Source organism: Novipirellula caenicola (assembly GCF_039545035.1).
Taxonomy (GTDB): domain Bacteria; phylum Planctomycetota; class Planctomycetia; order Pirellulales; family Pirellulaceae; genus Novipirellula; species Novipirellula caenicola.
Window position 1 is genome coordinate 1 of sequence record NZ_BAABRO010000001.1, and the last position, 57671, is coordinate 57671.

General features: G+C 54.5%; 41 protein-coding genes, 1 other RNA gene and 1 pseudogene (1 of these 43 running past the window's edge). 12 read left to right on the forward strand and 31 right to left on the reverse strand.

All coding sequences use genetic code 11. The features are described 5' to 3' along the window. Window positions 1–2127: 2127 nt before the first annotated feature. A complete protein-coding gene (locus tag ABEA92_RS00005) occupies window positions 2128–2637 on the reverse strand; it encodes a hypothetical protein (protein WP_345681605.1) in 510 nt (169 codons plus the stop codon). Between the two features lie 6 nt (window positions 2638–2643). Further along, window positions 2644–3276 carry a hypothetical protein gene (locus tag ABEA92_RS00010; protein WP_345681607.1) on the reverse strand — a complete coding sequence of 211 codons (633 nt, stop codon included), beginning with the start codon at window positions 3274–3276 and terminating at the stop codon, window positions 2644–2646. A 1966-nt stretch (window positions 3277–5242) separates the two neighbouring features. On the opposite strand from ABEA92_RS00010, the gene ABEA92_RS00015 reads away from it, so the two are divergent. After that, complete coding sequence (locus ABEA92_RS00015; RefSeq protein WP_345681611.1) at window positions 5243–5668, forward strand: hypothetical protein; 426 nt, start codon at window positions 5243–5245, stop codon at window positions 5666–5668. A gap of 1803 nt (window positions 5669–7471) precedes the next feature. On the opposite strand, the gene ABEA92_RS00020 is transcribed toward ABEA92_RS00015, so the two are convergent. From ABEA92_RS00020 to ABEA92_RS00055, 8 genes and pseudogenes are all read right to left on the reverse strand, one after another. Continuing rightward, a complete protein-coding gene (locus ABEA92_RS00020) occupies window positions 7472–8329 on the reverse strand; it encodes a DUF4272 domain-containing protein (protein ID WP_345681612.1) in 858 nt (285 codons plus the stop codon). A 1135-nt stretch (window positions 8330–9464) separates the two neighbouring features. After that, window positions 9465–9983, reverse strand: coding sequence for a YdeI/OmpD-associated family protein (locus tag ABEA92_RS00025; RefSeq protein WP_345681613.1), 519 nt, complete (start codon window positions 9981–9983; stop codon window positions 9465–9467). A gap of 93 nt (window positions 9984–10076) precedes the next feature. Further along, a complete protein-coding gene (locus ABEA92_RS00030) occupies window positions 10077–10559 on the reverse strand; it encodes a hypothetical protein (protein WP_345681614.1) in 483 nt (160 codons plus the stop codon). A gap of 617 nt (window positions 10560–11176) precedes the next feature. Beyond that, window positions 11177–11332 (reverse strand): hypothetical protein, encoded by a 156-nt coding sequence (locus tag ABEA92_RS00035; RefSeq protein WP_345681616.1) that lies wholly within the window; start codon window positions 11330–11332, stop codon window positions 11177–11179. A gap of 2088 nt (window positions 11333–13420) precedes the next feature. Next, a pseudogene (locus ABEA92_RS00040) lies at window positions 13421–13627 on the reverse strand (hypothetical protein); the annotation flags it as partial. Window positions 13628–13634: 7 nt separating this feature from the next. Continuing rightward, entirely contained in the window at window positions 13635–14126 is a 492-nt protein-coding gene (locus ABEA92_RS00045; RefSeq protein WP_345681618.1) for an ankyrin repeat domain-containing protein, read from the reverse strand. A gap of 162 nt (window positions 14127–14288) precedes the next feature. After that, window positions 14289–14783, reverse strand: a complete 495-nt coding sequence (locus ABEA92_RS00050) for a hypothetical protein (RefSeq protein ID WP_345681619.1) — start codon at window positions 14781–14783, stop codon at window positions 14289–14291. A gap of 1931 nt (window positions 14784–16714) precedes the next feature. Next, window positions 16715–18166, reverse strand: a complete 1452-nt coding sequence (locus ABEA92_RS00055) for a sulfatase family protein (RefSeq protein ID WP_345681620.1) — start codon at window positions 18164–18166, stop codon at window positions 16715–16717. 374 nt (window positions 18167–18540) lie between these two features. On the opposite strand from ABEA92_RS00055, the gene ABEA92_RS00060 reads away from it, so the two are divergent. Then, window positions 18541–19986, forward strand: a complete 1446-nt coding sequence (locus tag ABEA92_RS00060) for a sulfatase-like hydrolase/transferase (RefSeq protein WP_345681621.1) — start codon at window positions 18541–18543, stop codon at window positions 19984–19986. 302 nt (window positions 19987–20288) lie between these two features. On the opposite strand, the gene ABEA92_RS00065 is transcribed toward ABEA92_RS00060, so the two are convergent. From ABEA92_RS00065 to ABEA92_RS00075, 3 genes are read right to left on the reverse strand one after another with little or no spacing between them, the layout of a single operon-like run. Continuing rightward, complete coding sequence (locus ABEA92_RS00065; protein ID WP_345681622.1) at window positions 20289–23435, reverse strand: efflux RND transporter permease subunit; 3147 nt, start codon at window positions 23433–23435, stop codon at window positions 20289–20291. After that, window positions 23432–24676, reverse strand: coding sequence for an efflux RND transporter periplasmic adaptor subunit (locus tag ABEA92_RS00070; RefSeq protein WP_345681623.1), 1245 nt, complete (start codon window positions 24674–24676; stop codon window positions 23432–23434). The genes ABEA92_RS00065 and ABEA92_RS00070 overlap by 4 nt, the downstream gene beginning before the upstream one ends. Continuing rightward, on the reverse strand, window positions 24673–25278 hold the full coding sequence (locus tag ABEA92_RS00075) for a TetR/AcrR family transcriptional regulator (protein ID WP_345681624.1): 606 nt from the start codon (window positions 25276–25278) through the stop codon (window positions 24673–24675). The genes ABEA92_RS00070 and ABEA92_RS00075 overlap by 4 nt, the downstream gene beginning before the upstream one ends. A gap of 298 nt (window positions 25279–25576) precedes the next feature. On the opposite strand from ABEA92_RS00075, the gene ABEA92_RS00080 reads away from it, so the two are divergent. The 3 genes from ABEA92_RS00080 to ABEA92_RS00090 all read left to right on the forward strand — a co-directional run bounded on the left by ABEA92_RS00080 (window position 25577) and on the right by ABEA92_RS00090 (window position 27507). Then, window positions 25577–26809, forward strand: a complete 1233-nt coding sequence (locus ABEA92_RS00080; protein ID WP_345681625.1) for a DUF1559 family PulG-like putative transporter — start codon at window positions 25577–25579, stop codon at window positions 26807–26809. 113 nt (window positions 26810–26922) lie between these two features. Further along, window positions 26923–27105, forward strand: a complete 183-nt coding sequence (locus ABEA92_RS00085; RefSeq protein ID WP_345681627.1) for a hypothetical protein — start codon at window positions 26923–26925, stop codon at window positions 27103–27105. Between the two features lie 153 nt (window positions 27106–27258). After that, window positions 27259–27507 (forward strand): hypothetical protein, encoded by a 249-nt coding sequence (locus ABEA92_RS00090; protein ID WP_345681628.1) that lies wholly within the window; start codon window positions 27259–27261, stop codon window positions 27505–27507. Window positions 27508–27672: 165 nt separating this feature from the next. Here ABEA92_RS00090 and ABEA92_RS00095 read toward each other — a convergent pair whose 3' ends face one another. Together ABEA92_RS00095 and ABEA92_RS00100 are read right to left on the reverse strand one after the other, a co-directional pair. Further along, complete coding sequence (locus ABEA92_RS00095; RefSeq protein ID WP_345681629.1) at window positions 27673–29913, reverse strand: serine/threonine protein kinase; 2241 nt, start codon at window positions 29911–29913, stop codon at window positions 27673–27675. A 173-nt stretch (window positions 29914–30086) separates the two neighbouring features. Then, complete coding sequence (locus tag ABEA92_RS00100; RefSeq protein ID WP_345681630.1) at window positions 30087–30932, reverse strand: sugar phosphate isomerase/epimerase family protein; 846 nt, start codon at window positions 30930–30932, stop codon at window positions 30087–30089. 241 nt (window positions 30933–31173) lie between these two features. Between ABEA92_RS00100 and ABEA92_RS00105 the strand changes: the two genes are divergently transcribed. After that, window positions 31174–31773: a DUF2141 domain-containing protein gene (locus ABEA92_RS00105; protein WP_345681631.1), complete on the forward strand. Its 600-nt coding sequence runs from the start codon at window positions 31174–31176 to the stop codon at window positions 31771–31773. Window positions 31774–31846: 73 nt separating this feature from the next. Here the strand turns inward: ABEA92_RS00105 and ABEA92_RS00110 are convergent, their stop codons facing one another. Together ABEA92_RS00110 and ABEA92_RS00115 are read right to left on the reverse strand one after the other, a co-directional pair. After that, entirely contained in the window at window positions 31847–33214 is a 1368-nt protein-coding gene (locus ABEA92_RS00110) for an EF-hand domain-containing protein (RefSeq protein ID WP_345681633.1), read from the reverse strand. Window positions 33215–33275: 61 nt separating this feature from the next. Then, window positions 33276–33992 carry a hypothetical protein gene (locus ABEA92_RS00115; RefSeq protein ID WP_345681635.1) on the reverse strand — a complete coding sequence of 239 codons (717 nt, stop codon included), beginning with the start codon at window positions 33990–33992 and terminating at the stop codon, window positions 33276–33278. Between the two features lie 388 nt (window positions 33993–34380). Between ABEA92_RS00115 and ABEA92_RS00120 the strand changes: the two genes are divergently transcribed. From ABEA92_RS00120 to rfbB, 3 genes are all read left to right on the forward strand, one after another. Next, a complete protein-coding gene (locus ABEA92_RS00120; RefSeq protein WP_345681637.1) occupies window positions 34381–35655 on the forward strand; it encodes a prolipoprotein diacylglyceryl transferase in 1275 nt (424 codons plus the stop codon). A gap of 84 nt (window positions 35656–35739) precedes the next feature. Continuing rightward, entirely contained in the window at window positions 35740–36471 is a 732-nt protein-coding gene (locus tag ABEA92_RS00125) for a methyltransferase domain-containing protein (protein ID WP_345681639.1), read from the forward strand. 233 nt (window positions 36472–36704) lie between these two features. After that, a complete protein-coding gene (gene rfbB, locus ABEA92_RS00130) occupies window positions 36705–37760 on the forward strand; it encodes a dTDP-glucose 4,6-dehydratase (RefSeq protein WP_345681641.1) in 1056 nt (351 codons plus the stop codon). A gap of 144 nt (window positions 37761–37904) precedes the next feature. On the opposite strand, the gene rnpB is transcribed toward rfbB, so the two are convergent. After that, an RNA gene (rnpB, locus tag ABEA92_RS00135) (RNase P RNA component class A) lies at window positions 37905–38343 on the reverse strand. A gap of 183 nt (window positions 38344–38526) precedes the next feature. On the opposite strand from rnpB, the gene ABEA92_RS00140 reads away from it, so the two are divergent. Continuing rightward, complete coding sequence (locus ABEA92_RS00140; RefSeq protein ID WP_345681644.1) at window positions 38527–39825, forward strand: MerR family transcriptional regulator; 1299 nt, start codon at window positions 38527–38529, stop codon at window positions 39823–39825. A gap of 169 nt (window positions 39826–39994) precedes the next feature. Here the strand turns inward: ABEA92_RS00140 and ABEA92_RS00145 are convergent, their stop codons facing one another. The 4 genes from ABEA92_RS00145 to rsfS all read right to left on the reverse strand — a co-directional run bounded on the left by ABEA92_RS00145 (window position 39995) and on the right by rsfS (window position 45208). Continuing rightward, window positions 39995–41497: a protein kinase domain-containing protein gene (locus tag ABEA92_RS00145; protein WP_345681647.1), complete on the reverse strand. Its 1503-nt coding sequence runs from the start codon at window positions 41495–41497 to the stop codon at window positions 39995–39997. Between the two features lie 459 nt (window positions 41498–41956). Next, complete coding sequence (locus ABEA92_RS00150; RefSeq protein WP_345681650.1) at window positions 41957–42319, reverse strand: hypothetical protein; 363 nt, start codon at window positions 42317–42319, stop codon at window positions 41957–41959. 218 nt (window positions 42320–42537) lie between these two features. Continuing rightward, on the reverse strand, window positions 42538–44517 hold the full coding sequence (gene argS / locus ABEA92_RS00155; protein WP_345681653.1) for an arginine--tRNA ligase: 1980 nt from the start codon (window positions 44515–44517) through the stop codon (window positions 42538–42540). A 283-nt stretch (window positions 44518–44800) separates the two neighbouring features. Continuing rightward, window positions 44801–45208, reverse strand: coding sequence for a ribosome silencing factor (gene rsfS / locus ABEA92_RS00160; protein ID WP_345681667.1), 408 nt, complete (start codon window positions 45206–45208; stop codon window positions 44801–44803). A gap of 740 nt (window positions 45209–45948) precedes the next feature. Between rsfS and ABEA92_RS00165 the strand changes: the two genes are divergently transcribed. Further along, window positions 45949–46578 (forward strand): thioredoxin domain-containing protein, encoded by a 630-nt coding sequence (locus ABEA92_RS00165; protein WP_345681668.1) that lies wholly within the window; start codon window positions 45949–45951, stop codon window positions 46576–46578. A 75-nt stretch (window positions 46579–46653) separates the two neighbouring features. Here ABEA92_RS00165 and ABEA92_RS00170 read toward each other — a convergent pair whose 3' ends face one another. Both ABEA92_RS00170 and ABEA92_RS00175 read right to left on the reverse strand, forming a co-directional pair. Next, window positions 46654–47199, reverse strand: coding sequence for a hypothetical protein (locus tag ABEA92_RS00170; RefSeq protein ID WP_345681669.1), 546 nt, complete (start codon window positions 47197–47199; stop codon window positions 46654–46656). Between the two features lie 648 nt (window positions 47200–47847). After that, window positions 47848–49137, reverse strand: a complete 1290-nt coding sequence (locus ABEA92_RS00175; protein ID WP_345681670.1) for a sialate O-acetylesterase — start codon at window positions 49135–49137, stop codon at window positions 47848–47850. A gap of 701 nt (window positions 49138–49838) precedes the next feature. Here ABEA92_RS00175 and ABEA92_RS00180 point away from each other — a divergent pair. After that, window positions 49839–50012: a hypothetical protein gene (locus ABEA92_RS00180; RefSeq protein WP_345681671.1), complete on the forward strand. Its 174-nt coding sequence runs from the start codon at window positions 49839–49841 to the stop codon at window positions 50010–50012. Between the two features lie 845 nt (window positions 50013–50857). Here ABEA92_RS00180 and ABEA92_RS00185 read toward each other — a convergent pair. The 7 genes from ABEA92_RS00185 to ABEA92_RS00215 form a co-directional block, all read right to left on the reverse strand. Next, window positions 50858–51262 (reverse strand): hypothetical protein, encoded by a 405-nt coding sequence (locus tag ABEA92_RS00185; RefSeq protein ID WP_345681673.1) that lies wholly within the window; start codon window positions 51260–51262, stop codon window positions 50858–50860. Between the two features lie 189 nt (window positions 51263–51451). After that, a complete protein-coding gene (locus tag ABEA92_RS00190; protein WP_345681674.1) occupies window positions 51452–51745 on the reverse strand; it encodes a hypothetical protein in 294 nt (97 codons plus the stop codon). A gap of 108 nt (window positions 51746–51853) precedes the next feature. Beyond that, a complete protein-coding gene (locus ABEA92_RS00195; protein ID WP_345681675.1) occupies window positions 51854–52291 on the reverse strand; it encodes a hypothetical protein in 438 nt (145 codons plus the stop codon). Window positions 52292–52417: 126 nt separating this feature from the next. Then, window positions 52418–52876 carry a hypothetical protein gene (locus ABEA92_RS00200; protein WP_345681676.1) on the reverse strand — a complete coding sequence of 153 codons (459 nt, stop codon included), beginning with the start codon at window positions 52874–52876 and terminating at the stop codon, window positions 52418–52420. Window positions 52877–53455: 579 nt separating this feature from the next. After that, complete coding sequence (locus ABEA92_RS00205; RefSeq protein ID WP_345681677.1) at window positions 53456–54274, reverse strand: DUF2262 domain-containing protein; 819 nt, start codon at window positions 54272–54274, stop codon at window positions 53456–53458. Between the two features lie 2101 nt (window positions 54275–56375). Beyond that, a complete protein-coding gene (locus tag ABEA92_RS00210; RefSeq protein WP_345681678.1) occupies window positions 56376–56888 on the reverse strand; it encodes a GNAT family N-acetyltransferase in 513 nt (170 codons plus the stop codon). A gap of 780 nt (window positions 56889–57668) precedes the next feature. Further along, window positions 57669–57671, reverse strand: partial view of a hypothetical protein gene (locus tag ABEA92_RS00215; protein ID WP_345681679.1) — the end only. Its footprint extends 996 nt past the window's final position; only the last 3 of its 999 coding nucleotides appear in the window; its start codon lies beyond the right edge, outside the window; it ends in the stop codon at window positions 57669–57671.

The following is a 57671-nucleotide window of genomic DNA, read 5'->3' on the forward strand; positions in this document are numbered from 1 at the left end:
CTCACTCCTCACTCCTCACTCCTCACTCCTCACTCCTCACTCCTCACTCCTCACTCCTCACTCCTCACTCCTCACTCCTCACTCCTCACTCCTCACTCCTCACTCCTCACTCCTCACTCCTCACTCCGCACTCCTCACTCCTCACTCCGCCCCGCGTGGATGACAAAGTTTTTTCTGAACAGTACCGAAGGGACGGTAGGCGATCGATTGTCCACTTTTAATACTGACTGAGCCGCTCTCCGGTGACTACTCTTGCTCATTCGTCGACTCCGGATTGCAGAACAAGCGTTGGTACCGAAGTTGTGCCATCAGCCGCCACAGAAATGTAAGGCATTCCGGGTCGCCAGTAGGTTTGAATATAACGGGAATCAACAGAGGGAGAGAGATGCCACTGATATCGCCCAGGTTGCAACGGTATGTGTCGCCGTGCAACCCCGTCCGAATCGGTCAAGAACGTTTTGAATCCTCCATCGCCGCCGTCGGGGCCGATTCGAGTCAGACCAACGATGACGTTCCGAACAGGTCTGCCGTCGTCGGCCGAGACGACGCGCAGGAGAGAGGGGCCGTCCACTCCTGACTGTGCATTGACGATATCGCGATGAAATTCGATGCGTTTTGCAAGTCGTCGTTTAGCCGCCGTGCGCTGCAGATGCACAAAGCACACGGCGATCAAAGCCGCAACCGTAACGATAGCGAAGAGCGTACGTATCGAAAATCGCAGAGGCATTTGCCGGACTTAGACTCCCAGAAAGCTTGGTCGTAAATCAGCCCAAATGTCGGCATCCATCCAGACGGGCCATCATCAGACAAAGAATTAATAGCACTTCCGCAGAAACTACCTACCGATTCTGCGGAAGTGCGATAGGTTAAAACATCATCCACAGCAGATGCACTACACTTGATCCAATCACTCAATGCCGGTTGAACTCACGTTTTCGACGTCCCGGTATCGCAGCTTCGCAGCCACCACCTTATCGCACTTCGAGCAATGTGCAGCAACGCGTTTTCCGTAGGATATGGCGCCCCATCGGAGTCCTCCAACGCTCCAAACGGAACGCTCCGTTTGACAATGTGGACATTGGATCATCCACCGCTCTGACGAAACGCGAATCGCATCGAACCAAGCGGTCGGAAGCAAAGCCTGTGCAATTTTTTGTGGTGTCGACATGTTCACCTCCAAGAATCGCAGTGAAGAGACCGGCTGACCTAGACTAGGCACAAAAAACATTGTTTCGGGGCGAGTTTTTGAATCGGCAAAAATTGATGAACGTTGTGGTTCTGCGAGTCGTTTTGGTGGCAAAATGATCAATCAATAGGCGTCAATCATTTTGGCACCTAATCATCTTGCCATGGTTTGTCGCCGTCCTGGATTCGTTGTGACACAGTTTCCCAATCGAGGGAATGCTCACGAATTATGATACCTCGGGCTTCGGCATACGAGCCAATCAATCGCACGACGAAAATACGGCCATGAACTAGCCGTTTCAATCCTGGGCGACGCGAAAACAAACAAGGTAGTGCACGGATGCTCTCCGCTATCACGAGTTCCAATCGATCGTCTGTATTTTTTGCAGACGGGGATGCTGCAAAAATGCGAGACGAGTCCTTTGGATCAACGTAAAACGCGATGCCATCGACAATGACGACGTCACCGCGACGAAACGCGAAATAACGAACTAGAGGGAGTCGACGAAAAAGTCGAGTCAACTCGGAAACCCGACTGCGGTTCGTGGGCAGCGAAACGGGTGTTCGATATGGGTTTGTCGTTTCGTTCAATCTCATTGGACGTAGGTGTGCTCAAATGGGGAACGTTTGGCATTTCCGAGTCGCAGCGGTTGACGATTTATTTGAAAACACGCGATCGGCGACTTCGCGTTCTTGTCATTGTTGTCTAGCGATTTACTGTCTTTCAAAGTTTCCGGCCAATAGACGGACGTATCATGACATTATCATGTCGACCACGGCCATACCCTATCGACACCAAAACGATGTTTGCATTTCGAACGCTGCATCGATTTAGTTGGCGAACGACCGGGAACATAGGCCTGGAAGAGTAAAGCTGTCCATTTAAAATTCGGCTGCAAGCCCCGTCCCGTGTAAATGCCATGGTCATTCGCGATACAACATTCACATGACGTTTCGCGACAGATACATCACCTTGTCCTTAAAGTATGCGCGGGTCTGACCACCATTTGATCCTGATTCTGTCGCAAATGCGGCTTCCGGCTCGGTGAACCCCAGCCTGTCTTCATCAAAATGTTGAAGTGCGTCATCGTACTTAAACATCGGAACAGGGAAGTTGGCAACCCACGCGTCAAACTCGTCCCGACTCATCGAGAACGAGGCAAAAAGATGCCCAAAGCTTGGTTCGTAGGTTATGCATCCCGTATTGGGTACGTAATCATTGTGCGATTGATGTAGCCTTACGAAGTTTTCGTGATGAAAGAGTTTTACGCCCGCATACGTTAGGGTTAGCCAAAGGGCAAAGGCCGATACTACCAGCCAACCGAGACGCACTCGTTTGAGAACGCGAATCATTGTGACAGTAACCACCGATGCCAGCAGAGCCAGCATGGCAATGTCGAAAAACACTTCGAGATAAGCTTCGCCTAGGCCTATGTACATATCGGATAACATAACCAATCACTCGGCACGCACGAAAGATTGCCTGTTTGCAAACGCCCGGCTCACCTGCTTGGGTGCATTGACGGGCTCTGCCTTCACCCAGGCTTGAATTGCTTCGTAAAGGCTCACATGAATTTGTTTCGGCATGCACGACCCGAAACCGAGTGGCCCTGAGCGTGTTTGCAAATGCAGCACTCCATCGCTTTGCGTGAAGTGAAAACCAGAAGCGTCTAAATCATCGCGATGCAATTGCCAACGAATTCTTTTTTGGATTAGGCGCGACCATACGGGATGAAGGCGTTCGCCGTACGTGTTGCAAAGGTACTGTAATCCTGGGCGACCAGAATCGTATCTGATCTGGTGCGGCGTGAAATGCAAAGAAATCGGGATTGGGGGAAAGAAGATGCGTGACGATGCAAATATGCCAATCGCAATCCATAGCCCGGCAAAGGCGAAGCGGAACACAAGCTCAGCCGATGCAAACCCATCGTGAGGGAATCGAGCTAAATGGATGTCGGGAAGTACCATGACAAGTCCGACGCACATCACTGCAAACTGAACAACCGCAATCTCCCGCTCCTCCGCTGCACTACCCAACGCGACCTCGATGGACGTGACGGAATCATCAGATGCGATCGAGACATCAATCATCGTAAATGCAGGCCTTCAGTAGCGAACGGCGGACATCACGGGGCACGCTGAATTGACCATCGACTTGCGAAGAACGCCGCAAGTCGCGCTGCCGTGCCCCCACTCTCATAACTTCTTGTTAGGTGTGATCCAGAACATCATACCATGGGATTCTCCCCTAGGTTCGCTATGGATGGTTGGCGAAGTCTGTTCAAACTTCCGCGCCGGTGCAGAATGATCGGTTCATTGAAATCGCAAACTGGTGGACCATTTCGCCCCTCGGTCTCAATGGACGCCGCCCCATCAATCAATTCGTCACGAGATTTTGATGTTCAATCACGCAAAATCCCGCATTAGTAGCACGGAACCCAAGTGTTCCGTTGACGAACTGATCGCGAAGGTTGAAGCGGAGGTCGTCAATGCGTCGAGGCACATGCAAGCGGCGATGCGATCCGATCCCGCGGGGGCCGGCAGGCATTTGAGCGAAGGTTTGTATTATATAGACCGCGATCCTCTACGCGTTTTTTCACCATTGACGTCGATGAGATGACCGTCGAAATCATCAATGTCAAGCGAGTGTAATTTCAGTCGGCGAGCGGCCACGATCTCCGGGCCGCCGGAGTGGTTTTCGCATTCAAAAAAAAAGCGATGTCGGCAGCCACGCGTGCACGCGATCGTTCGTGGCTCCGCAGCAAGTCTACACCTGGGGAGAAATCGATTGAGGAGTGACACGGCAAACAACGAATAAACAATGGATCAAGCGGGCTCCGAGTGGCCAAAAGTCAAAAGCTCAATATCACAAAGCATTAGGGTTTTACCGGGCTTCTTGAACAGAGGCCTTGAGCTTCGACTAATCTGACAAGTCACGCTGGTTCTCAGCATGCTAACCTTTTAACAAGACACAGGCTCAACCTCCGCCCAACTTGACTTCAAAGCCTTATTTGTTATCCGCCTTATTGTTCGCAGTGCTCCGCCCCGGCGTCACAACGCAAGTCCACCAAAACGACAAACTTTCGATGCAGCCGAAAGTGATCGTGTAGAACAGACTGGCAGAGACCCACGCAATTTTCCCCGCCTCCTCCACGCCAAAGGACTTGTAAAGGACAGCGGTGGCAAATGCAAGAAGTCCAGCTAGCACAACCGTAATTCCGAAACGCCGCAAAGAACGGAATCGCGGCTTATTCTTTGGGATAGTGCAAATGAAGGCCGCCATTGCTGCAGGGCTCACAGGCTCGGTAAGTCCGACCGATAACGCACGCAGCAATAAGTCGATCGCAATCATGCTGGCGAATGCAAGCGTGTAGAGTCGAACGTACGACCGTAGGGATGAGTCGTCGGTAGACCGGATGTCAGCAGTCGTAGCGAATTGCGTCATACGCAGATGCCTTCAGTCGACGAACGATGGAATTCACTGGGCGGCGGGAGTTGAATAGTCACTTCGAGGCGAGTTGTCACCGCCGCTCCAATGCAACTTTCTGGCCATCCGCAGCCATCACTCTTCGTCAAGAGAAGCAGCGAGCCGCCTACGTTGACGATTGCTAAAGACAACCAAAGGGAATCCAAGCAATGCTGCGATGGCGCCGAAGAATCCAGAGTATACGAAATTGAGCCAAGGTCAGTGTGAGTATGAAACCGACGGATTGGAGAACCCTGGGGTACATGATCGGAATGGAGACCATGTATGTAACGAACAGCGTGGTAACCACACACCAGAAACCGCCGAAGGTCAAGCCAGCAACGTCAAGCACTGTCGCGATTGGGCCGACGCCTTGACGCGGTGCTTGGTCCAACGGTGGGCGATATGGATCGGGATTGATGGTCAATGCTGCCCCTTGCTCAGTCGGTTAACAGTGCCCGTCACCGGGCTGGGAAGGTTGATTCTCCATCCGCGCAAACCTGCATCTCAGGCTTGGGCGACTACAACGGTGTCTCTCGGATGCCAGGATACGCTTCGCGTTCACGGATTGCCACAGATTTCCCTATTGTGATGTCACAAGTTTTCATCCCTGCTTCACTGATCCTCAAATCCTCCCCGAACCAGGTATGCCGCAGTATTGCATCTGAATTCCAGCCGACTTCTCTCAATTGCCAATTGCTCGCATTCTTCAATCGCAATCGAAATAGCACCAAGAGCACGGGAGCAGTGCTGGAATCCCTCAGACTCGCAGCAAATCCTCTTTGCCAACGTTTGCCCGCGAATCACGCCAATGGACGCCAATGTGTAACGCGCGAAAGCCACGGAAGCGGCGACAGCGATCGCCGCGCTGTCCAGCCGGCAACGCGAATTGACGAGCAGGAGCGAGTTAAAACGCCCCATCCACAAGTGGACAAACACGGGCAAAAAGATGCTTGGCAAAAAGATGAAGACAGAAGAATGATGACACTCAACACTCCGATGTTTCAATCTTTCTAACGCACCCATTTTTCTGTCTATCGATCGTCCGAGCCAGGACCGATTGAAAATCACGAAATGTCTGGCTCGCGGCGCACACGCCGTCATTCCGCAAAATCAACCCTCGTTGGCACTCGAATGAACGCTTATGGGCAACGCACAATAGCTGCAGTGGAAATTGCCGAACTGTCAATCGGATGAATCGAATTGACAACCACGATCTCATTAAGTCGCAACGTCCTCGAATGGGTCATTGAAAAACAGGAAAATGGTTGACAGGAAAATGAAGACGAAACCACGATAGACTCCGTCCATCCAATTTTTCTGTCGAAATAATCTTTCTGTCGATCGATCGTCCGAGTAAGCACCGAACGAAATTAACAGCAATTCTGGCTCGCGGCGCACGCCGTTTTTTCGCAATACACGCGTCTTGGCTTGCCCCCTGCGATTGCGTGTTTGATCACATCGCAAATAACGACAGAAAGATTGACGCGGCAGAAAAATGCAGAGGCAAGAAAACGGGCAATCTATTTTCCAATCACTCACGCTAACCGCCCCAGTCGGTCTTCAGTCGCATCGCGACGAAATGCAATAGCGACGGAGGTGAGTCCGTGGAGCGACAACGCGATGGCAGGAGATCTCCGCAAACACCAGTTACCCCGCTAATCACCGCGAATGATCATCGCACTGTCCAATTGACGACGCGACTTAACGACCACGCGTGCAATAAGCCGCAACGTCCCCTGATGACCAACCCCCAGGCAAAAAAAATGGAGGACAAAAACATTTAGGGAGAATGATGAAGGTGCTCAACACACCGTCCTCTCAATCTTTTTGTCGCAACAGTCTTTCTGTCCTCACTTGCGGTATTCTAAATACAACGAAGGTCGTGAACGACGAGGACGACTGTCGCGGAATGAGTGTTCCGGACTCTCTGCGTATTCGGTTCGGCGATTGCTCGGACGATAGGTAGACAGAAATATTGGTGCGACAGAAAAACGAGACTGTCATGGCGTTTCGTAGTTGGACCTAAACACTCACGTTGTCTTCATTTTTTAACCGGTCATCTTTTAACCTTTTGCTTCTTCTCAGTCGCAAGACGACGATCCCGGAATAGACAACATCGCATTCTGCCTCTCCCATTTTCCTGCCCCTTCCATCTTCCTGCCCAACCTCGGGTTGCATGGCGTGCAGCTACCAACGCCTCGCACGTTTGCTGCTGTGGTCGTCCCGGATTCACGTTCGGGAAGCAGGCGACAATCGCAATATTTGTAGACAACCGATTGATTCGCCGCTTTCAATCTTTCTGTCGCAACAATCTTTCTGACCAACTACCGCTCACTCCTCACTCCTCACTTTGGTTATCCGCCGTATTCCTATTGCTGGATTCTATTTCCAAAACTCCCAGAATCGCCCGAAAATGGGAGCATAGCACATCGCAACCATTGCGATACCAATAGCCAGCCCACTAAACAGAAAGAGGAGTATACCCAACTTCAAGACGACTTGGTTTCGATGTCCACGCGGGTAACCAACCTGATCTGGTTCGGTAGGGTTTGTGTACTGAACTGCCATTGCAATTTGCCGGAGAGTTACCGCGACAGATTAGGGTGAGGACTAGATGCGTGTGCCGAGCGTTTCATTGTACCGCGACAATCGTCCAGCGATCTTCGGCGTGGTTTGAGTTTCCGATTGTCGTTGCAATGGGCCGGGAATGCCTTGTCGAATAGTGTTTGGGATCACATGGCCGCCGCCAATAGATCATGATCCCAAACCCGCGTCATCGGCGGCTCCTCTTCACCGCTTTGTTCAGCAACGTTTGGGCTAAGTCGGAGTATCGACGTGATCCCAATCTTTCGGTTTCAAAAAATTGACCAACCAGTTCAGCGTGTAGTGCCTTTGCTGAACGACACCAACCGCCGCGCTCATGGTGACGGAGACCGCGTTGTAATCCTGCGACCAATCAAGATCTTCGGGGATTATTCCGCCGTGATTTAGGTGTGCGTCCCGAATCGTCCAATGAATCCGCATAATCAAGTCCTGGGCATCAAGTATCTCAGCCTTGCTTCGCAGCTTGGCATCCGCGATGAAAGCAGGATTCGATTCATGCGGTTTAAGAATCTCGACCAACTGGGGGACATCACACATTCCGCTCGGCCAGTTTAGTTCTTCAACGTGACCAAGTGCCCATAAAAGCACCCAAATGCTTTCCAGACGCCACACAAGCTCTTGGCTTTCGGCGGGGTCCGGATCGTCATTCTGTAGAAATCGTTTTTCTTCCGGACTGACGCTACCCCAGAGATTGAGTCCTTCAATCAATTCAATTGCCTCCTTTTGCGGAATCCCTTCACCCCGCAGCTCAACCGCCCATAGTACGAGAGTTCGTCGTGCTACATCCTCTGGGTTTTGAAGCGTCACTTCATCGTCGTCATCGCCAAAAAGCGGTCCGGAGTATACCGGGGCATTGCGTTTCTTGAGTTCTTCGAATGACCGTAAAGCCCGTTTCCGTTGTCGATCATTTGCGTACTCCCAAGTGTCCGGCGAAGGATATGTGAACATGTGAGGCATACCTGCGGGTTCTTCCACGTTGCGGTCTGGGTGCGATGCTTCGGCTGCACTTTTGTTGGCAGGTTTGGTGTTCTCGATGGAACAGCCAATGAGCAAAGTGAAACCGATCATCATGGTAAGGATTAATCGCATAGGACTCTTTTTGCAGAACGGTAGGATACAGCAAGGTCGCGTAAACGACCTCCCACTTCAAAATCGTTCACTCGCAGCGTTAGTTGCACCCCATGCTTCTGCCACGTCGTGCGTTAGGGTCCGGTCATCCATTGCCTAATACGTTCAAGGCAGGAACGAACCCTCATTCTCTCAAGTTCACGATGGCTTGGAAACAAATTGTGCCAATGTTGCTCTGCGAGTTTGCGTGAATCATTCGCGTCAATGACAGCAGATGCATGGGGATGCGAAGCTCCTTGTCGAATACTCTCTACGACGTCGGAATGAACCGACCCGAATATTCTAGGGGATATGATTGGATAAACAGTGAATCGAGTTGCCTTCATCAACTCGTCCTCAATTCCGAGGACCGATGGTAGATCGTTGACGAAGGGTTCAGATGCATGACGCCGGTAAATGTAGTCAAGGGTTCCAAAGGCAAATCGGTAGCCATCGAGCGTGTTGCCGTTTGGCAGTCGCGGATACTCGTTCGGATACCCGACGCCCAGATGAGGTGATAGAAACACCACAAACTCGCCACCAAACAATGATAGATGCTTGTACCAGCGATGGACGGTAAGCATATGTTCAACGAAGGCATTCCAATGCGTTTCAATGGGAAGGGGAAGCGATCGTGATGAATCACCGTGATCATCTTGTTATATGGTGGAACAGGGGCGGTGTGTGGGCGGCAAAGGATGATTGAGCCACTTTGCAAAAAGGTTGCCGCCGCTCCGTCACCATCGCATGATTATCGAAGATGGCAGCAAGCATTGATCGAGCATGGTTGCAGTCGGCGTTCCGCCCCGTGGGTGCCCCGCCGAGCAGGAAACCGTTGGGATCGACCAGTGAGGCTAGTGTATCCGAGTGCGATGACAAGATGTTGCACGATCACAACCGCGAGCTTCACTTGGTACGGCAGCGATCGAATGAATCGCAAATCAACGAGAGCCACGCCGCAAACTGCGATCACCTTAACGATCACAGGCCGCGACAAGTGATTGTCCCATTGAAAACGCCCGGAATCGGCGACGTCGGTGCAATACAATGTCATCTGGTACTGCCGGGCGTTTAGTCCTGACTTTAATCGCCGATTGCACTATCGTTGTTTTTTCGCAGCGGCCAAAGCCTCTTGGATTCTTTTATCCCGGGTTTCGGGTTTGACCGCGTCTTCAATCCGGCGGACAATGTAGTTTCGTTTTCCCGGTGACAGTGACATGAACGCTTCTTCCACCCCGTCGGCGTGCATCGCCATCATCAGATCGTCGGGGATTTCTACATCATCACGATCTAAGACTTTGATCCGTAGTTGGATTCGATCGCCAGTCTTTGTCTTCGTTTCACGACGAACGCTGGCCTTGATGCGGATGTAGTGTTTTCCGCCGCCGACCGGAAATAGACTGACCTTGAATGGTTGTGAGTCGTTCACACGCGCCATGACCAAGACGGCGGCTTTCGTGCCCAAGGCCTTTGTGATTTCTGTCGGGACAGGTGCGGCACAGTAGTCCATCCCCTCGGCCCAGTTTTCCAGCGTTGCTTCAAAGGAGTACGTTTTGCCCACCGGGGAAGTATTTGTCATACCTTCGTCAGATGAATTTGTTGGTTTGCGGGGAGTCATCGCACGGGATCCCGGTAGTGGGCTTCGCTAAGTCAATCGGCGAACGATCACGCGGTCCGAGCGTTTTAGCATTTGAGCAATCACTGCCCAAGATCAACTCGAGGACTCGCGTGCCTCGCGCGCATCGCATTGTTCTGTATGCTTCCATTTGTACAGCGAGTAGATCAAGCCTGCGAGAAAGCCAACCGGAATCATCACGGCGCCGCATACCGCAATCGTTGTTACCTGGGCAATCAAACAGAACTTAACCACCGTGTAATCCCAAGTTGGACGCATCACATAGCAATACGCAAGCGTTACGCCAACCGCGACACAGGCACCGTATGCCGACCCGCCAAGTAGTGACGCCCACACTCCTTTGCGAATCGGCTTTGCGGCAAGTGAGCATTCACGCGGAAGTCTGCAATACGCTCGAATGACAAACGTAAACATCGAAATGACGTAGCAGCCGCAGATAGCAACCATTCCGTGCACGAGATCAGGTCCCGTCCTGGGAAAACTCCATAGCGCCGCGTAAACAATCCCCATCACAATCGTCCCAATACTCGCTGAGATGAACCAGTCATTGCGGGTCAAGTTGAGGATCCATCAGTGGCAGGACGTTGATGGTCACCTGGCAGCGACCCAAGATTTCTGTTCACGAAAATACGTCGCCACCGATCGGGTGCACCGCGTCGGTCCTTGCGATAGGCTTGTGTGGCGGACGAATCGCCAGTCGGACGTGGATCAACGAACCTCAGGATAGCGACCGAAGCGGGCTCGAGCAACAAATGACACCGATGAATCCGAAACGCAGCGATTTTGCGTCGTAACATTTCGGACGTTATTGACAACCACCGATACGCGCAGATGCACACAGATACGAATCTCGATCATTGACATCTGTGTCCATCTGGGCCATCTGGGTAAATCGGTGGTTAAAACCAACCACGTATCAGTCCGATGCGAAGGATTGAACTAACAAGAAGTTCTGACCAAAGTGATGTTCGCCCGATACGATGTCGCTAATGACGCGAACTGGAGAAAACGTTCGAGTCCTGGACGGCGATTGCACCCCCGAGAGGCTGCGCACCATCGCCGCAGAAATGGGAGCGATATGCAGGCGGCGAACGGTGACTCAACCACTTTGGAAAAATGATGCCGCCGCTTTGTCACCATCGCATGGTTCCCCGGTTTGCTGTCGTGGGATGTCGCTAACCACGACGGTTGACGGTAATCCAATCATAGCGAGCGCAACGACCGCCGGCAAATCCGTTGATTACCGCAAAACAAAGAAGAAATCTGTTGGCAACATGATGGGAGGCAAAATGATCAAACAGCTCGCGCCAACCATTTTGCCAACGAATCATCCTGCCAATCGATCGACCGCGGGACATTTTCGATAGCGAGTTGACGTTTGCCATCAAGCCATCGTCGTCAGTTGAGGAACCGTACGGATCATTTGGTCAACGCGGCTGATTTTCCATTGCTACAACGCCCAACTCGACTACCCGGGTGCATCCGCTGGTCCCTCGTCGTTTACGCTCGAGACTCAAACGCTGCTGCTACGTCCTGTTTGAATAGAACCAAGGCTAGCCATACACCGAGAGGAATGCCAATCCAAATTGCCGGTGAAACGAATGGGATGCAAGCAAGTCCCGCAGCGAGTCGCCCGTTGCGAAGCCCTCGAAGACGACGGACATTTAGCATCGATCGAATCATGAATATCATAACGAAAAAATGCACGACGGCGAAACTAACCCCCAAAAGCGTCGCGTCAACCGTCTCCCCGAGAACCAGCATCGCTAAAGCCACCACCCCCGCTACCGCATAGCCAAAAGATTGAACCGAAAGCATAAGGATCAGCCCAGTCGTCGAGGGTCGAATCCTTCGTATCGCGATGGCCTCTAATGACTCGACGGCATCGGTAGCCTGAGGCGGGTGATAGGGGTTTATTTCGGTCACTGGATCCTGATCGGCTAACGTTGGCGATGTGTGGACGGCGGAAGTTGACTTGCAAGCAGACAAAAGCGGCGACCACCGTCGCTCCGCCACCATCACTTGGTTACGCCCTTTCTAGCATCGGATCCAATTCGGACGCTCCGCAAAGTTCCAAGTGTAACCGAAGATCCAAAGCAAGTGCGCACGCCCACTGTAGCCGAATGTTTCGGTCATTGTCGCGTGGTCAAGCACAATGACGAACGGGCATGGCACCGATGCGGCGCCGACATGGAACCACGGCCACTGCACCTGCTCTTGTGTGTTTAATGCAACAGGGTCAATATCAAATTGTGCGACATTGCGTTCAGGTACGGCTGTAGGCAAAAGAGATTTTTGAAGTCTTGAAATGGCGTCGTTGCGAACGGACGCTGACCCTACGACTGTAGAACACCAAAGTGCGACGTAAAGCAAACCGCACACCGCAGACAATGCTCGTCGGCGTGAGAACAGCGTTAAACACCCGACTGCGACACTGCAGTTGATTGCGGCAAACAAAATTCCGTGAACGCCATACATCGTCAGCATGCTAATGACAACGGCGACACAACCACCTGAGATCAGGAGTGCTCTTAGTGTGAATCGCATTCGTGTATGCCAATGGGATTCCTCATGGTGGCTTAACGGCAGCCATCACGGGGCACGTTGAGTTGACTATCCACTGCGAAGCCCCCCACAAGCCGTGCTCCCGGCGAGTAGAATGGTGTCTCTCGGATGTGAGGATACGCTTTGTGTTCACGGTTTGCCACCGATTCCTCCTTGCGGTGTGACACTATTTGATCCTTGTCCTATTGATTACCGAACCCTCTCTGAACCGGACTGGCGCCGCCGGCGCATCCGGCGCCCAGCCGACACCTCTCACCTGGCGTCACTTCGCACGCTGCAATCGCGATCAAGTCCGCGCCACCAGCACTTGCCCCGTGGAAATCCATCTGATTCGTAGCGAATACCGCTCGCAAACACTTGCCCGCGAATCACCGCGAACGAGTGCGGCATGACAAAACTGCCAAGGGACAATCGCGCCGCAAACAACGGTTCGAGCCAACCGCGGAACCAGCGGCAATCGATGCATTGCTGACCCGTGTACACCAATTGACGCCCCCCCGAAGCCCACTTAAATCGACCTCCCCTGATGTCCAAAAACAGGCAAAAAAATGGGTGACAAAAAGATGAAGATCGAAAAACAGGGCAGGCACTACTGCGTCTCAAAAAATCTTTCTGACACACCAATCTTTCTGTCTGCCATCCGCTTTTTCCCAGGAGTGCCAGAGCAACGATTCCGTCTGTGCCACGCTCACTCCTCACTCCTCACTCCTCACTCCTCACTCCTCACTCCTCACTCCTCACTCCTCACTCCTCACTCCGTGTCTCCCTGTCTCCCTGTCTCCCTGTCTCCCTGTCTCCCGTTAGTCTTCAAGCCATTTCCAGTCCGCAACGTGCACGGAATGGTTCGCATGTTGTTAAGCGCCACCATTCGCAATCAGCTCGGCAACGATCTCGGTGAATCCATTACTCTTTGCGATCGATACCGGGGTGTTGCCAACGTTTGTATTGGTGCGTCGATAGCCAATGTGACTATCACGCTCGCTGTCGCGTTCAAACCCGCCCGGGTTGGTAGCATTTGGATCAGCACCATATTTTAGCAGCATGGAAACGGTTGCGAGGCGATCCGCATCAGAGAATCGCTATGGAGCGAAGAACAATGTGTAATGGTCGCCATCCTTTGTCGTCAACATGTTCGATGTTTGCACCCGCCTTTAACAACAACTCGACCATTTTGACATCACCTTTTTGTGCTGCAATCGAAAGCGAAGACATCTCATTACCATCCGTTAGATTGGGGTCTGCGTTCTTAGTCAGCAGGAACGTTGCGGTATCAAGATGGCCGCTGTAGATCGCGCATTGCAGTGGTGTCATATTTCCCGTGATGCCGTCGATGTGTGCGCTATTGCTAAGCAGCAGTTCCACAGCGTCGGTCTGTCCGAAATGCGCGGCAATCGACAGCGGAGTGTTATTGAATGCGTCCGAGGTGTTCGGGTCAGAACCATTGTCGATGAGTCGTTCAATCTCGACGGTGCTGCCGTCGCGTGATGCGTTCAGTAGTGGATTCTGAAAATCGTTGAGATCAATTGTTGCGAGAAATATCAACGCGACCGAAGCCAACACGATCACAACACATGCGAAAAAGATGACGACGCGTTTTATGTCACCAAGTCCTGCCAACGGTTGCGGTGACCGGGCCGCGGCGTACGATCATCCACTTCGGAAAACCTAATCCGCGGCTCCGTGTCGATCGCTTGGTTACGTGCCTTGGCATACCAAGGTAGTTTAAGTCCCGAGCAACGGTTCGTGAAGTTGTTTTAAGCGTATCAATTTAATCCCAGATGCGTGCTTGAGCCTTGAAGCGAAATCCTCCGTTACGACCGTTAGCCCCATCCGGTCAGAAAAAACTTGCAAGTCCGGAACTTGACATGGATTAACGACCCAACGCAGGACACGTCTTGCATATTTGGGTTCTCGAATGTCGTCGAAATAGTCTAATTCCGCGGAGTCGAAATCAACGATCTGATAACGATGCAGCGGAACCAGAAATCGATAGAGCTTAGACGAACCAAGTGTTCGGGGAATGCGAATCGGAAACGGGGCAAAAGCCTTGTCCAACGCTGAGGCATTCGATTGGTAGAAGTCCTCAGAAACCGTAAGTGAAGGTGGAGACATGTTTGCCACAAAGTTGAGCCAACGACCGGAGCCTACAAGGACGACATTGATTGGCGAGTCGAGGTACTGTTCGGCATTCTCGATGGCAACGCCCGAACGCTGCACAACAGCGTCACCTTGCGGTAGTGTCGGAGTACCAACGCGGCAAGGTGAGACGCTATGGTCGACACGGACGGCGAACAAATCAGCAGCTGTAACCAAATCAATTCGAGCTCAAACGATGTGCATGTAACGAAGTAATTATCGCTAGTTGTGGTGGCGATAAGTGGGGCTGGGGCTGTTATCGCCGTTTGGACCTTCGGCTCCCTCGGTGACAATTGAAATGTGGTCGCCGGTGCGAGGGAGTGTTTTCGCCGGTTGGCGACCGCTGAGTATGAGGGGACTCGATTCGTGGGTCAAGCGAAATTGTAAACGAACTTTCAATCAGAGGCATTGACCTGTCATGCATGCATATAAAGAGTCGGCAAAGGTGGTGCTGCGGCGATGCAGGACGGCGGTAAAAGCGACTGAGCACTCTGAAATGCATCCTGCTTTCAGTGGCTGTGGGAGTGGGCGATGACCTTTGCTGCAGGGCCGACGCAGAGTGAGGAGTGAGGAGCTGGGAGAATTGAAAAAGTTAAATTGACAATTGTAAATTGTAAAATCAATGAGCGTGGCTGGGCGGATAAGGACGCCTCCGAAAATGATTGAACAGGAGGAAAGGGAGGTAACAGAGAAAGAGGTGATATGCGGCTCTGTTGCCTCTGTTTGCTCCTGTTCAACCAAGACCGCGCAATCTACGTTCAGGTCTGCGGAGGGTTTCGAGCATCGTGAAGAGGTTGCGGCGATTGAATCAGCTTGGCTGAGTGTGGTTGACGGTCGTTTTGGGGCGGGATCTTTAGCAAGATCCACTACGGAAAACGTCGCGAACGGAGAAGTGGTGAGGCGGGGCTCTGTTTCTCTGTTTGCTCCTGTCCATATAGTCCGCGCAATCCATGGTTGAGTCTGCAGTGGGAGCAGCTGCTTTGGTTGAATGGGGTCGGCGGAGTGTGGTTGACGGTTGTTTTGGGGAGGGATCTTTAGCAAGATCCACTACGGGGTGTTGGGGTGAGGCGGATTGGACGCGGAATTGATGCGAGGGGCGAATGAGCTGGAGGCAGGCCCTCACCCGGACGAGGCCTCCACGGCCCGTCCGACCTCTCCCGTGCTGCGCTCGGGAGAAGTGGCGGCAGAGAATACGTGACTTGCGACTCTGTTTCCTCTGTTTGCTCCTGTTCAAATAGCCCGAGCAATCCATGGTTGAGTCTGCAGTGGGAGCAGCTGCTTTGGTTGAATGGGGTCGGCTGAGAGGGCGTGACGGTCGTCTTGGGGCGGGATCTTTAGCAAGATCCACTACGGGGTGTTGGGGTTAGGCGGACTGGACATTGAACTGAGGCGAGGTGCGAGTGAGACCGAGGCAGGCCCTCACCCGGACGAGGCCTCGACGGCCCGTCCGACCTCTCCCATGCTGCGCTCGGGAGAGGTGCGACAGAGAATGCGCGGCTTGCGGCTCTGTTTCATCTGGTTGTTCCTGTTCTAATTGTCCGCGCACACCATGCTTGAGTATGCAGTGGGGCGACTGCTTTGTTTGAATGGAGTCGGCTGAGAGGGCGTGACGGTCGTCTTGAGGAGGGATCTTTAGCAAGATCCACTACGGGGAGTTGGGGGCAAGGCGGATTGGACGCGGAATTGATGCGAGGTGCGAATGAGCTGGAGGCAGGCCCTCACCCGGACGAGGCCTCGACGGCCCGTCCGACCTCTCCCGTGCTGCGCTCGGGAGAGGTGCGGCAGGGGATGCGCGACTTGTGGCTCTGTTTCCTCTGTTTGTTCCTGTGCAAAAGACCGCGCGCCTAGATCGCGCAGTCGGCGCTTTTGTTGGCGATGGCGAGCTGGTGGCTCGGGCGAGATTAGATTTAAGACTAGGATTAAGATTAAGAAACCAGCGCGGCGGGATCTTTAGCAAGATCCACTACGGGAGGGGGCGAGAAACTCTTGTCGAGTTCCGCTGCGGAGCGGGGTTAGCGGGGGAGCTTGCGGGATCCTAACCGTTCGCCTTGCGGGCGTCGGACGGGGATGTTTAATCCTCCCATCGCTGACAATTCGTCGAACATTTGACGACTCATTCGCTCGATCTGCTCGCGATAGCCAGGCACGTTTATCAAGTTGTGCCGCTCGTGGGGATCGGTCTGCAGATCGTAGAATCCGTCTTGGTCCCAAACGCCGTGGTAGTAGATGTACTTGAACCGTTCATCCCGAATCGCAAACAGCGTGGGGGTCGCTGGGAAATTCCATTCCCAGTGGTATTCGTACAAAATGTGGTCTCGCCATGCGATGCTGTCGCCTCGCAACAATGGCAAAAATGACTTGCCGTCTACTTTGGCGTCCGCGGGCAATTCCACCTCCATCGCATCGAGAACCGTCGACGCGACGTCGATGTTTTGAATCATTTCATCAACCGACTCTCCAGCAGGTAGATTGGTCGGCGCGTACGCAATCATCGGTACGCGAATCGATTCTTCAAACGCGTCGCGTTTGTCGTAAAACCCATGTTCGCCTAATGCGAATCCGTTGTCGCCCATGTACAACACGAGCGTCGATTCGAGCTGCCCGGCGGCTTTCAGTTGTTCGAGCACTCGGCCAATGTTTTCATCCAAACTGTGCACGGTCTCGCAATAGTCACGATACAGTGCGTCAAACGAGGGAACCGGATCGTTATCAAACGCTCCGGTTTCCATGTGATCGATGCCGTGAATGCTGTAACGGCGATCGCGAATCCAGCGTGACTGCGTCTGATAATTCTCTTCGCTGTTGGCCATCGTTTCCGGGTATTCAATTTTGCTTTCCGCGTATCGGCCCTGATGTCGCGGAGCCGGTTTGAACGGATAATGCACCGCCTTGTAAGACAAGTACAAAAAGAACGGTTTCGATGGCTCGTCGCTTGATTGCGTATCGATCCATCGGATCGCCTGATCCGTCAAGATGTCGGCGTTGTAACCTTCGAACTGACGCCGCTCGCCGTTGATGTTCAATTCGGGATCAAAGTATTCGCCCTGGCCTTTGAAACTGACCCAATGATCGAAACCAGGCCGCCGCTCGTCGCTGTCGTGTCCCATATGCCATTTGCCCACAAATGCGGTTTTCACTCCCGCACGTTGCAGATGTTCGGGAAAGAACCGCGTTCCCGGTGGCACCGGCCGCTGGTTGTCGACGACGCGATGAGCGTGCATGTAACGGCCAGTCAAAATCGACGCGCGACTGGGCGAGCAAAGTGATGTGGTCACGAAGGCGTTGCGAACATGCACGCCGCCGGCTGCCATCCGATCGAGATTCGGAGTCTCCAAAAAATCAGGAGCCTCGTCCATGAACCCCATAAAATCGTAGCGATGGTCATCACTGAGAATGAACACCACGTTGCGAATCTCGGCAAGGCATTGATCTGCAGGAACAACGCTCGCAGTAACAAGAAACAAACAAAGTACAATCGCTCGTGGATACATAGGACGGTCGCGGTCTCAAGTTCAGGGATCGGCAAGCCCACTTTGTCGAAAGGCGGGGCGTTATTCAACGTGTGCGGTGACGGATGTGTGTGTCAGCGGACGTCTATCTTAGCGGAATTGCATCGTAGCCGGCATGCAGCACGGAACTTCACTACAGCTTGCGAATTATGATACTCGGTGTGCGCAGCGGTGCAGCAGCCCGGGGGCCGTGCTTCCATTGGCGTTGTCAAATCACATTCCACGCTGTGGCACAGGCCTTCTGCAACTTGATCCTGCTGGGGGGCGACCGTATGCTCGACGTCATCAAATTCTCTTTAGATACTTCAGCCCCACTTTGGAAAAGACTCTTGTACCGATACGTGACATTGTGGCTGCCCCTGCTTGTGATCGCTGCGGCCACTCCGCTGCAATCCGCCGAACGTCCCAATATTTTGCTGATCGTCTCGGACGACCAGGGGTACAACGATCTCGGAATACTGGGCAACGGGATTTTGACGCCGGCGCTGGATCGATTGGCACGCGAAGGCACACGGTTGACCAACTTTTATGTGGCGTGGCCCGCTTGCACCCCGTCACGAGCAAGTCTATTGACTGGACGCTATCCACAGCGAAACGGTGTCTATGACATGATTCGCAACGAAGCCCCCGACTACGGTCACCGCTATACGAACGAAGAGTATGCGGTCAGCTTCGAGCGGGTTGGCGGGATGGATGAGCGTGAAGTTTTGATCCCGGCGGTATTGAAATCGGCGAGCTACAAAAGCGGCATTTTTGGCAAATGGGATCTCGGAACGTTGAAGCGATACCTACCCACATCACGGGGCTTTGACGAATTTTATGGGTTCACCAATACCGGCATCGACTACTACACGCACGAACGATACGGCGTTGCAAGTATGGTCCGCAATCTGTCGCCCACGACTGCGGACAAGGGGACCTACTGTACCTATTTGTTCCAGCGTGAGGCGTTGCGGTTTATTGACGAACATGCCACTGCGGATCCGTTTTTTCTGTACGTTCCTTTCAACGCGCCGCACAATTCTTCAGCACTTGAGCCCGAGATTCGTTCGTCGGTCCAGGCGCCAGAGAAGTACAAGAAGATGTACCCGCCGGTCGATCCCGAAACAAGGGTCACGCCAAAGTATCGCTACGGAGCCCCGGCGACCGTGGCGACGCCTGAAGCGCGGCGTCGAGACTACCGCGCCGCGGTCACGTGTATGGACAACGCCATTGGAAAGATGCTTGACGCATTGCAACACAAAGGAGTTCTCGACAACACCATCGTCATCTTCTTTTCAGACAATGGCGGCAGCGGTGGAGCCGACAATTCACCACTGCGTGGACACAAGGGGCAAACATGGGAAGGAGGCATTCGTGTTCCTTGTCTCGTGCGATGGCCAGCCGGAGGCGTGAAAGCTGGTGAAGTCAACGACGCCTTTTTGTCCAGCTTGGAATTGCTGCCGAGCCTCGCAGCGGCGACTGGCGCCCAGCTGCCCGAAGGAGTGGTCATTGATGGTTTCGACTGGTGGCCGACGCTCCGTGGCGAAGCCGCGTCACCACGTGAGGAGATGTTTTGGAAACGACGAGATCTGATCGCAGCCCGCGTTGGCAATTGGAAATGGGTCAAAATGGGAAACAGCGGAGGCTTGTTCGACCTGGCCGTCGATCCCGGTGAAATAAACGACCTGTCCCAGTCTCATCCCCAGGTTTTAGCGATGCTGAAGCAACGTTATGCAAACTGGGTGAGCGAGATGGAATCCGCCGAGCCGCGGGGGCCATTTCGCGACTATTGAAGTTGATGGCGAAATCGGTGCGATCACCGGGAAATATTTCCTGGAGGGGAGGACTGGCGTCGCTAGGCAACCTACACGCACTGCTGAGCGTGGTTACAGGGCGTGTGCGCGGTAGTGGGGATGTTTGTGAATGATGCTTGGTCGAAAGTCTTGACGGCTTGTTGATTTAGTGAAGGTTCCTGCGGCAAGGGGTGTCGGATAGACTTCCTAGTCCGTCAATGGTGGATTCGACGGACTAGGAAGTCCATCGTACGACTAAAACAACAAGCCGCCCGCGACTTCCGCTACCGGAAACGGTGTTGCTAGGCGAGATTTGGGGTGGGTTGCTTCTTTTCGCCCGACAGGTCCTTCGAGAACCCTTCACGCAACGAGACCGGCTCAACCGTATGCATTTGATCTTGATCATCATGACGATGTTGGGCGGCAAGCAGCAGATAGAGCGCGGGCACCACAAACAGCGTGAAGATGGTGCCGATTGCCATCCCTGCCACCAACACGATACCGATGCTGTTTCGCGCCTCGGCCCCGGCCCCCGTGACAAACACCAAGGGCAAGTGCCCGAGCATCGTGGCGGCGGAGGTCATCAGCACTGGACGTAACCGCGTTTGCGCTGCTTCAATGATCGCCGCACGTTTTTGCACGCCTGATTCTTGCAACGAATTGGCAAATTCGACAATCAAGATACCGTTCTTCGCCACCAATCCCACCAACGTAATCAGCCCCACCTGCGAATAGATGTTAATGGTCGTTAGATCCAAACAGGTCAGGGTCAGTACGCCCGTCATCGCCAATGGGACCGATCCAAGCAGCACGATCAGCGGGTCGCGAAACGATTTAAATTGAGCGGCAAGCACCAAGTAGATCAGCACCAATGCGAAGCCCAAGGTGACCGCCAACGACGCACCTTCGCGGCGAATTTGCCGTGATTCGCCCGAGTAATCCAATGTCGCCGAGGAACCGACGACATCGCTAGCGATCGCTTCCAAAGTAGAAAGCCCCTGTTCCTTGGTCACACCCGGGAACACGGCGGCAAAGATTTTTACGGCACTTTGCTGCTGAAATCGATTCAGCGTTCGCGGAGCGGTTTCGGGTTGGACCGATGCAAACGTCGACACCGGAATCAATTGCCCGGAAGGACCGCGAATCTTCAAATCCAAAAGTGAGCCGGTCGATTGACGATCCGCCGCTTCAAGCTGAGGAATCACTCGATACGATCGATTGAAATAGTTGAACCGGTTGACGTAACCGCCGCCCAACAACACCCCCAATTCGCGACCAACGCCGGCTTGGTCGAGCCCGAGATCAGCCAAACGCTCGCGGTCGACAACCACTCGCGCCTGTGGCAGGTCGACTTTTAAATCGGTATCGACGAACATAAACAAGTTTGCTTCGCGGCCACGACGCACAATTTCTTCGGCCAGTTCACGTTGACGCTCGACTGGCAGATCACTTTTCAGCACAAGCTCGACGTCATAATTTCCCGCACCGGGAAGGGGTGGCACAAGGACTGGAAACGCTTCCAAACCAGGGTTTTGCGACGCGATGCCAAACACTTGTGGCAAGATTTCTTGCGTGCTGCGGGTGCGCTCGTCCCAATCCTTGGTGATCACGCCGCCAAAACCGCCTCCCGCGGTGACCACGGCCCACATGTATTCGGATTCTTCGATCGCCTGAAAACCACTCGCCAGCTGGCCTGCCCAACGCGTCGTCGATCGCAGCGTTGAATCGGGCGCGGCGGCCAACATCACCGCGATCGCTCCTTCGTCTTCGACCGGCGCCAATTCCTTGGCCGAGAACAGGTACAGCGGAAACGCGGCCGCGGCGGCAAGCAGCGTGGCCAGGGCAATCGACCAACGCAATTCCAATACCCACGACAACACGCTGGCGTAGCGTCGACGAACGGCCGCGAAAATTCGATTGACCAGCCTGGTCATACGGCCTTCGCGTCCGTCGACCGGTAACAAATACGCACTCATGATTGGTGACAGTGTGACCGCAACGACGCCCGAAACCACCACGGCGGCGGCCAGCGTAAAGGCGAACTCGCGGAACAGCATGCCCGTCAACCCGCCTTGAAAACCGATGGGGGCATAGACGGTCGCAAGCGTGATCGTCATCGCTAAAATCGGCCCCACCAACTCACGCGCTCCGACCAACGCCGCCTGGATTTTGCCATGGCCGTCCTGCAGGTGACGCTGCACATTCTCGACCACCACAATCGCATCGTCGACGACCAATCCGACCGCCAACACGATCGCAAGCAGCGTCAAAAGATTTAGCGAAAAACCGAGCAGGTACATCACGATCGCGGCGCCAATCAACGACACCGGCATCGCCACTAGCGGGACCAACGCCGAACGAACCGATCCCATGAATAGAAAGACGACAAAACCAACGATCACGATCGTCTCGGTCAGCGTTTTGGAAATTTCTGAAAGCGATCGCCGCATGAACTTGGTGCCGTCGTAGGCTAGTTGCATGTCAATGTGGGCGGGAAGCTCCGGTTCCAATTCAGTCATCGCTTCATGCAATCGCGTGGCCACTTCGATCTCGTTGCTGCCCGGTAGCGGCCACACGCTGACGTAGATCGCTTCGCGACCGCGATACATCGCAGTCGCTGTTGGCTCTTCGCTGCCGAGTTCCACGCGTGCGATGTCGGACAACCGGATGATCGTCCCCGGTCCGTCGGCCGACGCGGGCGCCTGCCACACGATTAGCTCACCAAACTCTTCGACGCTCCGCAAATCGGTGTTGGTCAGCAGGTCGATTTGGACGGTGTCGCTTTTGACTTGCCCGATCGCCGCCAAGAAATTGTTTCGTTGCAGCGCTGAATAGACGTCACCGGGGGTCAAGTTCAATTCGCTCAACCGCTCGGGTGAGATCCAAATCCGCATCGCCGGTGTTTGTCCCGCTTCGATCCCAACTTTCTGGACCCCCGGCAGAATCGACAAACGAGGCTGGACGTTGCGAGTCAAATAGTCGGTGAGTGCCGGCAAATTGAATCGGTCCGACGTGAAGCTCAAATAGAACGATGCGTAGGGGCGGTCGGCGCGAATCAATTCGATCGTCGGCGGCTCGGCTTCGGCAGGCAATTCACTACGCACTTGCTGCAGCCTAGCATTGACCTCGGCCAACGCCTTGGTCGAATCGTGGTTCAAATTCAAACGCACCGTGACCGTACTGATCCCAGCAATGCTGCTCGATTCGACGTAGTCGATCCCCGCGACCGATGAAACAGCGCGTTCGATCGGCGTGGTCAAAAATCCGCGGACCGTTTCAGCACTGGCACCGAAATAAACGGTCGTGACCGTAATCGAAGTGCTTTCGAGTTTAGGGAATTGCTGGATCGGCAACGACGTGGCGCAACGCACGCCGACCAGCACCAAGATCAAGTTGACAACAATCGCAAGCACTGGATGGCGAATGAATAAATCGGTGATCGCTTTCAATTGCTTGCTCCCGCATTGCCCACCAAGCTGGTGTTTTCATCCAGGCCCGTGTTTTCGTTCAGGTCCGTGTTTTCGTTCAGGTCCGTGTTTTCGTTCAAACGCGTTTTTTTGATCGAGGCGGTGGTGGTGACCGCGTTCACATCGGCCACCAACGCGCCGTCATGGACTTTGAACGATCCGTCGGCCACCACGACTTCCCCCGCGTTGACGCCCGAGACCACGCGAACATTGGGATCCTCGCTGCCAGCGACGACCACGTCACGCGATTCGGCTCGCATTTGCCCCTCACGCTCACTCACGACGTAGACCAACGTTCCGCTCGGCCCGCGACGAATCGCCGTCGCCGGGATCAGATTTGCGGGAATCGGCGGCCCATAGGGAACGGTCACTTGAACCGAATCGTTGGGCTGTAATATCGCCGGTGGGTTTTCCAATCGGGCACGGGCGGTCACCGAACGCGAGATCGCGTTGGCGGAAGCGTCTAGCGCGACGATCGTTGCCGGCAAGGGCAACCCCGACGCACCGACTCGCAAATGAACCTGATCGCCAATCTGCACGGCGTCGGCGACGTGGGATGGCATCGCGAAGTCCACGTTCAAGTAGTCGGCGATCCCTTCGAGCGTGGTGATTTCGGTACCGGCAACCAAGTATTCCCCCATGTGCAAATCGAACAGCCCGACGCGGGCTCGAAACGGCGCACGAAGTGTTTTTTTGTCGATGCGAACCCGCAATTCATCGATCATCGCTTCGGCGCGAGTCAGTTCGGCCTCGGCAACATCCAGTTCCGATTCGCTGTTCGCATTGGCTTGGTTCAATCGACGCGCCCGCTGCAAAGCGGAATCGGCCAACTTGCGTGATGCTTCGGCACTTTTCAATTCGGCTTGTTCGCTGCGGTCGTCCAACTGGATCAGCACGGCATCCTTTTCGACTTCGCCGCCCGGCTGCATCAACACATTGACGACCGCGCCGGCCAATTCGTTTCGCACGGTAATCGATTCAGGCGCCAACATGTTGCCGATCACAACCGAGGTTTGGCGAAACGTCGTCGGTTTGGCGGTCGCGACGGTGACCGCGACCGGCATTTCCGGTGGCGGTGGAGCCGACATTGCCGCTTGGATTTGTCGGCCTTTCGCATAAGCGATCCCGGCCAGCAGGGCGAGCACCCCGACCAGTACGCCAATCGATCCGACCGCCGTTTTCAATCCACGACCGCGAGAACGTTTTACAGGCACTTGATTCATATTGGTTTGTTCGTATCCGAATGGGGCTTCGTCTTGATGGCTATTTCGCTGGCAATCAACTGATTTAACTTTTTGCGGATTCGTTTAACACGAGGAATCATGGTTTCGTTGGTCGCGATGACCGATCGCAGCCAGATGCCATCAATTGTAACCACAATCAAATCGGCAAGTTCGCCCGACAGCCCATCGCTTCGCATCAACTGAAACAGCGTCTGATGGACCTCGTCGACCAACGATTTGCAACCGCCTCCTTGGATCAACGCCACCATCACCGCAGGACAATCGTTGTGGGCGTCAGGTTCACTTTCGGCCGGGTCTCCGAGAAACAGATCCAACACGGCGGCGGCCCGTTTTCCCTTGCCGGGAACATGCGGCGCGGCGGTCTGTTGGACCAAATCCAAGTAATCGCGAACGGATTGCTGCAAAAACGCGGCGACCAACGCTTCCTTGTTCGGGAAGTGATGCATCAATCCGCCTTTGCTGATCCCGGCCTTGCGACAAACCGCCGACAGGGTCACTGCAGGCAGCCCGCCGTAGAGGATCAACTGCATCACGGCATCGAGAATCCGGGTGGTCGTTTCGGGCGGTTTGGCGTCGGTCATCGCCACATCATACCGACCGGTCGGTCTGTTCGCAACGCGACTAGGTGTCGAGTTACCGCGTGTCCGAACCTTGCTGGCAAACTAGGAAAGCTGCGTCCGCTATAGGACTAATGTGACACACATATTTCGCATTTTTTAAAAGATTCCTGAGTATTCCCCACAACAAAGCCTTTACTTTGCCACACAAGAGGGAGATAAAGTAACTGTCTATTCCTTTGCGAACCCGTAATGTCACCAACGGGCCCCTTCGCTCGTTTATGAAGTTCGCGTGTTTCTTTTCTACTCGTTAGGTTCTGATATGTCTCAAAAAACGATTCCTCTTCAAAAATCCAAACACGGTTTCACGCTGGTGGAACTGCTCGTGGTTATCGCAATCATTGGTGTTCTGGTCGGACTTTTACTTCCGGCCGTCCAAGCCGCCCGGGAAGCCGCCCGCCGGATGAGCTGCAGCAACAACTTCAAGCAGCTTGGCTTGGCCATTCACAACTACCATTCCGCGTACAAACAGATTCCGACGCAAGGCACTGGAACCCAGCCGGATCCGCCGGAGGGTTGGTTCCGTACGAGCACCCAAGGGAACCGTATCCGGTTGAGCATGTTGGTCCCCGCGTTGCCGTTCATCGAACAGCAAGCGCTTTGGGAGCAAATCTCGAATCCAAATGCAAGCCGAACCGATGGCAACACTTCCGCGGCGGTGGGAACCCCAACAGCGCCTTGGCCGGCGATGGGACCAACGCCTGACCAGATTCAATACATCCCATGGGCAACCGAGATCACCGCGTTTCGCTGTCCTAGCGACCCTGGGTTTGGGCTTCCTGCGTTAGGCCGAACCAATTACGCCGCCTGTGTCGGCGATTCGTCGTGGCAGGTTTACTACGGACCGTACAACAACAACCGTAGTAAAATTACTGCCGGGAGAAGCAAGATGGCGAGAGCGTCGCACCGAGGCTTCTTCAAACCGCTGCAGCCCACTTCATTCCGCGATTGTTTGGACGGCTTGTCCAACACGATTGCGATGGGCGAAATCATGACCGACCTGGGTGACAACAGCAATCGAACTCAGGTGACTGAAAATGGCAAGAACAAGAGCGCCCCTGGCGTTTCGCTTGGCGGCATCCGTAACAACCCATCGAAATGTTTACCACTGATTGACCCTGAGCGTCCCCGTTTTTGGCTGGCCACCTACAAAATGGTTTCACGTGCCGCGTTTGGTCGTGGCTACCGCTGGGCAGACCAAGGACCATTGTTCAGTGGTTGCATGACGATCCTGCCGCCAAACCGCGAGATCTGTGGCCCTTACAACACGTTGGGAACCTCACTGATCGCAACCATGTCCAGCAACCATCAAGGCGGCTGCCATGTCTTGATGGGTGATGGTGCGGTCAAGTTTGTCACCGATTCGATCGAAGCCGGCGATTCAACCGCGCGTTCAATCACCAACGGCTACAACCCCGGTGCCGAGAGCCCGTATGGATTGTGGGGCGCGTTGGGCACGCGAGCCGCCAAAGAAACGATCGATGGTGAGTTCTAAAGGCCTCCGGCAAACTTTTCGCCCATTGGATCGGTTCTCTAACGTTCCAATGGGCGCCCTTTGATCATCAAGCTCCCCCAGCCCCCTTTGTAATTTACAGCGAGATTTATTGAATGAAGACTCTATCGATTGCCCTTTTTCTGTTCTTTGGCTCGGTCATGTGTGGATGCGACGACGCGACCAATCGAACCGTTACCGAAGATGCCGATGCGAAAGCAATCGCCGACTACGAAGCCGCACTCGCCGCGGCGACGGCCGATGTCTCGGATGAAGAAATGACCGAAGAAGAAGAATAACATCGTCGCTAGGCGGCGAATCTTTCTGATTCGCCATCTGCGAGTTGACGTGCTGAGTTCATCGCCGACGGTGGCCTGCAAATTAGAACCAGATTCTAAATTGCAGGCCCCTTCGGCGTTTTTTTTTGACTTGGCAATCTCATGATCCCACGCATGCGGCAGCGAATAAACGCGTCGACAAACCCGGCCGCGTGCGTGCTGCAACAAGTGGGACTGCGATGCCAAAGCGAGGGCGTTTTAGGATCCGCTTTGAAACAACTTCGTCATTTCAAAATGTTTCCCGAACGACATGAACCCTCCGGTGGCTTTAGAGCCGTGCCGCTAAAGCTTTACTGGAATGAGCGTAGCTCGACCAGCTTCAAAGGTAGTGGACAAGGCTACGCGTCCGAGCGTTGGATGTAGTGGACGAGGCTACGAGTCCGAGCGATGGATGTAGTGGACGAGGCTACGAGTCCGAGCGACTTGTTGGCGCGGCGGGACTCGTTGCCTCGTCCACTACAGAGAAGACACTTCACCCGCGTGATTGGTAACAAAGACCGAATGACGAAGTTGTTTCCGAACTGTACCTTAGGATGGATCGTCGGGTTCGTTGGCCAGTTGTGTTAGATCCAACGTGGCTTCCACGGCGGCGGAAGCGTTTGTGGAGACGTCACTGCGACTGGTAGCGCCGGAGCTTCGTTCGTGGCGTCCCCACCATCGGTCGCCGTCTTCCATTGTCCAGCGTTTCGCTTCTTTGCAACGCAACAGCAATTGTGCGAGATCACGCGCCGTCTGCGGTCGCTTGGCCCGCGACTTTTCAAGACAGCTCAAAATTGCATCTTCCAGATCACTCGAAACATGGGTGTTGCCGCGGTTCGATGGAGGCACTGGTGCTTCGTCGATATGTTTTTGACACAATTCCGTTAACCCGTCCGCCGCGAAGACGGGTTCTCCGGTCAGCAGAAAATAGGCGACCGCGCCGACGGCGTAGATATCGGTGCGAGCATCGACCGACAGCGGCGCTTGGATTGCTTCGGGGGACATGTAAAGCGGCGTCCCGGTCAGCGTCCCCCTACCTTGCATCGCGACCGGCGTTTGCGGTTCCATTGCTTTGACCAAACCGAAATCGAGCACTTTGACCACGTCGGGTTCACAGCCGCGGCGGTTCAACATCACGTTGGCGGGTTTGATGTCGCGATGCACCAGGCCTTTAGAATGCGCCTCGTAAAGCGAGTTGCAGATTTGCAGCAGAATGTGAATCACACGCGATTCGGGCTGGGGACCATATTTGCGAACGAGTTCTTGCAAATCGATGCCATCAAGGTATTCCATCGCATAATAAAACACCCCTTCGGGCGTGCGACCATAGTCGTAGATCGCAATCGTATTGAAATGATTCAATTGGCAAGTGATCTGGACTTCGCGTTCAAAATGTTTGATTGAGTTTTCATCGATACGATCGGCATGCAATAGCTTGATCGCGGTGGGCCGCCGCATCATTGAATGCCGACCTTTGTAGACGACCCCCATGCCTCCTTCGCCAAGTTTGCCTTCGAGGGTGTACTGGCCTAATTGCTGCGCTTCGATCACCGCCGCACGGGCTTGCCGTTGCAGGCGAGCGACCACGACCATGAAAACGAAGATTGCGATCGCGCTAAGGATCAACAGCAGGTAGATCAATAGAAACGTTCGCTGCAAAATCACCAAAGGTCGGAACGCTTGGGCCGCTTCGACCTCGGTGGTCACGCCGATTCCATATTTTGGCATCCAAGTCCAAGCGCCGATCACGGTCACCCCGCGATAGTCACGGTAACCATCAACGTCGATTCCGGAGCCTCCGGCGAGTGCCTCTGCTGCATTTTTGGTCAGCGGCAACTGCGATCGCCGCACCTCTGGACGATCGCCTTGCGTCATATCGACACCGGGGTCACGCACCATCAATTCAAGCATCGATCGAGACTGCGGGCGATCAGGCAACAAGCCGAGCAGAATCAATTGCTCATCAAACCGACTGTTCGAGATCATTAGGCCTTCGGAATCAAAGGCATAGGTTTCGCCCGACGATCCAACTTGGCCGAGTTGCAGGATTTGAGTGAATTCGCGGTCGGGCCGAATCTGCATTCCCAACACGCCGATGATTTGGAACGACGTGTCGCGGATCGGGGCGCAGACGTACATCGTGGGAACCCCCATGCGATTGCGTCCGTCGTCACTTTTCAGCATCACCACGCTGGGAAAGGGGGGCGAGACAATCGTATCGCCATCAAGCGCGCGGTCCAAGAACGATTCGTACTCGGGGATGTCTTGTTCGCCAATCAAGGCCGCATGCGACGAGGACACGATGCGTTTCGATTTGTCGGCGACGATGAATCCAACGTAGTCATGCGCCGCCATCGCGGCCGCCAATTCGGTGGCCAATTGCGAATGCAAATCCTTTGCGCTACCGCCACTCGGCGACGAGTTCGTGACCGCACCAGGCTGCAGAATCTGGTAGACCGTTTGCCGGACTTGAGCGTCGTTTGCCAACGATTCGGCGGTCGATTCTTGGACCGCGAACCATTTTTTGAGCATCTCGGTTTCCAGCGTCACCAATGACTGAAGCCCCGAACTGACGTTGGCTTTGATCGTGGTTTCGATCGCGTGCCGGACGCCGAAACCGATCACCGACAGGATCAGCACGGCGATGATGGGCCAAATCCAAAGCTTTTCTTTTAGGAACACGCCGGTTCGCGTCACCGTGTTCGAAATGCTTCGCGAGGCCCACGTCATGTGAGCCTGCGGCGCGGTCGATGGACGGGTCGAGCGTCGAAACAGATTGAGCGGATTCATAGAAGCATGCTAGGCACGGCGTCGGCGTCACATGGCGACTCAAGCGAGTCGCCATGCGAATAGGTTTCAGAAGCCTCTAGCGTAATCAAAAATCTTTTGGTCGCTTGAGGTTTGGTCGCTCGAGGAAGGACGAGGTGGGCAACCAACCACACAGTGCCAGGCGAGATCAGCGGTCAATCAAGCAATTCACCCTTCAACTTATTGAGCAGCTCGATGGCGTGGCTGATCTCTTGCTTTTGGCGTTCGGGGTCTTGGGGGATTTCGCGTTCGATGGTCAGCGGGCCGGTGTAGCCGATCTCTTTCAGCGTTTGCAGGTACTTGCGAATGTCGACGGCACCCTCACCCAGCGGAACTTCGGCTCCCCAGGTTTTTCCAGGTTGGTCGCTCCAAGTGGCATCCTTGCAGTGGATACTGCGAACATGCTTGGCCACCTTTTTCAACGCATCGATCGGTTCACCGCTGCCGTAGAGAATCATGTTGGCAGGGTCGAAATTGATCTTTAGGTTTTCGCGTTTGACTTGCTGAATAAATTCGAGCAACCCTTCGGCTGTTTCCTGGCCGGTTTCCAGATGCAGGTATTGATGGTTGTCGCTGCAATGGTCGCACAGTTTTCGGGTAACCTCGACGATTTCGGCATAGCCTTCGTCGCTGGAATCCTCGGGCACAAACCCCAAATGCAATGCGACGGTATCGCAACCGAGTTGCTTGGCAAAGTCCGAGATTTCGCACATTTCTTGCAGGCGACTTTGCCGCGTTTCAGCGGGCACCAGACCGATGGTTTTGACGACGGTTGGAATGTCTGCGTAGCTTTCGCCCTCGAAACCACCGAAGATTGCGGTACAGCGGACACCGAGTTCGCCCAGCTGGGCTCGTAGCGACTCGGCCGTTTCCGCGGTCCGATTGTCTCGATGGGGGGCATGCAATTGAATCGTGGGAACTTTCAATTCCGAGATCACGTTCCAACCGACTCCGAGTCCCGCATCGACTGAAGCGAACACACCGATGGGCCAAGTTTCCATGATTGAATCTCTATAGCAAAAAGGACGTAAGTGGTGATAGCACAGCCTAATGCGTTGCCGCGGCGAAAACAATCATATGCGTCGATTGCGGCTTTGGCTGCCTGAATCCGCCGATCCAATTGCTGCTGCCCCCAAACGCAAAATCACGATAGAATGGTAAACAGAATCGGGCCCGGATCACCTCTCGTTTCGCGGATGGCTCGCCGCACACTTTCTCTTCCCATCGTAGTAGCCAAGCGACATGCAGAACCAAGACGACGCGAACATGACGGATTCGCTCAACACTCGCGAGCAACAAAGCTTGTGGGCCCAAAATCACGGCAATGTGCTGATGATGTTTTTGGCGGGATTGATCGTATTGGGTTCGGCGATCTTGCTGTATCGGCAATCGCGGTTCGTCGCGCCGCGGTTCCCACAAACGTCGCTGATCGGTGATGCCAACTTGCTGAACCAAGCGTCCGGTGAGGGGTACTCGCAAGCAAACGGTTTTGTCTCGCTGATCGTCACCGGAGCAGACCAAGAAGAGGGGAACTTGATCGTGGCCGTCTATGATTCGGCGGAATCATTTGCGAATCGAGCAAATCCGCTGATGACCGAGCAAACGACGCTTCGTAGCGGAACGGCAGAGTTGCAGTTGCCGCTTGGGGATATCGGCTCGGAGATCGCCATCGTCGCGTTCGAAGACGCCAATGCAAACGGGGAATTTGATCCCAAGTCGGGAGAGCGAATCGGGTTCTCAGGGTCACTCGAGCGTAGCGAGATGGACGCGGACGATGCGTTTGCAAAAGCGATGTTGCAGCGCCCTTTTGCGACCGAAGCCTTGATGATCGAGCTGCGTTAAGACCACCGCGTTGTGCAAACACGCTTGCGACGGTTGCCGGCACGCGGCACCAAGGGCCGGTGGCCAATATCGTCTACTTCGATCGTGATTGCATCCACGACGCGTACTCGATGACCGTCACACGGCCGTCGCGATTTCCGTCTGCAGCAGCGGGACTCATCAACATCGTCGACCATTCGGACGCGGTCAACGCTTGATCCTTGTTCTTGTCGTAGCGTGAAATAATTCGCTCGGCATACTTGATCAATTTCTCGTCTGGTTTGGCTCCCGATACGCTCGCTGATGATGTCGAGGACGATGCCGAAGCAGAACCCGAAGAGCTCGAGGAACTCGTCGATGCGGTTTGAGTCGATGTGTGCGTGCCCATCTCGACCGCTTGCCGCGCCTCTTCAAGCGTGATGATGCCATCGCCATTCAGATCAGAGCGAAAAAATTCAGCGACCTTTTCGTCGGACCATTCGCTGGCGAATTCCGCCATTTCGACTTGCCCATCCCCGTTTGCGTCTTTGTCGGCAAAGAATCCAGGCGTGCCTTCGGGCAGCGAACCAGTGGAAACGATGCGATACGATTTGCGTCCATTGTAATAATCAACGTCTTCGACCGTTTTTTTGCGGTCTTGGTCACGTCGACGGCTTTCTTCGCGTCGCCGCTCGGCTTCGTTCACTTCGCTGACTTCGCGTCGTCGTGCGTAGCGAACTGCCAATTCGTCTGCGGAAAGCCGGCCATCGCGGTTACGGTCGAAATCGAGGGGATCGCCACCAAAACGTCCGCGTGCCAATTCTTCTTTGCTGAGGTAACCATCGCGATTGCGATCGTACTCGCGCATTCGCTCGGCGGCTTCCTGTTTGTCTTTATCGCTGATTGCCACCGACATCATTTCAGAAGCGGCACCAAAACCGAGCAGTGGCACCGGATCGATTTCGACACCGAATCCAGGAACCAACAATTCTGCGGTCCAAGCTTCCTCGCTGCTATTGCGGCTGCTGCCTCGGTCGCGATCGCGATCACGGTCTCCGCCACCCCCTTCGCGTTCTTCACGCATCCGCTCGAACGCTTTGGTGATTTTGTCCAAAGGAACGGGTCTGCCGGGAACGACGCTGCTGTCGCTCTGCTGAACCCGACTGATGATAAATTGGGCTGGTCCCTGTTGCTCATCCGGATCGAGCACCCCGTTTCCGTTGGTATCCAAACGCTGCAACATCGATGCGGGATCAAAACCACCGCGGCCGCCCCCGGGAGGCCCACCTCGGCCTCGGTCACCGCCGCCACGGTCACCCCCGCCGCGATCACCACGATCCCCACCGCCACGGTCGCCGCGATCGCCACGGTCCCCTCCACCTCGGCCCCGATCGGGACCTTGGCCCAGCGCCGGCGCGGATAGCCCGGCAGCGGATGCTAGCGAAATACAGAAAACGGCGGCGATATTGCGTGTAGTACTCATGCTTGATTGAACCGCGACGACAAGAAAAGGTTTCGCTGCGGATATTGTAATCAAACGTGGTTTATTCGCCGGAATCGCTCAGCGGGACTTCGCTGTACAGCGCCAACATGCCACCGATCTCATCGATTTGTTCACGATCCTGCTGGCTGAGCGTTGAAATATACGTATGGCTCGATCGGAAGCGGTCGACTTGGATGCCGCGTCGGATTGTCAACGTGGTTTCGGTGGGGATTTTTCCGTCCGAGGCGATCCGCTGCGAGAGCGTCATACGGGCAAACGGAGGCAGCCCACGTCGATGCACCAAGTTCAACCGCGAGGCCAAATCGACGAATTGGCCGTATTGAACCGCCATTTCGGCGTCACTGGGGGTTTTCGTGCTCGTTTCATAGCGTGCATCGCCATACGAAATCGAATATTTCGCCCCATCCACTTCGGGGATTGCGGCCACCCCGATGCGTTGTTGCTGTTCGCTGGTTTCGGCCGCCGCGCGTGCTTGGGCGGTGATTCGCACCAAATCTTCGGTATTGATCGTCGTTCGCGTCTTTTCCACGCGATCAAGCAAAATCACTCGCTTTCGATCGGGATCGTAGACCGTGACATAGCGGTCTTGAATTTCAGCCAAATCGTAGGTCAGATTGCCAGCAAACAGAATCAAGTGTTTTGCCGCGGGCTTTGAACTGGCATTTTCGTAGATTTCCGTGGTGACACGAAAATCGCCCGAGTAGCCGACGCCCCCTGTTGAAACGGCCAATACCATCGTTGCAAGCCAAATTGCCATTCGGTGACGGTGCTTGTGCATGGGAAGCATGACATTCTCGGGTACGATAACTAAAACGTCGAACAAGAAAACTGAAACGCCAACCCGATACATCGATTGAGGTTTCTGAGGATTCTGAGGCATCCACCTGGACGCTTTCACCGTCGACAGCGTAGAAAATACGCCGACGACACGTCCAGACCAACCCAAAACCTCACCGTCAACGATTGAGCCGCGGTCCAATAGCAGAAGACATGCCGGCCAAGCGACCCGAAAAACAGACGAGGGAAACGAGGGGACACGAATCCCGAGACGTCACGACATTGACGACGATTCGTGCCGCTCCCTTGGCTCCTTTCGATTTTCCGGCGTGTGATTTATGCCCTCTTAAAAGTAAAGGCGATGGCCCATGCGGCGCACCCTGCTTCTGATCCCACACGAAATCGCCGGATTGCCCATCTTTGGGTTTGGTTGGGCATTGATCCTGTTGGCGTTGGCCCTCGTAATTCGCGCCGTGATGATCCAACGTCGCGGAGGTTCGGTCGGCAGTTTTATTGCGACCGAAGGTTTGATGTGGGGACTGTTTGCGGCCGCCGTCGCGTTTATCCTGCCCAGCGTCGAACTCAAAAACGTCGATGGCGAACCCGTCGGCATGGCGATCCGCGGCTACGGGGTGATGCTGCTGTTGGGGGTGTTGTCGGCCGTCGGATTGGCGATGATCCGCGCGAAACGACGTGGGATCAATCCTGACGTGATTCTGAACATGGCACCATGGGTCTTTATCGGCGGCATTGGCGGCGCCCGATTGTTTTACGTGGTTCAGTATCACGACCACTTTATCGGCGACTCGCTGGTCGAAACGGTGCGACGAATGTTGACGTTCACGGAAGGCGGATTGGTCGTTTACGGATCGTTCATCGGCGGCTTTTTGGCGGGCAGCTTCTACATCGTGCGTCATCACTTGCCGTTGCTGAAATTAGGCGACGCGATCGTGCCTTGTATGTTCCTTGGTTTGTTTTTCGGCCGCATCGGCTGTTTGATGAACGGTTGTTGCTATGGCGGTCAATGCGAAGATTATTGGGCCGCACTTCACTTCCCGCCTGGCAGCCCGGTCTATCAAGACCAAGCACTGCAGGGCGATCTGATTGGACTGCGTTTTGATCCGACATCGGGTGAGGTGTCCGAAGTTGCCAGCGACAGTCTGGCTGAGTTTGCGGGGATCAAAGTGGGCAGCGTTGTCGAACAGATCCGTTTGGACGACCGTTATCAAGCTGGTTTTTCAAAAGACCTGCCACGCGAACAATCGCCTCGCGGCGTGGTCGCCATGATCGATGGAAAGATCTATCGCTGGACGCCTCAGCAGCTTCCGCAGCGGGCCATACCGGTACAACCGGCCCAACTGATTAGCAGCGTGTCAGGATTGAGTGTTTGTTTGCTGCTGTGCGCGTTGTCGTTGGTGTTGCGGCGAGACGGAGCGATCATGTTGCTAGGGTTCGCGGCCTACGCGGTGCTGCGGTTTGTGCTGGAAATGATCCGCGTGGACGAGCAGGGACAATTTGGCACCGACCTTTCGATTTCTCAGTGGGTCAGCATCGGCGTCCTAATATGCACGACTGTGGCGGCAGTTTGGCTGTATCGCCGCAATCCGAGTGATGCAGGGCATTCGGTCGCCGAACCGACCTGATCCGCGTTCATTGTGTCCTGACCCCGTAAAAATGGTATCCTTGTTTTGATAGGTCCCTCGCACGGATGAAGGTAATGGCGAGAAATGAGTTTCGATCGAGTACGCGAACCGGTATGGATTGACGATCCATCGATCGACGCAGCTGAATTTCAGCGGGTGCGGATGGACGAGTTACGGTTGAACCAACTGACTCGGGTGGCTGATGCGTTGTACCCGCTGATCACGCGATACCAATCCAATACGTTGGGGCGTCCATTGACCGTGTTGGATGTCTCGAGCGGCAATGGCGATTTGGCGGTTCGTTGGGCGGTCAAAGCCGCACGCGAACGCCGCGACCTTCGCATCACAACGGTCGACCCCAATCGTCATGCGATCGAAGAACAGCAGCGATTGGCAGATCGTTCGGGGGTCGAAGTACGCAGCATTCAATTGGACTGTTTTCGATCGCCGCTGCCACTCGGTTTTGACGTTGTGATCAGCACCATGCTGATGCACCGATTGGACGACTCACAAGCGTTTCGATTGTTGCAATCGATGCAAGGATCGTGTCAACAAGCGATGATCGTCTGTGATTTCAAACGCAGTCGATTGAATTGTGCACTGGTGAACGTGGCCTCGCGGCTATTGGTCCGTTCCGCCGTTTGCCGACATGACGCGATGGCCCGGATTCATTCATCGTTCAGCGAGCGCGAGATCGCTCGCATCGCCCGCAGTGCCCTTGGCCGCCCCGTTCGCATTCGGCGTTTGCTGCCGTACCACTTTGTATTGGTGGCGGACGAAGCGGTGCAAACCGAAATGGTCCCCGCGTTCGCGTGAGCGCGAGCGTGATTGCGTTGGCTTGAGCGACTTTCGCACTTCGCAGTGTCCCCCAAAACGACCCCGCAACACCGCCCAAGCAGGATCGAATGAGGCGACAAACCATTTTGGCAACGAAATCGGTTAAATTACGGGGAATGTTTGCGATCGCTTTCAAAATTCCCGTGGGCGGATTATCGTTTTAAAAACGTCTCTCTCAGCTTCCGCTCTCCTTTTGCCTGACCGAACTTATCATGAAAATCCTTGTAACCGGCGGATGCGGTTTTATCGGCACGAACTTGGTGCGTCATTTATTGGCGGACACCGATCACGACGTCGTGAACCTGGACAAATTGACGTATGCCGGCAATCCCCATTCGCTTGCCGATGTCGCCGACTCGCCACGCTATTCGTTTGTCCAGGCGGACCTAGCCGATCCCGTCGTGGTTGCAGAGGTGATGCAAACCGTCGCCCCAGATGCCGTGATGCATCTGGCCGCCGAGTCGCACGTCGACCGATCGATCGATGGCCCCTCGGAATTCATTCAAACCAACGTGGTGGGAACGTTCAACCTACTCGACAGCAGTCTGAGACATTACAACCAGTTGCCGGCCGAGCGACGCGAGACGTTCCGGTTCTTGCACGTTTCGACCGACGAAGTCTATGGATCGCTGGGCGATACCGGGATGTTTACCGAGACAACTCGCTACGACCCCCACTCGCCTTATTCGGCAACCAAGGCCGCGTCGGACCATCTGGCGCGTGCCTGGAAAACCACCTACGGGTTGCCCGTGTTGATCACAAACTGCTCGAACAATTACGGCCCGTATCATTTTCCGGAAAAGTTGATTCCGTTGATGATCATCAAGTGTTTGAGTGAAGAACCGCTGCCGGTTTATGGCAAGGGGCTGAACGTACGCGATTGGTTGTACGTCGAGGATCACGCGCGGGCGCTGGTCACCGTGCTGACGCGAGGCACCCCGGGTGAAACCTACAACGTGGGCGGCAATAGTGAGCGCCGCAACATCGACTTGGTCAACGCGATCGTGGGCATCCTGGATGAAATCCGACCTCGTGAGAACGGAAAAAGCTACAGTGATCTGATCACCTACGTCAAAGATCGACCGGGACATGATTTTCGTTATGCGATCGATTCCAGCAAGATTCAAAAGGAATTGGGCTGGAAACCACAGCGAACGCTCGAAGAGCGGTTACGCGAAACGGTCCAGTGGTATCTCGATAACGAATCGTGGTGGCGCGATATCTTAGACGGAAAGTATCAAATGCAGCGATTGGGCGTCGGCGAGTGATCCAATACGCATCCGCCGATGCATCATAGGAATTGGCGGAAGGCAGCCATCGGGTGCCATCGCACTCTCATAGCGGCACAGCGTGGCAATCGCCTGAGCCGCGATAAAAAACGCGAGTTTAGTGCGAATGCCCAAAAAAAAATTGCCGTGAGCGGGTTAGTAAGCCGGGTTCTGTGACGCAAGATTTCGCTTGCGCCGACGACCATTTATCTGTGCACGACGATTGCTCGCCGCCTCAATTGCGACCTACCCGAATGTCGGTAGCGAAACGGATCGCTTCGCGGGCACGAACCTCGAAAGGCTCGCACCACTGCACTCTGTTTGGTCTAGCTCCGGATGGGGTTTACCAAGCCGATCGAGTCACCTCGACCGCTGGTGCGCTCTTACCGCACCGTTTCACCCTTGCCACGCGTCAAAGCCTGGCCGTCGTTAGACGACCGAGTTTGACCGTTCGGCGGTCTGTTCTCTGCTGCACTTTCCCTAGCCTCGCGGCCGGTCGACGTTATCGACCATCCTATCCTGCGGAGCCCGGACTTTCCTCCAGTTTGCCTAAAGGCCCACCAGCGATCGTCTTGCCCACTCACGGCAATCCCACAGAATGATAGATCCACTCGTTCGCGACAAGGTTCGTCTCTAGAGTGTTTGCCAAGTTTGTGGATAATGATCCAAACCACCGATCCAATCGGTCGCCCCATGACAATCGCGGGACGTCCCCGATCGCTCGCCCGCAAAACCAATCGTCCTCGTTTTTCCTGCTCCCCAAGAGATGCCACGCTTGAACGAGCCCATCGACTCTAATGACTTGGCGGAAACTGAATTGGCGGAGACCGCTGGATTGTCCGATGGGGCGGCCGAGAATGAAACGGAATCTGGGGCACTTCGCAATTTGAAGATTGCCTTGGTCGGGCGTTTCGGCAGCATGACGCGTCGCGAAGCCGCCAATCTGCTGCGATCCTATGGCGCGACGATCGTCGAACAGCGATCCGCCGACGTCGATTGGGTGGTGATTGGCGCCGATCAATCCCCCGTGCTTGAATCGGACTTGTTGACCGAGTCCACTCGGCATGCGATCGCTACCGGAACTCGCGAAATCGTGTACGAGTCCGAACTTTGGCAACGGCTCGGGCTGGTAGATTTCAAACAGTCGGCCCAGCGTTACTACACGCCGGCAATGTTGGCCCACTTGCTGGGGATTTCCGTTCGGGTGGTCCGCCGCTGGCAACGGTTGGGATTGATCACGCCAGTCGAAACGATGCACCGCCTGCCCTACTTCGATTTTGCCGAAGTCGCGGTCGCCAAGCGATTGGCCAATTGGATCGCTTCCGGCGAGAGCCCCAAAGCGATCGAACAACGATTGGCACAGTGGGTGGAACTGCTACCCGACATCCACCGGCCACTTGAGCAGCTGTCGATCTTGGTCGAAGGCGAATTGGTGCTGTTACGGCACGGCGAAGGGTTAGTGGAACCGGGAGGGCAGTTGCGTTTCGATTTCGACGCTCTCGATGAAGAGCAAACCGAATCAACCGACGACGACTTTGCGGCGGGGCACGTTTTGTCGATGGTACGCGAAGACGACACGTCGTTCCCGGTCGGCAATCGAGCGCTGGATGATTCGGACGAGTTGCTGATGGCGGCGTATCAAGCCGAAGACGAAGACGATCTGCAGCGAGCGATCGATTTCTATCACGCGATCCTTGCCCGCGATGGCCCTCGCGCGGACATCAATTTCCAGATGGGCGAACTGCTGTACCGGATCGGAGAAACGATTGCGTCACGTGAACGCTACTACAGCGCGATCGAGATCGATCCCGAGTTTGTCGAGGCACGCGCCAGCCTGGGGATCGTGCTGGCAGAAACCGGGCAACCCGAACTTGGCGTGGCCTCGTTCCAAGGTGCCCTGCAGATTTTCGAAGACTACTCGGACGTGCATTATCACCTGGCAAAAACGCTCGATTCGCTCGGGCGAACCGATGAAGCGAATCACCACTGGGCACGTTTCTTGGAACTGTTTCCCGATAGCCCCTGGGCCGACGAAGCACGTTTGCGGCTTGCGGAAACCAAGTAGCGGATCTTGGGAAAGATCCTTGGCGTCCCCGTGAAACGATCTTGGTGGGGATACGTTTGTACGGCCAAGGAAACGGAGGGAGCTTTAGCAAGCTCCACGAAGGGTGTGTTTGGCAGACCGGTGCCTTGTCGGTTACCTTTTTGTAACTGCGGCCGCAGCCGAGTCGAACCTAGTACGTGCCGGCCGGACGTCGATTCACACCTACCAACAATTGGCTAAGCGCTTGACGCAGCTCGCGGACTTTCAGTGGCAACCCCAACATCTTGCGTTTCGGGCCACGCATCGCTGCTTGAATCAAGCTCGTTTGGCGCCGATCAATCAACAAGATACTGGGAATATTGCAAGTGTTCTCATCTTGCGCAAACCGGTTGTACGCGTCCACCGCATCGACTCCCAAGTCGGCCGCACCAAAAATCACGCAATCGGCCGGCTGTTCATCATCGGTGGCAAATCGGGCCAACGCGCGGTTGGGGTCTTGAATGATCAAAACGCGATACCCACGTGCCTTCAACCGGTCACGAATGGCGTTCTGCAGTCCAATCTTTGACTCGACCAACAACACCACGTAACCTTCGCCCTCATTCGACGGAATCTCGTCGTCATCTTGATGCTCTGCCATCGGCTGATGGTAATCATCCGCGACGTTGCCGGTGATCCCACGCTCGAGCATCGTGATCGCCTTGCGTACGTCGACATTCATTTCGGCAGCCGATTGGTATCGCTCGTTGACGTCAAACCGCATCGCTTTTTGCACAATCTGGTTTGCCACCCCAGGAACATCGGGGGCGTAATCCGTCAGCGGCTTGATATCGATGAAACGGTTGATGTTCAAGCGTGCCAAACGGTCACGGGTTTCCGACAATGCGGGTTCGCCAGCAAGCATGTGGTAGAGCATATTACCCGCAAAGAAAACGTCGCTGCGAGGGTCATCCTTGCGAACGCCCGAACCACGCTCAAGCGCCGCGTAGTCGATCGCTCGGGCGTTCGGACAATCGGCGATCTGTTCGGGATTATTGCGATCCGCCAACGCCGCCAATCCAAAGTCAACCAGCTTCGCTTTTCCTTCGGTCGAAATCAACACATTGGACAACTTCAAGTCGCGGTGCGAGATCCCCAGCGACGCGGCGTGCGCAAGAGCCGACGAGATATCGCTGATCAAACTGAGCGATAGATCCGCAGGCAATCTTCCGCGAATCCGCACAAGCTCGCGAAGCGTTTGCCCTTCGACAAACTCCATCACCAGGAAGGGGTTGCGGACATCGGGAATCACATCATAAATGCTGACGATGTTGGGATGCCGCAACTTCAGTCCCATGCGGCCTTCGCGTAGAAATTGCTCGAGTTCCTTCGGCTCGTCACGAAACCGTTTGCGAAGCACTTTGACGGCAAAAATGTTCCCTTCCCGCTCGGCTCGGTAAACACGAGCAAAGGTACCGGCCCCGATCAAGTACTGGACTTTGTAATCACCGTAGAAATAGCCACTTCGGTCCCCCCGCACCAATTTCTCGGTCTGCAGCGTTGAGACGATCCCCGCACTCTGCATCGCGTCAATCATGCTATCGAGCGTGACGTCGCCCGCGCCCAATTCGCTTCGGACACGGTCGACGGCGCGCGGATCCGCCAAACCGTAGTCTTTGATTCGTTGTGCGAACTGATCAGGGGTCAAACTCATACAATTTGATTAAGAATGAGCGAGAAAATGAAGTTACAACGCGAGAGAGGCCTGCGTCTCCAGCCCTTCATATTACACGCAACCGCAAAGAATTCACAGAATGGAGGCTGCAAATTGACCGAGGCACCGCGAGCGATCCCGCACAATATGCCGATTGCAACGACCACGGTACTGCAGGCGGCAGTGCATTGGTCACACACCCGAGGATTCCAATGCGAATCCGGCGACAGGTTCGGGCATGACGATGGTCATTCGCGAAGCAGCCACAACGTGCGTGGTGTTTATTTCAAGCCCGTTTCGATAAATCCGCCAACGATTCTATTCGCTTGCCCGGCGTCGCGGGCTGCACATGGCTGCCGCCATAATAGGGTCGCCGCCTTCACATGGTCGCCAGCTTCCTATGGTCGCTGACTGAACAGCGTGGTTGCCCGACCATCAATGGCAAATCACGCGGCGGCGTTAGTCCTTGATTGCTTCGAGTGCATCGAGCGCAGCTCGGGTTTCGGCGATCCCACCAAACTCGCGGGTCAGATGTTTCAACCGCACTAACAAGGGGAGCGATACCTTTTGTTTGCGGTGGTTCGCCGGTTTCGCCGGAGCAGCCTCGCTCGCCTTCTTGCCACTAGGCCGCCCTGGCTTGCCGACTTCCCCTTGTTGTCGCTTTGAATTCGAGCGAATCGTACTGACGTATTGCGCCGTCACATTGATTCCCTGCTTTTTTAATTCGGCGCTGACTTGAAGCGGCTTCGCATTGGGATGCGCCTTGTAGTAGTCACGAATCGCTTTGGCGCGATTGACGCCGGAAGATTTCTTTTTCGCCATGATGAGAATTCCAGCATGTAAGAACAGGGGTCGCCGGTCTCGAAACAAAGATAACGCTAAGTTACCGTAGAGCAACTAGGTAATCTGTCAATCTTTGTTTTCGATTGGCTCGCCAACGACTGCGGGCTACGGTCCCGACGCGGGATTTAGCCCGGCTTCGGGACCGATCGTCCTACCTCTGACTCCCCATGGCGTCACCGCCTTGGATCACAACCGATCTACATTCGGGCGACGACATCGATTCCCAATAACGACAGCGCCAACCGAATAACGCGGCCTGTCAATGCTACCAAAGCCAAACGAAGTGAAGCGATCGCTTCGCTTTCCGCTTTCAAGACATGGCAATTGTCATTGAATACCGCGTACGCTTTTGCGGTTTCGTAGAGATAGTCGACCAACGCGTTGGGCGCATAATCTTGATGTACCGATACCAACGCTTCTTCGAAACGCAGCAGTCTAATGGCCAACGCGCGTTCGGCAGGATGCGTGAATTCGTTTAGCTCGGCATCGATCGAAGTGACGTCCGCATCCGCCACCCCCGCTTTCCGCAGGATGCCTTGGGTGCGTGCGTAGGCGTATTGAACATAGGCCGACGTGTTGCCTTCGAGTGCCACCATTTTGTCCAAGCTGAAACTGTAATCGCTGGTACGATGGTGTGACAAATCCGCGTACTTGATCGCGCCATGGCCGACGACCTGGGCCACTTGTTCTCGTTCCGCATCGTCCATCGGAGGATCAATTTTTTCGATCCGTTCGGGATTGCAAACGACTTCGCGCGCGCGATTGACCGCGTCGTCCAACAGGCCTTCCAATCCGATCAGAGTTCCACTGCGGGTCTTCAGCGGCTTGCCGTTTTCACCAAGCACCGTTCCGAAATTCACGTGGACCATCTTCACGTTTTCCATCCCGATCTTTCGCGCTACAGCAAACAGCTTGTCAAAGTGTTCGCTTTGACGACTGTCGACGACGTACAGGATTTCGTCGGGATTTAATTCTTCGAGACGATATTTCAGCGTGGCGATATCGGTGGTCGCATACAAGAACGCGCCGTCCTTCTTTCGAACGATCATCGGCGCGTCGAATTCATCCAAGAAAACGCAGACGGCACCTTCGCTGTCGCGAGCGAGTCCTCGCTTCTCTAAATCCTCAACCACCGGTTCGAGCATCGAGTGATAGAAACTCTCGCCAAGCGTGTGATCGAACGTGACATTCAAGCGGTTGTAAATGCGATTGATCTCGTCCTTACAATGCGGCAAGAACTTAGTCCACAACGCAATGTTTTCGCTGTCGCCTTGATGCAGCTTGACAGTCTCTTGAAGCACCGCGTTGTCGACATCCGGATGTGCATTGGCTTTCGCCAGCAAGTCGGGATCGCTTTCGACCGCTTCGATTTTTTCACGGAGTGATTCGGCTTGCGATTGAAGTGCTTCGACTTTCTTCTTGGCCGATGCCAAGGTCTTTTTCGCCTGTTTCTGAGCCTTCGGTTCGCCGGCGTCTTGCAGCGATTGTTCTGCTGCGGTGACTTCGGATTTTGCTTCGTTCAATTGCGACGGAATCTGCTCAACCGCTCGCTTGGCTTTTCGATACTCGATCAATTGATTGACCAATCGATAAAGTGCTGCGAGTTCGGCGACCGGATTTTTGTCAACTTTCTCCGGATCCCCAAAATGTTTGTAACCGTAGATGATGATCCCAAATTGAGTTCCCCAATCCCCAAGATGGTTGTCGGTGATTACGTCGTGGCCGAGAAAGGCCAACGTTCGCGCGATCGCGTCGCCAATCACGGTGCTGCGGATATGCCCGACATGCATCGGTTTAGCCACGTTGGGTGACGAAAAATCGACAATCACTTTGCGTTTGGGGTCGGCGACCGAGACCAAGCAACGGGGGTCGGTCAGCATCTCCGAGAGCGACTGCAGCAAGAACGAATCTTTTAACCGCAAGTTGATGAACCCAGGCCCCGCAATTTCCGGCGGTTCACACACCGCGTCGAGATCCAGTTTCTCGACAATTTCGGACGCCAATTCACGCGGATTCTTGCCGATCTGTTTCGACAACGGCATCGCACAGTTCGCTTGGTAATCCCCAAACTTTGGATCGTTGGTCGAACGGATCATCGATGCGAACGGACTCGGGTCTTCAACGAACGATTTGAGTGCCTCAGCGAAACGAACACTGAACTGATTCGGGAGATGCATCGTGCAAAATTCCAGCCAAGTAGCGAAGGGAAAGTTGGAAGCGTGCGGCCATTAAAAACCGCAGCGAGATGGGAAGCGTGTTTGAGCTCTGCCTATTCAATAGCAATGACGTGATCTTCGCGGCACGAACTCGCGTCCGGCGATCCCAGTAACGTGATTTTCGTAACGTGATGCTGATCACAACGGGTCGTGATTACCCTGGATCGTGATCGAAACGCACGTTCACAGGCTCAAAGCTTGGCCTGGACTCGATCAAGCTTGGCGAACCAACACGGTCATCGCGTTAGGCGTTCGGCTTCAGACCTAATTCTTCGAGCGGGATGGGTTTGCCGTCGGCCCACAGCGATTCGAGATCGTAGTAGTCGCGGGTTTCTTCGTCGAACAAGTGGATCACGACGCTGCCGTAGTCCAGCACAATCCAATGACTGTCCTGGTATCCTTCGATGCCCAAACGTTGATCGCCGAGCGTTTTTTCCAAAACATCGTCGATTTGTTCGCTGATCGCGTGCAATTGACGCCGGCTCGACCCGGTCGCGATCACGAACAGGTCAAATTCGGCGGTTTGTCCGCAAACGTCCAAAACCATCACGTCTTGGCCTTTGTTTTCCAACGCCACCTTGGCGGCGGCGGTTGCCAGTTTGCGGCTGTATTCGACTCCGTGAGGCCGAATGGCCCGCGAAGGCTGAGACATCGGATTTTTTGGCGCAGCGTCTTCCGGCGGAGTCGTTTTACTCGCGTTTTCGCTTGAATCGGGCTTCGGGAGGGAGGCGTCAGCGTCGGGGGCGGTATCGTTAGCTTTTTCTGTCATAGCCCGAAGTTTAATGGTTTTCAAAATTCTGTCACGCACCACAAGGGTAAAACGGAGTGAATATGGACCGGATTATGCACACCGCTGCTGGCCTCACCCTAATCCTGACACCTCCGCCCCACCCTCGTTCGCCTAATTTATCGAAAAATCGAGCAACTCGGCATCCTCGAAAGTCTCACCGGCCGTATCCCCAAAGCGTTCGTCAGTCCCCATTCGCCCTCGAAATTCTCCTCGTTGCTGAATCGCAGCCGCCATTTTCCGCCGCTGCCATACCGATCCGTTCCCCCTTCCAAAATCGGAACTTCTGGATCATCGCTCGATGTTTCGCACCGAGCCGGAATGAAATGAGTTTCATGCCAGCAGCGGTCGGACCGACGTGGGATCTGCCCAGCACCTCCGGCAATGCAGCCGGGTCACCATCCGGGAAGCGAGACGTGGGATCGCTGTGAAACTCGACGTCACGGGATTTCTCGCGAGGGTGCTGTAAGGTTCGCGGCGGATGGTCCGTCTGCTTGTCAATCACCACCTTGCTCAATGGACAACCAGGCAACGCTCTTGCGGTGGTGTCCAGTGGACCTGTAGCACGTACTTTCGTATTCAGCCTCATTCGCAGAGATCCCCCGATGAACGATTCATGCTCAAGTACCCTCCTGTTGTTATCGCTCGTCGTCGCATGTGCGAGCGGGTGCAGCGCAGCAGCCGGCTTTGGGTTTGGCCGCACCGTTTCAAACGATCAAACTGGGGTGGTAGAGCCAACCGAACAGATCCAGCCAAACGCGATAGCGGACTCGCAAGCCACGGAGTCAACCGAGCCGATCGCCGCTGCCAACACAACCGCCGCTGAACAACCAGTTACCCCCGTCTCGGCAACCGATTCGGCCACAAGCACATCAGCGACCTTGGCGAGTTTGAAAACAACGTCTGCTACCAAGCGACCCGCAATGATGATATTGCCAAGCAGCGGTGATCTCGACGCCGTGCTGGCCGAAGCCGACGGCAACGTGTTGTTGGACTTCTATGCCGATTGGTGTGGTCCGTGCCGCAAGCAGAGCGAAATCCTGCACGAATTAGAATCGACTGCTGCCGAACACAACACCTTGATCGTGAAAATCGATGTCGACGAACACAAACAGATCGCTCGCGAAATGCAGGTCTCGAGTCTGCCGACGTTGGTGATGGTCAAGGATGGCGAGATCGTCAAGCGAGAATCCGGAATCACTCGCAAAGGCGAACTCGTCCACTGGATGCGATGATTTTTCATTGCAGCACCATTCCCCCCGCTGCACCACGACTCGAGACCAATGCGCCGGACATGCGCAGCGGGATCGTTACCCGCCATTGGGAATGCGTTGCGCGACGAGCCAGACTTCGCATTGGCCCAGGTGAGGATCGTCGGGTTCTTGTTTGCGCATCGCATCACGAATTCGTAACGCAGCGGCTAAATCCTGGACAAGTCCATAACGGTTAACGTCCTCAGCAGTGAACGCCTCGGGGATTGGGCCGCAATTGGTGAGCGTGCTGTTGCCGAAATAGGAATCCATGATGTCGTAACCACAGAATGTGAAACCAGCCGGTATGGATTCCGAACCGTCTGGGTGTTCGTGTGCTGCAATCAGTTGATGCAACAAGGGATCAAGCGGTTGACGATTGAGCAAATAGTCGCCGTCGCGGAACAGTTCAGTGCGAAAGTCCTCGTGGACGTTGTACTGCCAGTCGTCGTCGCGAAGTTCCGTGATCACATCGGGGCACATCATTGAGTCAAGCGTCACGAGTTCGGCGATGTCGTGGAAGCCCGAAAAGTGACGATAACGATCCCACCGATCGGTGAGGTCGGGCGTGAATCGTTCACGTAGCGTGTAGAGCCAGCCAGTCATTCTTCAGCAGGATACCGGTGGACAGATAGGGAGACGGACGATCGATTGCCCGTGCCAGAAAGCGCCACAAGCCGCACTTCCGGCGAGTGGTGCGGTGCCATTCGGATATCAGGATACGCTTAATGTTCACGGTTTGCCACCGATTTCTACTGGGGGTGCCATAATATTGGCTCCTTGCGCTATTGCCGTTTTCCCCGGCAAATCACAGCTCGACGCGTGAGCGAGCGACCGAGTCAAAATAAAGATTCCCTCGCGGACGTGTCGGATTGTGATAAACATGCAACGTCGAAATGCGAAAGCATGAGATCCCCAACACAAAAACACCACGTAGCCGCAATCGCGGCGGCAGCATCACAATCACTGGCTTAGAAGTCGCGAAACCATGCCAAGTGCGTTCCATTCAACCCAAGGCAGGGCAGGAAGATGGAGGGGGCAGGAAACTATTTGCCAGATCCTGCCGGGGGCACTCGCTCCATCAGAAACGGACTGCATCCGAGACGAAGCAAAAGGATAAAAGACGGAAGGTTAAAAAAGGGGGGACGACTCGAATTCAAGGCCGATCACAAACCGCCATCGCAGTCACATTTTTCTGTCGCACCAACCTTTCTGTCCTACAGCCGCCATTGTCCGCCGAGCACTCCTCACTCCTCACTCCTCACTCCGTGTCTCCGTGTCTCCCACACTCCCTTCCATCTCCAAGAACGCCTCTGCGAATGCCTTACCTGCCTGGGCATGAAACTTGGCTGAGCCGTAATAGTGAACGAAGCCGCCGATCGAGGTCGCGCGAGCCCATAACGCAATCTCTTCCGGAGTGAGCAGTTTCGATCGGTAATCATCCAGATAAGCTTTTCTCTGCTCTGGGGTCATCGATCCGTCTGCGTTTGCGCTACCAGGGTGCTTTTTCGCCAATTGCCTGCCCATGGCTTGCACTTGCTGCTGTTTCTGCTCGATAAATCCGAGCGAGTTTTCTCGAAACGGTGCGGTCGGAACTGCAACGACGCTGCCTTTGAATTCCTCCATCGCTGCCGGCGCTGCCATGGCCTTGCGAAACAGCTTCATGCGACGGTCGGATTGGTTCACCACCCGGAACGTCCCCGGCGTGAAATCTCCATAGACTCCAATCACCCCCACCACAAACGGCAGCTCGGGGGCGTCCAGATCCTTACGAACATCCCGGATGAATTGAGCCAGCAGTTCGCTGTATTCATTATATTGCTTTTCACCACGACTATCGGGGTAAGTGGCCGTATCAACGAAGTCATTCCACCCCTGGAACCAAACGAACCCTGACAGTTCATAGCCTGCGTCGGGATCGTAGTCCGGATAGACTCGCTTGATGTCGCCCAGCACCTTCCTGACATGCTCCACCATGTAGCGATAGTTCCGTCCCGTCGCCTCTTTTCTCTGCGTCCTTATTTGATCAAGCTTGCCCCGCTCGCGGTACATCTCGACTTGTTGGTCGTTCAGTACGTAAGGGCCAGCCCCGGGTGGTCGGTAGTCGACGCACAGGTTTTGACCGCCCCAAGCGGTTTTGATGATCAAGATCGGCCCATCGTATGACTCTTCCATGGTGATGCCAAACAGATACTCAGGACCGATGAAATCATCGGGTTTCGTGGGGTCCTCCCTGCGGACGCCGTAACCGGCTGTCAACCGACCAAATCCTTCGCCGCCGTATTGGTTCATCTTGCCATTGAGCGACGAGATCCATACCCGGTCACAGATTCTTGGTTTACCGTCGGGACCAAGCATCTTGTCAAGCAAGGGCGCGGTTGCCGGGTCGTCTCCGATATGGTCAAAGGTCGAGATCCCTCCCGTGCCCACCATATTTGACTGCCCAGCCATGATGTAAATTTTCAGCGGTTTCTCTGCTATCGCTGGACTGATGCAGCCAAGGGTGACATAGACAACAACAAGGAGGTTTGTAATTCGTATCATGATATCCTGCAGGTGCCACGACTGGCTGGCCCAACCCCGTGTGCTGGGCTAACCGCGTGTAGTGCTCGTTCCATTGGGTTGTAATATCGGGTCGCCAACGAGCCGATCGGGCAGCACGGTGGGAGCGATCAGGCGGTACAGTGGAGCCCCCTTGTTAGCTTGGGAGCCACGCGCTCTGCCATTGCGTCAACCGTCGGTAGATTACCATCTGCCACGTCCGTCCTGGAAGCCGGTGAAGCTTTTCGAGATCCTCCAGCTGCAAAAAAGAGCACGGTAACGCAAATGAACGATTCGCGTCCACGCCTCGTTTACATGCAAATCGCCCGAGCCATCAGCGATCGCCATCACACGATGAGGACGGGCGATCGACTTGCAGATCGACGAGAAAACGCCTCGCTGCAAATAGCGCCGACCGCTTGGTGTGTATTCAGGATGCAGCCGTTAGACGTTCATTGGATTGGCTATGAAGATTAGTTCCACAACGACATTGAAGATCAGCTTCCGTCAAGTCGCAACGCGACGACAGGCGGTAGCCACGGACGCGAGTCCGTGGTGAATCGCGAACCTCGCCACCCAGAGTCGCAACGCGACGGCAGGTGCTGCTGTCACCAACTCGATGCCACACCGCTGGGATACAAAGCAACGTTAAAAGATGGGAGGTTAGAAAATGGGAGGACCGTTCCATTCAAGTCCAATCGCGAATGGCCATCGAAGTCACATTTTTCTGTCACACCAATCTTTCTGTCTACCCATCGCCCGAGCAACGAGCGAATGACCTACACACGCCGTCAATCGGCAACAATCGATCCATTCACGCCTCGGCAATACTTCAATCGGCAACGCTGGAGAGCCGCGGCAGCGGCGTCAGCATTTAGCCCCATGCGTAAGCATGGGGTTACGTATACAAGACCGCCACGGAGCCGCGATAGCGGCGGCAGCAATCGCAATCATTAGCTTGGAACTGGCAAAATCACGTCAGGTGCGTTCCATTCAACCCAAGGTTGGGCAGGAAGATGAAGGGGGCAGGAAAATTTTTGATCTACCCTGCCGGCGGTACTCTTTCCGTCGCAAACGGCCTGCACCCGAGATTAAGCGACAGGTTAAAAGATGAAAGGTTAGAAAATGATGAAAACTCTAATTCGTGTCCAATCGCAGACCGCCATCGCAGTCACATTTTTCTGTCGTACCAATCTTTCTGTCGATCTATCTTCAGAGCAAGGGCCGAACGCGAACCGTCGCAACCCCGACGCACTCCGCGTACCGCTAATCGGCATCGCTCAATTCGGACACGCCCCGGCATCCAGTTTCTGCCCACACCGCAGGAGACACCAGAAAGATTGGTGCGCCAGAAAGAACAAAATCCCGAAACGCAAATTTTGGGCCTCGAAACCTTCCATTTAAGCCGCCGGTGAACAATTCACGTCTTACACTCTCACCACGACCAATTGTGATTGCCACGGACGTCATTCCAGAGCCCAACTCGGGTGCGCCGCGTAGGCACTCTCCGGCATACGTTCAATCGATGGCGTCAGGCCGCATGAGGCGTGAATCGCAGTGCAAGTCAGAACGCAGCATCGCCTCAAAGTTTCTGAATGCTGGAACCTTGTCGAGATACAGTCCAGACACACGACCAGAACTGGGTTTCGAACCTAAGTTCTCGTGAACGGGCGAAGGACTCGCAAACACACGCGAGGTCAGCCCTGCCATTCGTTCATGCATTCTAGGGTGCTACGTTCACTCCCGCTGCCGTCTGCTCAATACCAAGTGAAGAAAGCTGCTCATCTAGTAATGGTTGAAGTTTATCGGCGTGCTCCGGCATCCGCTCGATTGCGTCTCGCAATCCACGAACCGATCCGACCGACCTAGCGATATCATCCGGTATTTCGTCAAAGAAGGACCATCGCCAAGTGCAGCTACCAACGTCCGCCGAAACCATGCGGTTGTCGACCGTCACGATCGTCCGATAGTCGTAGCTCCCTTCGGGCGCAAATCCATGAATTTTGCAGCGTCCGAAATCCTCCGTCCAAGAAGGGGTGTCGATCGACATCATCTGCCGTGTCGTTGAACCAGCCTCCAATGTTCCATTGGCGAGTGCGACAACAATGGGCTCGGGCACGGATCGCATCACGAGGAAATTCCGGAAGTCATCTATCGAGCGAATGCCGCTTGCGCCGCAGTAGACCACGAACGCAACGCAAGCAGCGACGCTCATGATCACAACCGTCTTGATGGCACGCAAAAACATATCGTATCCTCGCAGATCGGTACCGATCACCGAATACCGAGATTTAAGTATCCATGCAGTACTATTTCGTCAAGGAGCCGTCGTCAGAACGCCGGAGCGCGTCGCGAACACAGTCTTCTCACCTTGCAGCAACGTAAGGATCGCGATGTACTCAGCGACGTTTTCAATATTGCGAATGACGAGAGGCTTTCCTTGCTGCAACTTCACGCGGATGCCTCCTCGATTTTTCTTAGTATCCCAGCTGACATCGTAATCGACGACTGCAACGGAGGCGGAGGATTTTGTTTTGGCCATTTTGAATTTCCGTCCTAAGTGATGGTAAACGTGCAGGGTTGCGAACCAGATGAATCCAGTGCGATCCATGGTATCACCCTCTGATGATGGTCGAACAACACGGTTCAGCGGGGACGGGTTGCCGACCTGCACTTAGCCAACAAAAGCGACTCGCCCGTCCTCAGATTCGCAACATGGTCATTCGCCGTCTAACGCCACTTTTGTATTCATGAAGTCCGATTTCGCTCTCCGCAATGCAACGAGCGACCAAACGCCTAGTGGAATACCGAGAAGTATCCCTGGGCTGAGGATGGGGAAGCACGAGATGCCAGCAGCCAGCCAAGAGAGTCGATTTGGGACGCCGTAGATCATCTTAACAGACCCCGCGAGTACGGTCAGGTGCGCAAATATAAATAGCAGTGTTCCAGCCGCAACGACTGTCCCCAGCAGCACGCTCCCATCCAACGCAACGCGAACGGCGTCGACGATCGTGAAAAAGCCAAACGGGACATCAGCCAGGATAGCGATCCCCGTGAGCCCCGCTAACCCAAAACCTGGATAGCGGGTGCTGTTACTACTTTCGCGGGAAACCGGCTCAAGCGTGATTGGTGGATCGTACGGATGCGTGTGAGTCAATGCAATTACTTTAGTCGAATAACGGCCGCGTCACACGGGCCTGGCTGTGAAGCTTCCAGTTGCGAAAACCGACCACCGGTCCTCCGCTTGCACGCAATCGTTTACCAATCCGTACGATGAACAATGCTATCTCAGTTCCTGGATTGAGGAGACGGTAAAGCCAGCACCACGGAGAATGCGCGATTGACCATGAGATTGTGGGCGCTGCGAGTATTGCTCCTCGTCTGACGGTTCAAACGGCTCCCCCTTGGTATATTGACCTGATATTCTTACGCGTTTCTGGACGTGCTCGGCAAGACTTCTCACCGGAACGGTAGGCGTAGGAATCAAAAGGACACCTTCTTTAGCGGACCGCTGCTTAACCGGTGCAGTTCCAGTATCGAGGACAAAATAATCGGCCCCTCCAGCATTCCACGATTCCTCTGATTTTGTCCATTCCTTGTGTAGCACGACTCCTTCGAGAACATCGATTTCAATTGAGGCGGGTGGCTGCGTTTCGTCAATTTCGACGGATTTAATGGGTCCACTTTCACAACCGACACATGATGCCATCAAGACCGTTGTCGCAAGAAGGTGGATCTTCATGTTCGTGCAACTCACCATTTCCAAGCCGATGATGGGAGAACCTCTGGCACATCCGGGCCGTCGCGATTGAGATGCCATTTCAAAATGCCGATTCGCGGACTCAGGACGCGTAAAACGGGGTCGCTTTGGTTTTAGGTTAAGCTTTGCGTTCACTGTTTACCACCGGCTTCGCTCACATGATGGCACAAGAGTTTAACCATGCCTTGTTGCCACTGGGCCCCACACCGAACAAGACGCGCCGCGTGACAGCATCCGGCTCTCAGCCGACGCCTCTGCATTGCCATTGCCTCGCATTCTTCAGTCGCAATCAAGTCACGCAAATCATCGCGATCAACAACTCGAACGAGCCGTGGTAACGGCGGCAGCGATCGACGCACCGTCCAGCCGACGAGTTTAATTGGCGACCACGATCCCTTTAAGACGCAGCGTCCCCTGATGATCCAAACCCAGGCAAAAAAATGGGTGACAAAAAGATGCATCCAGTGGAAGAGGGTGCTCTCCGCTCCGGCTTTCCAATCTTTCTGTCGCAACAATCGTCCTGTCCTACATCCGCGATCACCTGCCGCGCACTCCCTTCTATCAGCCGGGGATGTCCGCCTGAGTTAGCCCCTCTTCGAGCGATCCTGAAATCTGGATCGAATGTCCCCAAAACAGATCGCCATCATCGTGCCAAAAATTAAATTCCCCATCTGGATGGATGGAAATTGATTGTAGTGTCATTCGTGATTTGAATTGATCGGCTGTCAGTGGTGACTCGTTGTCGTCGAGCCAAACGTCATTTTTCACCAGCAACAACTCTTGCACTGCATAATCATCAACCTTTTGCTTCCAAGATAGTTGTTCATCGAAAAGTTTCCCAGCGACCTCCAGACCTGCTGAGATATCTTGGGTCTTATCCGTATGGAAATTAATTCGAATTGACTCTCCATTCCAATTCACTTCCCCTTCAAACCGGTCGATTGAACGATTAAGAGTTAGATCACCAAATCGTTCGGTTGTGATCACCACCGGTTTTGCCAGTTCTTTCGCCATGTCCACGAGAACTTCTTTGTCGGCCATTTGAGTTGCTTTACCGGCAAATATCGCGCGTGATTCATCCGTCGCTACCATGACTCGTATGCGACGAATGCTTAGTTTTGGATATTCGGAAAACCAATCAGCGTCGGGGGCGACTGGACGAAGAATTGTCAGGTCTTTGCTCACTATCGGTTGCCCTGGATATCGCCACGCAGAGAAGCTGAAGCAATGAACGTCGTAGTCGTCAGAGTGGGACCATCCTCCTTGGCCACTCGGCGAGACGACACCCTCTATTTCAACAACGCCCTGCTTGTACTCGCAATCGGCCGAATCGACTTCGGTAAGACGGTCAATACGGGGTGGTTTGAATGTGGATGTCACAATGGGCTCCTCTGGATGCGAGCAACCGCACAAGATACATAATGCAAGGACAGGAATGGAATAGCGCATGAGCCAACCAGCGGTACGCATCACCCAGGACGCGTGACAGATTCCCAACTTAAAGCCGCCCGAATCGTGCAAGCGGTTGTCACCCACCATTTGGAGCAGCGTTTCGGTTGGCGAACAAGACTGACGGTACGCACAGTATGATAACGCCAAGCGGGCCGAGCAACAGTCCGATCGCACACGATATACCAAGTGCGGCGAAAACACGATGTCGCTTGTGTTTTATGGACCTACCGGACTTATAACCCAGCGCCACGTTCGCGACTGTGAATACGATTGCGATCGCGATGAATATCGGAACCGTTGAGAGCCAGTTCCGCAACGCAAGTGATCCAGCGATGAGCGTGCAGATGGTGATGAGCATCCAGCGAAGCTTCTGGTCAAGATCGTAATTAAAAAAACGACGCCAGCAAAAAAGCACAGAAGTGCAAAGGCCATCGCCATAACGATCGAGAAGATGTCAGCGGGGGTTGCAAGCATGACGCCGAGAATCGCAGTAGGCAGCCAAATCCAGATATACAGCAACCGATTCGCGTGTGTCGCCGATTCGCGAAAATATGAAGATTGGGGCGGCGCGTAAGGATTAATCAATCGATTGCAGTCAAGTCGGTCGGGTAATGTTGGTCGTCAGCGGGTATGGCCGATTGATTATCGCCCCCTAACCGCCAAATACCGTTCTCCGTTGCACGGTATTGCTATCTTCCGTTGTGAAAGCAAAGAAGAAACGGACAGGCAAGACGATTTGCCCCTCGTCGTCTGACCGCGGGTTCAGGCTAGTCCTCAACAGGCTTCAAGAACGTCTCGGGTTTTCCAGCTTCATAAACAACGACGGTGTCGATGTTCTGACTTAGATCATTCGGACTGCTTCCTGTTCCTGCTACGACCCGACTTTACACAAGCCCCACGAATCTCTCGTCGATCACGACATTCGACTTTGGTGGGGATACTTTGGTGGGGATACTTTGGTGGGGATGTCGTCAGCTCCTTTGGAGAGTCATTCATTGCTGACAGACTTAGAGAAGCGACCAGTGCTACGAGCCAGCCGACAATCAATGCGCCGCGTAGCCAGTTTCCTTGTTGTGGAGAATGCTTGGAATAACTTGGAACGATAGCATCTATCAAACAATGCTGAGAATTGTCAAGCGATACATCACGAGCGGTGGCGGTGAACGGCAATGGTCACCCGGTCCGAGCAGACGAGATGTCACCAAGCAAAGTGCATTTGAGAACTCGGATGCACCACTTGGCTCTGGATCTTTTAGCACAGGAGCTGGTTTGACCTTCAGCACAAGTGCAAGCCAAGAGGATACCAGAACTTGACCGCCGGCGCATCATGTCTCCTGTTCAATCCGACCGCGCCGATCGCTGGATACAGAGAAATCATTTCAATGATCTTAGCGGGGCACTCCGAATGCATCGACTGGTTCGTCACCCTTTGCTGCAGGCTGGCAAAGTGCCGCCTCCAGCTCAATCGCGGCCAACGTCGCTGCGATCAAAGCCAAGGGGACAATGATCAGATCAACCGAACCACTGCCAATCGCTGCAAAAAGCGGATACTTAACCAAGTTGCCTGTGGCGAAAAAAGCACAAACGAAGACACATCCGCTTACAAGCCTTGTTGTAACCGTTGAGCGGTAGGGTCCACGCCACCTGCGTCGAACGTGTCGCCAACTCATTGTCAGAAGGAATCCAGCAAGAAAACACGGTATCGAGAAGGAGGGTCGCGAGAGCTGCCGGACCACCTTTCGAGCGACAATATCCAATCGCACAAGCCCTTCATGAAACCATTCGAAGAACGCTACGGAAATACACAACCCAACGACCATGCCTAACGCATAGGAGGCAATCAGAACCGCAGAGTGACTAAATTTCTTCTGAGGTGAAGTCGAATCCGAAAAGTCAGTAAGCGATGATGGGGTGTAAGGATTGGACATCAATCACGAAAACCTGTTGGCGAACGGTGTGTTGCGTGGGCTGCGGCAGTTTAATTTCCAGTTGTGAACAGCGGCCACGGCCGCTCTGTCACCTCCAATTTTTATTCGTCGCGTAGGGAGGCGAGCGTGAGCGTCATGCGTATTCCTTGCAAATCACGATTAGGGTCAGTCCAAAGACACTCTCCAGTAGAACGAAACCCTTGTTTTTCATAAAACTTGATGGCCCTGCCGTTGATGCTTGTGACCGACAAAACAAGATGATGAATGCCTACTTCGGCGGCCCAGACTCGCAGTTGCCCCAGCAGTATCGACGCTGCCGGCGAACCTCGCTGATCGGGATCAACCCACATCTGCACGATCTCACCAGAGGCAGTGTCTTGATCGCGGTACAACGCAGCTAATCCGACACACTGATCCGCGGCAAAGGCAAATTGAGTATTGCGATCGATTCCATCACTGGTGGAAAGAATCTGATCCCTCCACGAAGCATGATCTCTTCTGATCGCAGCTTCGTAAGTTGAGCCGAACGCACCAGGGCTGTCTTGCAGTGCGCGAAGCCGGATGCTTCGAAACAAGTCGACGTCGGCGTTCGTGGCTCTGCGACAGGAGATCATAAACTTCTATTCGAATTACGTTTGACGTGACCGCGATCCGGCAGTTGACCTTGTGATGGCCTAGTGATGGCCAAGTATAGCAATGCCGAATGTGCGGTGCATGTTGCAGGCACATGCAGTGAACCGCACGGCCGGCTAAAAGCATTGCGATTCAAAAAAGCCTCTTCGGCCACCCAGTACGAGTAAACCGGGGTCGCTTTGGTTTAGGTTAAGCTTTGCGTTCACTGCTTGCCACCGGTTTCGCTTACATGGTGTCACAAGAGTTTACCCCTGCCTCTTTGCCACTGGGCCCCACACCGATCCGGACGCGCCGCGTGACAGCATCCGGCTCTCAGCCGACACTTCTGCATTGCCATTGCCTCGCATTCTTCAGTCGCAATCAAATCGTGCGAATCACGCAAATCATCGCGATCAACAACTCGAACGAGCCGTGGTAACGGCGGCAGCATTGAGCCCCATGCGTGAGCATGGGGTTTCGGACACGTCAGCACCACCATAGCCGCGATAGCGGCTGCAGCGATCGACGCACCGTCCAGCCGACGAGTTGAATTGGCGACCACGCTCCCATTAAACACAACGTCCTCGAATGATCCAAAAACAGGCAAAAACATGGGTGACAAAAACATGAATTCAGAAGAAGAGGGTGCTCACCGCTCCGGCTTTCCAATCTTTCTGTCGCACCAATCTTTCTGCCCAACATCCACCATTGTCAGCCGAGCACTCCTCACTCCTCACTCCTCACTCCTCACTCCTCACTCCTCACTCCTCACTCCTCACTCCTCA

Bases quoted from the DNA above. Each gene is read 5' to 3' on its own strand.
- ABEA92_RS00005 (WP_345681605.1), bottom strand. From the start codon at position 2,637: ATGTTATCCGATATGTACATAGGCCTAGGCGAAGCTTATCTCGAAGTG.
- ABEA92_RS00010 (WP_345681607.1), bottom strand. From the start codon at position 3,276: ATGATTGATGTCTCGATCGCATCTGATGATTCCGTCACGTCCATCGAG.
- ABEA92_RS00015 (WP_345681611.1), top strand. From the start codon at position 5,243: ATGTCACAAGTTTTCATCCCTGCTTCACTGATCCTCAAATCCTCCCCG.
- ABEA92_RS00020 (WP_345681612.1), bottom strand. From the start codon at position 8,329: ATGATGATCGGTTTCACTTTGCTCATTGGCTGTTCCATCGAGAACACC.
- ABEA92_RS00025 (WP_345681613.1), bottom strand. From the start codon at position 9,983: ATGACTCCCCGCAAACCAACAAATTCATCTGACGAAGGTATGACAAAT.
- ABEA92_RS00035 (WP_345681616.1), bottom strand. From the start codon at position 11,332: ATGATTCGTTGGCAAAATGGTTGGCGCGAGCTGTTTGATCATTTTGCC.
- ABEA92_RS00070 (WP_345681623.1), bottom strand. From the start codon at position 24,676: ATGAATCAAGTGCCTGTAAAACGTTCTCGCGGTCGTGGATTGAAAACG.
- ABEA92_RS00075 (WP_345681624.1), bottom strand. From the start codon at position 25,278: ATGACCGACGCCAAACCGCCCGAAACGACCACCCGGATTCTCGATGCC.
- ABEA92_RS00080 (WP_345681625.1), top strand. From the start codon at position 25,577: ATGTCTCAAAAAACGATTCCTCTTCAAAAATCCAAACACGGTTTCACG.
- ABEA92_RS00085 (WP_345681627.1), top strand. From the start codon at position 26,923: ATGAAGACTCTATCGATTGCCCTTTTTCTGTTCTTTGGCTCGGTCATG.
- ABEA92_RS00090 (WP_345681628.1), top strand. From the start codon at position 27,259: ATGCGGCAGCGAATAAACGCGTCGACAAACCCGGCCGCGTGCGTGCTG.
- ABEA92_RS00095 (WP_345681629.1), bottom strand. From the start codon at position 29,913: ATGAATCCGCTCAATCTGTTTCGACGCTCGACCCGTCCATCGACCGCG.
- ABEA92_RS00100 (WP_345681630.1), bottom strand. From the start codon at position 30,932: ATGGAAACTTGGCCCATCGGTGTGTTCGCTTCAGTCGATGCGGGACTC.
- ABEA92_RS00105 (WP_345681631.1), top strand. From the start codon at position 31,174: ATGCAGAACCAAGACGACGCGAACATGACGGATTCGCTCAACACTCGC.
- ABEA92_RS00110 (WP_345681633.1), bottom strand. From the start codon at position 33,214: ATGAGTACTACACGCAATATCGCCGCCGTTTTCTGTATTTCGCTAGCA.
- ABEA92_RS00115 (WP_345681635.1), bottom strand. From the start codon at position 33,992: ATGGCAATTTGGCTTGCAACGATGGTATTGGCCGTTTCAACAGGGGGC.
- ABEA92_RS00120 (WP_345681637.1), top strand. From the start codon at position 34,381: ATGCGGCGCACCCTGCTTCTGATCCCACACGAAATCGCCGGATTGCCC.
- ABEA92_RS00125 (WP_345681639.1), top strand. From the start codon at position 35,740: ATGAGTTTCGATCGAGTACGCGAACCGGTATGGATTGACGATCCATCG.
- rfbB (WP_345681641.1), top strand. From the start codon at position 36,705: ATGAAAATCCTTGTAACCGGCGGATGCGGTTTTATCGGCACGAACTTG.
- ABEA92_RS00140 (WP_345681644.1), top strand. From the start codon at position 38,527: ATGCCACGCTTGAACGAGCCCATCGACTCTAATGACTTGGCGGAAACT.
- ABEA92_RS00145 (WP_345681647.1), bottom strand. From the start codon at position 41,497: ATGAGTTTGACCCCTGATCAGTTCGCACAACGAATCAAAGACTACGGT.
- ABEA92_RS00150 (WP_345681650.1), bottom strand. From the start codon at position 42,319: ATGGCGAAAAAGAAATCTTCCGGCGTCAATCGCGCCAAAGCGATTCGT.
- argS (WP_345681653.1), bottom strand. From the start codon at position 44,517: ATGCATCTCCCGAATCAGTTCAGTGTTCGTTTCGCTGAGGCACTCAAA.
- rsfS (WP_345681667.1), bottom strand. From the start codon at position 45,208: ATGTCTCAGCCTTCGCGGGCCATTCGGCCTCACGGAGTCGAATACAGC.
- ABEA92_RS00165 (WP_345681668.1), top strand. From the start codon at position 45,949: ATGAACGATTCATGCTCAAGTACCCTCCTGTTGTTATCGCTCGTCGTC.
- ABEA92_RS00170 (WP_345681669.1), bottom strand. From the start codon at position 47,199: ATGACTGGCTGGCTCTACACGCTACGTGAACGATTCACGCCCGACCTC.
- ABEA92_RS00175 (WP_345681670.1), bottom strand. From the start codon at position 49,137: ATGATACGAATTACAAACCTCCTTGTTGTTGTCTATGTCACCCTTGGC.
- ABEA92_RS00180 (WP_345681671.1), top strand. From the start codon at position 49,839: ATGGCCATCGAAGTCACATTTTTCTGTCACACCAATCTTTCTGTCTAC.
- ABEA92_RS00185 (WP_345681673.1), bottom strand. From the start codon at position 51,262: ATGCGATCCGTGCCCGAGCCCATTGTTGTCGCACTCGCCAATGGAACA.
- ABEA92_RS00190 (WP_345681674.1), bottom strand. From the start codon at position 51,745: ATGGATCGCACTGGATTCATCTGGTTCGCAACCCTGCACGTTTACCAT.
- ABEA92_RS00200 (WP_345681676.1), bottom strand. From the start codon at position 52,876: ATGAAGATCCACCTTCTTGCGACAACGGTCTTGATGGCATCATGTGTC.
- ABEA92_RS00210 (WP_345681678.1), bottom strand. From the start codon at position 56,888: ATGATCTCCTGTCGCAGAGCCACGAACGCCGACGTCGACTTGTTTCGA.